Annotated in this window: 55 protein-coding genes and 1 tRNA gene (2 of these 56 only partly in view); 41 read left to right on the forward strand and 15 right to left on the reverse strand. The window is 68.7% G+C overall.

The features are described from left to right. The 3 genes in view from otsA to otsB are tightly spaced (each overlapping or abutting the next) and all read right to left on the reverse strand, a layout consistent with a single transcriptional unit that may run on beyond the window. On the reverse strand, window positions 1–642 hold the 5' portion of the coding sequence (gene otsA, locus ACVCL9_RS00480; protein WP_447097093.1) for an alpha,alpha-trehalose-phosphate synthase (UDP-forming). 768 nt of this gene lie to the left of the window's left edge; 642 of the gene's 1410 nt are visible here — the first part of the coding sequence; its start codon is at window positions 640–642; its stop codon lies beyond the left edge, outside the window. Continuing rightward, window positions 642–2447 carry a glycoside hydrolase family 15 protein gene (locus ACVCL9_RS00485; protein ID WP_395116796.1) on the reverse strand — a complete coding sequence of 602 codons (1806 nt, stop codon included), beginning with the start codon at window positions 2445–2447 and terminating at the stop codon, window positions 642–644. Before ACVCL9_RS00485 ends, otsA begins: the two co-directional genes overlap by 1 nt. After that, on the reverse strand, window positions 2407–3246 hold the full coding sequence (otsB, locus tag ACVCL9_RS00490; protein ID WP_447097092.1) for a trehalose-phosphatase: 840 nt from the start codon (window positions 3244–3246) through the stop codon (window positions 2407–2409). The genes ACVCL9_RS00485 and otsB overlap by 41 nt, the downstream gene beginning before the upstream one ends. A gap of 160 nt (window positions 3247–3406) precedes the next feature. On the opposite strand from otsB, the gene clpB reads away from it, so the two are divergent. Next, window positions 3407–5992 (forward strand): ATP-dependent chaperone ClpB, encoded by a 2586-nt coding sequence (clpB, locus tag ACVCL9_RS00495; protein ID WP_447097091.1) that lies wholly within the window; start codon window positions 3407–3409, stop codon window positions 5990–5992. Window positions 5993–6105: 113 nt separating this feature from the next. Here clpB and ACVCL9_RS00500 read toward each other — a convergent pair whose 3' ends face one another. Both ACVCL9_RS00500 and ACVCL9_RS00505 read right to left on the reverse strand, forming a co-directional pair. Further along, window positions 6106–8526, reverse strand: a complete 2421-nt coding sequence (locus tag ACVCL9_RS00500; RefSeq protein ID WP_447097090.1) for a TonB-dependent receptor plug domain-containing protein — start codon at window positions 8524–8526, stop codon at window positions 6106–6108. Between the two features lie 349 nt (window positions 8527–8875). Then, window positions 8876–9604, reverse strand: coding sequence for a CsgG/HfaB family protein (locus ACVCL9_RS00505; RefSeq protein WP_395116804.1), 729 nt, complete (start codon window positions 9602–9604; stop codon window positions 8876–8878). A 425-nt stretch (window positions 9605–10029) separates the two neighbouring features. On the opposite strand from ACVCL9_RS00505, the gene ACVCL9_RS00510 reads away from it, so the two are divergent. The 18 genes from ACVCL9_RS00510 to ACVCL9_RS00595 all read left to right on the forward strand — a co-directional run bounded on the left by ACVCL9_RS00510 (window position 10030) and on the right by ACVCL9_RS00595 (window position 25114). Then, window positions 10030–10353, forward strand: a complete 324-nt coding sequence (locus tag ACVCL9_RS00510) for an FmdB family zinc ribbon protein (protein ID WP_447097089.1) — start codon at window positions 10030–10032, stop codon at window positions 10351–10353. A gap of 128 nt (window positions 10354–10481) precedes the next feature. Beyond that, window positions 10482–12245 (forward strand): aspartate--tRNA ligase, encoded by a 1764-nt coding sequence (gene aspS / locus ACVCL9_RS00515; RefSeq protein WP_447097088.1) that lies wholly within the window; start codon window positions 10482–10484, stop codon window positions 12243–12245. A gap of 49 nt (window positions 12246–12294) precedes the next feature. Next, on the forward strand, window positions 12295–12993 hold the full coding sequence (locus ACVCL9_RS00520; protein ID WP_447097087.1) for an esterase/lipase family protein: 699 nt from the start codon (window positions 12295–12297) through the stop codon (window positions 12991–12993). A 39-nt stretch (window positions 12994–13032) separates the two neighbouring features. Further along, window positions 13033–13767: a YebC/PmpR family DNA-binding transcriptional regulator gene (locus tag ACVCL9_RS00525; protein WP_447097086.1), complete on the forward strand. Its 735-nt coding sequence runs from the start codon at window positions 13033–13035 to the stop codon at window positions 13765–13767. Window positions 13768–13800: 33 nt separating this feature from the next. Further along, on the forward strand, window positions 13801–14322 hold the full coding sequence (gene ruvC, locus ACVCL9_RS00530; protein ID WP_395121347.1) for a crossover junction endodeoxyribonuclease RuvC: 522 nt from the start codon (window positions 13801–13803) through the stop codon (window positions 14320–14322). After that, a complete protein-coding gene (gene ruvA / locus ACVCL9_RS00535) occupies window positions 14319–14915 on the forward strand; it encodes a Holliday junction branch migration protein RuvA (protein WP_447097085.1) in 597 nt (198 codons plus the stop codon). Before ruvC ends, ruvA begins: the two co-directional genes overlap by 4 nt. Before the next feature lie 15 nt (window positions 14916–14930). Further along, window positions 14931–16847 (forward strand): potassium transporter Kup, encoded by a 1917-nt coding sequence (locus tag ACVCL9_RS00540; protein ID WP_395116816.1) that lies wholly within the window; start codon window positions 14931–14933, stop codon window positions 16845–16847. Between the two features lie 110 nt (window positions 16848–16957). Further along, the gene (ruvB, locus tag ACVCL9_RS00545) at window positions 16958–18007 is read left to right on the forward strand and encodes a Holliday junction branch migration DNA helicase RuvB (protein ID WP_447097084.1); all 1050 of its coding nucleotides are present in this window, start codon (window positions 16958–16960) and stop codon (window positions 18005–18007) included. Then, window positions 18000–18419 (forward strand): tol-pal system-associated acyl-CoA thioesterase, encoded by a 420-nt coding sequence (gene ybgC, locus ACVCL9_RS00550; protein ID WP_447097083.1) that lies wholly within the window; start codon window positions 18000–18002, stop codon window positions 18417–18419. Before ruvB ends, ybgC begins: the two co-directional genes overlap by 8 nt. Before the next feature lie 40 nt (window positions 18420–18459). After that, the gene (gene tolQ / locus ACVCL9_RS00555; RefSeq protein WP_136260021.1) at window positions 18460–19143 is read left to right on the forward strand and encodes a protein TolQ; all 684 of its coding nucleotides are present in this window, start codon (window positions 18460–18462) and stop codon (window positions 19141–19143) included. A gap of 13 nt (window positions 19144–19156) precedes the next feature. Then, window positions 19157–19621 carry a protein TolR gene (tolR, locus tag ACVCL9_RS00560; RefSeq protein WP_136260022.1) on the forward strand — a complete coding sequence of 155 codons (465 nt, stop codon included), beginning with the start codon at window positions 19157–19159 and terminating at the stop codon, window positions 19619–19621. Further along, window positions 19608–20549, forward strand: a complete 942-nt coding sequence (gene tolA / locus ACVCL9_RS00565; protein WP_447097082.1) for a cell envelope integrity protein TolA — start codon at window positions 19608–19610, stop codon at window positions 20547–20549. The genes tolR and tolA overlap by 14 nt, the downstream gene beginning before the upstream one ends. Next, window positions 20546–21874 carry a Tol-Pal system beta propeller repeat protein TolB gene (gene tolB, locus ACVCL9_RS00570; protein WP_447097081.1) on the forward strand — a complete coding sequence of 443 codons (1329 nt, stop codon included), beginning with the start codon at window positions 20546–20548 and terminating at the stop codon, window positions 21872–21874. Before tolA ends, tolB begins: the two co-directional genes overlap by 4 nt. A 249-nt stretch (window positions 21875–22123) precedes the next feature. Beyond that, entirely contained in the window at window positions 22124–22633 is a 510-nt protein-coding gene (pal, locus tag ACVCL9_RS00575; RefSeq protein WP_395116826.1) for a peptidoglycan-associated lipoprotein Pal, read from the forward strand. Window positions 22634–22674: 41 nt separating this feature from the next. Continuing rightward, entirely contained in the window at window positions 22675–23472 is a 798-nt protein-coding gene (gene ybgF / locus ACVCL9_RS00580) for a tol-pal system protein YbgF (RefSeq protein ID WP_447097080.1), read from the forward strand. Between the two features lie 7 nt (window positions 23473–23479). Further along, window positions 23480–24172 carry a 7-carboxy-7-deazaguanine synthase QueE gene (gene queE / locus ACVCL9_RS00585; protein WP_447097079.1) on the forward strand — a complete coding sequence of 231 codons (693 nt, stop codon included), beginning with the start codon at window positions 23480–23482 and terminating at the stop codon, window positions 24170–24172. A gap of 103 nt (window positions 24173–24275) precedes the next feature. Further along, window positions 24276–24962 carry a 7-cyano-7-deazaguanine synthase QueC gene (gene queC / locus ACVCL9_RS00590; RefSeq protein ID WP_447097078.1) on the forward strand — a complete coding sequence of 229 codons (687 nt, stop codon included), beginning with the start codon at window positions 24276–24278 and terminating at the stop codon, window positions 24960–24962. Window positions 24963–25038: 76 nt separating this feature from the next. Further along, window positions 25039–25114: transfer RNA gene (locus ACVCL9_RS00595), tRNA-Lys, on the forward strand. Window positions 25115–25151: 37 nt separating this feature from the next. Here the strand turns inward: ACVCL9_RS00595 and ACVCL9_RS00600 are convergent. From ACVCL9_RS00600 to ACVCL9_RS00615, 4 genes are all read right to left on the reverse strand, one after another. Continuing rightward, entirely contained in the window at window positions 25152–27050 is a 1899-nt protein-coding gene (locus ACVCL9_RS00600; RefSeq protein WP_395116834.1) for an ATP-binding response regulator, read from the reverse strand. 126 nt (window positions 27051–27176) lie between these two features. Next, complete coding sequence (locus tag ACVCL9_RS00605) at window positions 27177–27887, reverse strand: TVP38/TMEM64 family protein (RefSeq protein ID WP_447097077.1); 711 nt, start codon at window positions 27885–27887, stop codon at window positions 27177–27179. Next, entirely contained in the window at window positions 27884–28444 is a 561-nt protein-coding gene (locus tag ACVCL9_RS00610; protein ID WP_395116838.1) for a nucleoside deaminase, read from the reverse strand. The genes ACVCL9_RS00605 and ACVCL9_RS00610 overlap by 4 nt, the downstream gene beginning before the upstream one ends. Window positions 28445–28454: 10 nt before the next feature. Further along, entirely contained in the window at window positions 28455–30203 is a 1749-nt protein-coding gene (locus ACVCL9_RS00615) for a glutamine--tRNA ligase/YqeY domain fusion protein (RefSeq protein WP_447097076.1), read from the reverse strand. 113 nt (window positions 30204–30316) lie between these two features. Between ACVCL9_RS00615 and ACVCL9_RS00620 the strand changes: the two genes are divergently transcribed. From ACVCL9_RS00620 to folE, 14 genes are all read left to right on the forward strand, one after another. After that, window positions 30317–30586 (forward strand): putative signal transducing protein, encoded by a 270-nt coding sequence (locus tag ACVCL9_RS00620; RefSeq protein WP_395116842.1) that lies wholly within the window; start codon window positions 30317–30319, stop codon window positions 30584–30586. Between the two features lie 100 nt (window positions 30587–30686). After that, window positions 30687–31637, forward strand: coding sequence for a muramoyltetrapeptide carboxypeptidase (gene ldcA / locus ACVCL9_RS00625; protein WP_447097075.1), 951 nt, complete (start codon window positions 30687–30689; stop codon window positions 31635–31637). Window positions 31638–31676: 39 nt separating this feature from the next. Next, window positions 31677–32141 carry a 6,7-dimethyl-8-ribityllumazine synthase gene (gene ribH, locus ACVCL9_RS00630; RefSeq protein WP_447097074.1) on the forward strand — a complete coding sequence of 155 codons (465 nt, stop codon included), beginning with the start codon at window positions 31677–31679 and terminating at the stop codon, window positions 32139–32141. After that, a complete protein-coding gene (nusB, locus tag ACVCL9_RS00635; protein ID WP_447097073.1) occupies window positions 32138–32584 on the forward strand; it encodes a transcription antitermination factor NusB in 447 nt (148 codons plus the stop codon). The genes ribH and nusB overlap by 4 nt, the downstream gene beginning before the upstream one ends. Then, window positions 32584–33129: a GNAT family N-acetyltransferase gene (locus ACVCL9_RS00640; protein ID WP_395116848.1), complete on the forward strand. Its 546-nt coding sequence runs from the start codon at window positions 32584–32586 to the stop codon at window positions 33127–33129. Before nusB ends, ACVCL9_RS00640 begins: the two co-directional genes overlap by 1 nt. 30 nt (window positions 33130–33159) lie before the next feature. After that, window positions 33160–34128, forward strand: coding sequence for a thiamine-phosphate kinase (gene thiL / locus ACVCL9_RS00645; RefSeq protein ID WP_395116850.1), 969 nt, complete (start codon window positions 33160–33162; stop codon window positions 34126–34128). Next, window positions 34125–34646, forward strand: a complete 522-nt coding sequence (locus ACVCL9_RS00650; RefSeq protein WP_447097072.1) for a phosphatidylglycerophosphatase A family protein — start codon at window positions 34125–34127, stop codon at window positions 34644–34646. Before thiL ends, ACVCL9_RS00650 begins: the two co-directional genes overlap by 4 nt. Window positions 34647–34892: 246 nt before the next feature. After that, entirely contained in the window at window positions 34893–36002 is a 1110-nt protein-coding gene (locus tag ACVCL9_RS00655; protein WP_447097071.1) for a catalase family peroxidase, read from the forward strand. Beyond that, window positions 35999–36565: a cytochrome b gene (locus ACVCL9_RS00660; protein WP_447097070.1), complete on the forward strand. Its 567-nt coding sequence runs from the start codon at window positions 35999–36001 to the stop codon at window positions 36563–36565. The genes ACVCL9_RS00655 and ACVCL9_RS00660 overlap by 4 nt, the downstream gene beginning before the upstream one ends. A 103-nt stretch (window positions 36566–36668) precedes the next feature. After that, window positions 36669–37247 carry a lipocalin family protein gene (locus ACVCL9_RS00665; protein WP_447097069.1) on the forward strand — a complete coding sequence of 193 codons (579 nt, stop codon included), beginning with the start codon at window positions 36669–36671 and terminating at the stop codon, window positions 37245–37247. After that, window positions 37244–38005 (forward strand): hypothetical protein, encoded by a 762-nt coding sequence (locus ACVCL9_RS00670; protein WP_447097068.1) that lies wholly within the window; start codon window positions 37244–37246, stop codon window positions 38003–38005. Before ACVCL9_RS00665 ends, ACVCL9_RS00670 begins: the two co-directional genes overlap by 4 nt. An 18-nt stretch (window positions 38006–38023) precedes the next feature. Then, window positions 38024–39553, forward strand: coding sequence for a cryptochrome/photolyase family protein (locus ACVCL9_RS00675; protein WP_447097067.1), 1530 nt, complete (start codon window positions 38024–38026; stop codon window positions 39551–39553). A gap of 49 nt (window positions 39554–39602) precedes the next feature. After that, window positions 39603–40637 (forward strand): ferrochelatase, encoded by a 1035-nt coding sequence (gene hemH / locus ACVCL9_RS00680; RefSeq protein WP_447097066.1) that lies wholly within the window; start codon window positions 39603–39605, stop codon window positions 40635–40637. A 123-nt stretch (window positions 40638–40760) separates the two neighbouring features. Then, a complete protein-coding gene (gene folE, locus ACVCL9_RS00685) occupies window positions 40761–41486 on the forward strand; it encodes a GTP cyclohydrolase I (RefSeq protein WP_447097065.1) in 726 nt (241 codons plus the stop codon). 74 nt (window positions 41487–41560) lie between these two features. Here the strand turns inward: folE and ACVCL9_RS00690 are convergent, their stop codons facing one another. Both ACVCL9_RS00690 and ACVCL9_RS00695 read right to left on the reverse strand, forming a co-directional pair. Next, window positions 41561–42229 carry an oxidoreductase gene (locus ACVCL9_RS00690; RefSeq protein WP_447097064.1) on the reverse strand — a complete coding sequence of 223 codons (669 nt, stop codon included), beginning with the start codon at window positions 42227–42229 and terminating at the stop codon, window positions 41561–41563. A 163-nt stretch (window positions 42230–42392) separates the two neighbouring features. After that, a complete protein-coding gene (locus ACVCL9_RS00695) occupies window positions 42393–43118 on the reverse strand; it encodes an SDR family NAD(P)-dependent oxidoreductase (RefSeq protein WP_395116868.1) in 726 nt (241 codons plus the stop codon). Between the two features lie 234 nt (window positions 43119–43352). Between ACVCL9_RS00695 and ACVCL9_RS00700 the strand changes: the two genes are divergently transcribed. Continuing rightward, window positions 43353–44120 (forward strand): MipA/OmpV family protein, encoded by a 768-nt coding sequence (locus ACVCL9_RS00700; protein ID WP_447097063.1) that lies wholly within the window; start codon window positions 43353–43355, stop codon window positions 44118–44120. 90 nt (window positions 44121–44210) lie between these two features. On the opposite strand, the gene ACVCL9_RS00705 is transcribed toward ACVCL9_RS00700, so the two are convergent. Further along, on the reverse strand, window positions 44211–45107 hold the full coding sequence (locus ACVCL9_RS00705) for a LysR family transcriptional regulator (RefSeq protein ID WP_447097062.1): 897 nt from the start codon (window positions 45105–45107) through the stop codon (window positions 44211–44213). A 104-nt stretch (window positions 45108–45211) separates the two neighbouring features. Between ACVCL9_RS00705 and ACVCL9_RS00710 the strand changes: the two genes are divergently transcribed. The 6 genes from ACVCL9_RS00710 to ACVCL9_RS00735 all read left to right on the forward strand — a co-directional run bounded on the left by ACVCL9_RS00710 (window position 45212) and on the right by ACVCL9_RS00735 (window position 53039). Beyond that, window positions 45212–46798, forward strand: a complete 1587-nt coding sequence (locus tag ACVCL9_RS00710; protein ID WP_447097061.1) for a proton-conducting transporter transmembrane domain-containing protein — start codon at window positions 45212–45214, stop codon at window positions 46796–46798. A 10-nt stretch (window positions 46799–46808) separates the two neighbouring features. Beyond that, a complete protein-coding gene (locus ACVCL9_RS00715) occupies window positions 46809–49325 on the forward strand; it encodes a YbcC family protein (RefSeq protein ID WP_447097060.1) in 2517 nt (838 codons plus the stop codon). Then, complete coding sequence (locus tag ACVCL9_RS00720; RefSeq protein WP_447097059.1) at window positions 49322–50326, forward strand: L-threonylcarbamoyladenylate synthase; 1005 nt, start codon at window positions 49322–49324, stop codon at window positions 50324–50326. The genes ACVCL9_RS00715 and ACVCL9_RS00720 overlap by 4 nt, the downstream gene beginning before the upstream one ends. Beyond that, window positions 50323–51240 (forward strand): sulfate adenylyltransferase subunit CysD, encoded by a 918-nt coding sequence (gene cysD, locus ACVCL9_RS00725; RefSeq protein ID WP_447097058.1) that lies wholly within the window; start codon window positions 50323–50325, stop codon window positions 51238–51240. Before ACVCL9_RS00720 ends, cysD begins: the two co-directional genes overlap by 4 nt. Window positions 51241–51257: 17 nt before the next feature. Continuing rightward, window positions 51258–52082, forward strand: coding sequence for a DUF6671 family protein (locus tag ACVCL9_RS00730; protein ID WP_447097057.1), 825 nt, complete (start codon window positions 51258–51260; stop codon window positions 52080–52082). Between the two features lie 330 nt (window positions 52083–52412). Next, entirely contained in the window at window positions 52413–53039 is a 627-nt protein-coding gene (locus ACVCL9_RS00735; RefSeq protein WP_447097056.1) for an OmpW/AlkL family protein, read from the forward strand. Between the two features lie 158 nt (window positions 53040–53197). Here ACVCL9_RS00735 and ACVCL9_RS00740 read toward each other — a convergent pair whose 3' ends face one another. Further along, on the reverse strand, window positions 53198–53590 hold the full coding sequence (locus ACVCL9_RS00740; protein WP_447097055.1) for an MAPEG family protein: 393 nt from the start codon (window positions 53588–53590) through the stop codon (window positions 53198–53200). 242 nt (window positions 53591–53832) lie between these two features. On the opposite strand from ACVCL9_RS00740, the gene azu reads away from it, so the two are divergent. Beyond that, window positions 53833–54450 carry an azurin gene (gene azu / locus ACVCL9_RS00745; RefSeq protein WP_447097054.1) on the forward strand — a complete coding sequence of 206 codons (618 nt, stop codon included), beginning with the start codon at window positions 53833–53835 and terminating at the stop codon, window positions 54448–54450. A gap of 24 nt (window positions 54451–54474) precedes the next feature. Here azu and aroB read toward each other — a convergent pair whose 3' ends face one another. Both aroB and ACVCL9_RS00755 read right to left on the reverse strand, forming a co-directional pair. Next, the gene (gene aroB, locus ACVCL9_RS00750; RefSeq protein WP_447097053.1) at window positions 54475–55590 is read right to left on the reverse strand and encodes a 3-dehydroquinate synthase; all 1116 of its coding nucleotides are present in this window, start codon (window positions 55588–55590) and stop codon (window positions 54475–54477) included. Beyond that, window positions 55587–55913, reverse strand: partial view of a shikimate kinase gene (locus tag ACVCL9_RS00755; protein ID WP_447097052.1) — the 3' portion only. Its footprint extends 231 nt past the window's final position; the window shows 327 of its 558 coding nt (coding positions 232–558); the start codon falls outside the window, past its right edge — the gene reads right to left on this strand; the stop codon is at window positions 55587–55589. Before ACVCL9_RS00755 ends, aroB begins: the two co-directional genes overlap by 4 nt.

Raw genomic sequence — 55913 nt, forward strand, 5'->3', positions numbered from 1 at the left:
GCCCAGGCGCATCACCGCACCGGCCTCGTGCAGGAAATAATCCTCCAGCGCGCGCAGGTCGCGATGGGTGTGCACGCCGATCAGGTCGTAACTGGCCAGTGTTTCCAGCAGCTCGTGGTGGTTGGGCAGGGCAATCAGCAGGCCGGCGGCGGGCAGCGGCGTATGCAGGAAGAAGCCGATGCGGTTCTTCACGCCGAGCTTGCGCAGCATGGCGGCCAGCGGGATCAGGTGGTAGTCGTGGACCCAGATCGTGTCGTCCGGGCCGATCAGCGGACGCAGGCGCTCGGCGAAGATCCGGTTGACCCGCAGATAGCCGTCCAGATGGCTGCGCTGGTAGTCGACCAGGTCCGGCCGGTAGTGCAGCAGCGGCCATAGCGCGCCATTGGAAAAGCCGGCGTAGAACGCGTCGTGGTCGGCGCGCGAGAAGTCCACGGTGGCGTAGTCGATGCCGTGGTCGCTGGCCTGGTGCAGTTCGGCGCCGGTCTCGGCGGCGCTCACCTTGCCGCTCCAGCCGAACCACAGCCCGCCGTTTTCGGCCAGCGCCGCGCGCAGGGCCGAGGCGAGACCGCCAGCGGCGGTCTGGTGGGGCAGTGCGACGCGGTTGGAGACCACGATGAGCCGGCCGGGAGTCTTGCGCGCCATCACATGGCGTCCTCCCAGCGGCGGGAGAGGCGCATCGCCGACTGGATCAGCCCCACCAGCGAATAGGTCTGCGGGAAGTTGCCCCACGGCTCGCCGGTCTTCGGCGCGATGTCCTCCGAGAGCAGGCCCAGCGTGGTGCGCTGGGCGAGCATGTTCTCGAAGGTGGTGCGGGCGCGCTTCTCGCGGCCGGTGGCGGCAAGCGCGTCGATGTACCAGAACGTGCAGATGTTGAAGCTGGTTTCCGGCGCGCCGAAGTCGTCCGGCGCGATGTAGCGGAACATGTAGTCGCCATGGCCGAGCTTGTCGCCGATCGCGTCGACGGTGGCGACGAAGCGGGGGTCGCTCGCCTGGACGAACCCGATGTCGGCCAGCAGCAGCAGGCTGGCGTCCAGCCGCTCTCCGTCGTAGGCGTCGACGAAATGGCCAAGCTTTTCGTTCCAGGTGCGCGCTTCGATGCGCCCGTGCAGCGCGGCCGCCTCGTCATGCCACCAGCGCGCGCGGTCCTCCAGCCCCAGCTCGGTGGCGATGTGCGCCAGACGGTCGCACGCGGCCCAGCACATCGCCGCCGAGTAGGTGTGCACGGCCATGCGCCCGCGGTACTCCCACAGGCCGGCATCGGGCTCTTCGGCCATGCGCAGTGCGGTCTTGCCCAGCTGCTCCAGCCGCTCGAACGTCACCTTGTCGCCGCGATGCTGCAGGCGCTGGTCGAAGAACAGTTGTGCCGAGGCCAGCAGCACCGAGCCGTAGACATCGTTCTGGCGCTGCTGCCATGCGTCGTTGCCCACGCGTACCGGCCCGTCGCCGCGGTAGCCGGCCAGCGTGTCGACCTGCCGCTCGGGCAATTGCTCGGCAAAGGTGATCCCGAACACCGGGCCGAGTTCGGCCTGCCCGCGGTTGGCGACCAGGTTGAAGGCGTAGCGGATGTACTCCTCCATCGAGCGCGTGGCGCCCAGCCGGTTGAGGCCGCGCACGGTGAAGGCGGCGTCGCGCAGCCAGCAGTAGCGGTAATCCCAGGTGCGCCCGCTGCCGGGCGACTCCGGGATCGAGGTGGTCAACGCCGCCACGATCGCGCCGGTGGCCTCGTACTGGCACAGCTTCAGCGTGATCGCGGCGCGGATCACCGCCTCCTGCCACTCGAACGGGATGGACAGGTAGCGGGTCCATTCGCGCCAGTAGTCCAGCGTGCGTTCCAGTGCCAGGTGGATGAAGTCCGACACGTTGCCTTCCAGCGTCTCATCCGGACCGAACAGGAAGTGCGCGGGCTGCTCCAGGCCGAATGGCAGGCCGCGTTCGACCATCAGCGGCGCCACGTCGCAGGTCAGTCGCTGGATGGTGTCGCTCAGCAGGTAGCGGATGTGGTTGCTGCCGGAGGTGGTCTGCGGCGTGCGCGCGCCGTAGTCGCACAGCGGGCGCATGCGGACGCGGATGCGCGGCGAACCGGAGATCGGCGCCACGCGCCGCGCCAGCATTTCGGGATGGTAGAGCCGGCCGGAGGCGCGGTGGCGCGGGGCGAAGTCGGTGATCTCGATCGCGCCGCCCTGGCGGTCGAACAGCCGCGTGACCAGCACCGCGGTGTTGCGCAGGTAGAACTGCTCGGCATGGTCGAAGTGCTCCAGCTCGATGGCCCAGTCCCCGCCGGGGAGGGTCGGCGAGAGCAGGCTGCAGAAGCTGGCGTCGGCATCGAACCGCGGCAGACAACACCAGACGATGCGCGCGTGGCTGTCGACCAGCGCGGCCACGCTGCCGTTGCCGATCACGCCCAGTTCAAGACTGGCGCGAGGTTTCTCGTTCGGATGGTCGGGCATGGGTGGGGGCTCCTTGCATCAGTGCGCCCAGGACGCGGGTCAGCCAGGCGATCGTGGCGACCGGATCGGGCAGGGTGAAGCGCGCGGCGCTGGGATGGCGGTCACCGACGCGGACACTGAGTCCGTGCGCGCGATTGACCGCGTCGAAGGCGTGCTCGTCGGTGAGGTCGTCGCCGAGGTAGACCGGCAGCCGGCCCTTGAACGGTTCGCCTTGCAGCAGTTCGGCGACGGCGCGGCCCTTGTCCATGCCGCCGGGCTTGAACTCCAGCACGCGGCGACCGGCCTGCAGTTCGTAGCCGGGCAGATGGGCGATCGCGCCGATGGCCGCCTCGCGCAACTGTTGCCACTCGTCCGACGACCCGCGGCAGTGCAGCGCAACCGCCTGCTGCTTGTTTTCCAGCTGCACGCCGGCAAAGCGCGCGGCCAGCGCCTGCGCCTCGTGTTGCATGCGCGCCTGTTGCAGCGGCATCACCACGTGGCGGCGCAGTTCGCCGGTAGCCGCACGCAGCTCCACTCCGTGCAGGCCGATGGCGGCCCGGTGCGGGCGCTCGAACAGGCGGTCGATGTCGTCCAGCCGGCGCCCGCTGACCAGCGCCAGCGCGCCGTCGGTCGCCCCGTGCAGCGCGTCGAGCAGGGCGAGCAGCTCGTTGTCCACACGCACCGCATGCGGGTCATCAGCGAAGTCGAGCAAGGTGCCGTCCACGTCCAGCAACAGCGCCCAGGCAGTGTCTGCGGTGGGCAGCGGCGGAGGGGGAAGCGGCGCGTGGGTCGTGGCGTTGGCGGGGTGTGGCGTGGACATCGGGCCGCACCGTAACAGGGTGAATGTGAAGAGCCGGCCATGCGCCGCGTGCGGCCACGGTGAACGGCGATCGGCGGACCGGGCCAGCTTGAATCGGTGCATTCCGGCCACACGTCTGCGCCGTGGCGATTGCCGCCCTACCGATGCGGGGATTCTCGACATGCGAATGGACAAACTCACCTCGCGGTTCCAGCAGGCGCTGGCCGACGCGCAGTCGCTGGCCGTGGGCCGCGACAACAACATGCTCGAACCGGCGCACGTGATGGCCGCGCTGCTCAACCAGCAGGGTGGCTCGACCGGCCCGCTGCTGACCCAGGCGCAGGTCAACGTGCCGATGCTCATGCAGCGCGTGAACGAGTTGCTCGATCGCCTGCCGCAGGTCCGCGGGCAGGAGGGCAACATCAACCTCGGCAACGACCTCAACCGGCTGCTCAACCTCACCGACAAGCTGGCGCAGCAGCGCGGCGACCAGTTCATCGCCAGCGAGCTGTTCGTGCTGGCGGCGCTGGAGGACAAGGGCGAGCTGGGCGCGGCGCTGAAGGCGGCCGGCGCGAACAAGGCGAATCTCGAGGCCGCCATCGAGAAGCTGCGCGGCGGCGAGAAGGTGCAGAGCGAGAACGCCGAGGAGCAGCGCCAGGCGCTGGAGAAGTACTGCATCGACCTCACCGAGCGCGCCGAGCGCAACAAGCTCGACCCGGTGATCGGCCGCGACGAGGAGATCCGCCGCACCATCCAGGTGCTGCAGCGGCGCACCAAGAACAACCCGGTGCTGATCGGCGAGCCCGGCGTGGGCAAGACCGCGATCGTCGAAGGCCTGGCCCAGCGCATCATCAAGGACGAAGTGCCCGAGGGCTTGCGCGGTCGCCGGGTGCTGGCGCTGGACATGGGTGCGCTGATCGCCGGCGCCAAATTCCGCGGCGAGTTCGAGGAACGGCTCAAGGCCGTGCTCAACGACCTGGCCAAGCAGGAAGGCCGGGTGATCCTGTTCATCGACGAATTGCACACCATGGTCGGCGCCGGCAAGGGTGAGGGCGCGATGGATGCCGGCAACATGCTCAAGCCGGCCCTGGCGCGCGGCGAGCTGCACTGCATCGGCGCCACCACGCTGGACGAATACCGCCAGTACATCGAGAAGGACGCCGCGCTGGAGCGGCGCTTCCAGAAGGTGTTCGTGGGCGAGCCATCGGTGGAGGACACCATCGCGATCCTGCGTGGCCTGAAGGAGCGCTATGCCGTGCACCACGGGGTGGAGATCACCGACCCGGCGATCGTCGCCGCCGCGACCTTGTCGAACCGCTACATTGCCGACCGCCAGCTGCCGGACAAGGCGATCGACCTGATGGACGAGGCCGCCAGCCGCATTCGCATGGAGATCGACTCCAAGCCGGAGGAACTGGACCGGCTCGAACGTCGGCTGATCCAGCTCAAGATCCAGCGCGAGATGCTGAAGAAGGAGAAGGACAGCGAATCGAAGCAGCGCCTGGCCGACCTGGAAGCCGACATCGAGAAGCTCGAACGCGAGTTCTCCGACCTCAACGAGGTGTGGAAATCCGAGAAGGCCGCGCTGCAGGGCACGACCAAGGTCAAGGAGCAGATCGAACAGGCCAACCAGGATCTGGAAGCGGCGCGGCGCGCGCAGGATTACGCGCGGATGAGCGAGATCCAGTACGGCAAGTTGCCCGAACTGGAAAAGCAGCTCGCCGCGGCGCAGGCCGCCGAGACGCAGGATTTCAAGCTGGTGCAGACGCGCGTCACCGCCGACGAAATCGCCGAAGTGGTGTCGCGCTGGACGGGCATCCCGGTCAGCAAGATGCTGGAAGGCGAGCGCGACAAGCTGTTGAAGATGGAAGACGAGCTGCACAAGCGCGTGGTCGGCCAGGACGAGGCCGTGCACGCCGTGGCCGACGCGATCCGCCGCTCGCGCGCCGGCCTGTCCGATCCGAACCGGCCGAACGGCTCGTTCCTGTTCCTGGGCCCCACCGGCGTGGGCAAGACCGAGCTGTGCAAGGCGCTGGCCGAATTCATGTTCGACACCACCGACGCGATGGTGCGCATCGACATGAGCGAGTTCATGGAGAAACACTCCGTCTCGCGCCTGGTCGGCGCGCCCCCGGGCTACGTCGGCTACGAGGAAGGCGGCTATCTGACCGAAGCCGTGCGGCGCCGGCCGTACAGCGTGATCCTGCTCGACGAGGTGGAGAAGGCGCACCCGGACGTGTTCAACATCCTGCTGCAGGTGCTGGACGACGGCCGCCTCACCGACGGCCAGGGCCGCACCGTGGACTTCCGCAACACCGTCATCGTGATGACCTCGAACCTCGGCTCGCAGATGATCCAGGACGCGGCGGAAAGCGGCGGCGACGCGGAGGAGCAGTACACCCAGATGAAGGCCTCGGTGATGGGCGTGGTGCAGGCGCACTTCCGCCCCGAGTTCATCAACCGGCTCGACGAGATCGTGGTGTTCCGGCCGCTGGACAAGAACCAGATCCGCGCCATCGCGAAGATCCAGCTCGAATACCTGGAGAAGCGCCTGGCCGAGCGGCAGCTCAAGCTGGACGTGGGCGACGACGCGCTGACCCTGCTCGGCAACGTCGGCTTCGATCCGGTCTACGGCGCACGGCCGCTGAAGCGGGCGATCCAGCAGCAACTGGAGAATCCGCTCGCGCGGCAGATCCTGGAGGGTCGTTTCCAGGGCGGCGACACCATCCACGTGTCGACCGCCGGCGGCCAGCTGGTGTTCCGGTAGCCGCGGGTCAACCCGGCGCGGCGGATGCTTCCGGCGCGCCGGGTTCGGTGTCGGTTCCCGTGTGGAGGCCGCAGCGCAGATCCCGCGCGTCGACCTCGCCCCAGCCGATCAGCTCACCAGTGATAGGCCACCGTGCCGTAGTAGTACGCGCCGCTGAAGCCGAACGGCGACGAGCCCGAGTAGGTCAGGATGCCGTGGAAGTTGTTGGCGGCGCTGCTGCGTTCGGGGTAGGCGTTGTTGAGGTCGTTGGCGCCCACGGCGAAGGTCCAGTTGTTCCAGGCGTAGTTCGCGTTGGCATCGAGCACGAAGCGTGCGCCGTAGGTCTGGTCCGTGGCCGGGTTGTTGCCCAGCGTGGTGAACTGGCCGTAGCGGGTCAGCTGGCCGTGGAAGCTCCAGTTGCCGACGTTCCAGTCGGTGGCGAGGAACGCCTTGGTGCGCGGGGCACCCTTGGTGATGCGGCCCTGTTCGGTGCGGTCGATGATCGGCAAGGTCAGCCCGACCAGGCCCAGTTGCGGCGGGTTCGGCGCGATCGCGCGGATGTCGGTCTTGTTGTAGTTCACTCCGCCGGTGAACTTCAGCGCGGAGTGTTCCAACTGCAGCGGCCAGGTGGCCACCAGGTCGACGCCGCGCGTGCGCGTGTCGACCGCGTTGGTGAAGAAGCGGCCGCCGCTGACGAACGGAATGCCCACCGAGGTGAGGTAATCCTGCACGGGCGTTCCGACCAGGTTGCCGCTGAGGATGATCCGGTGGTCGATGTCGATCTGGTAGAAATCCAGTGTGGTGTACAAGCCGCTGGAAGGGGTCAGCACCAGGCCGAGGCTGTAGTTGCGCGATTTCTCCGGCTTCAGTGCCTGCGCACCCAGCGCCTGCGCGGCGGGGTTGCTGACCGGGAAGGTACGGATCGTGTACGGGATCAGGTTGCCGCTGCCGTCGGCGACGAAGTTGATCGCGGTGCTGGAGTAGTACTCCTGCTGCAGCGACGGCGCGCGGAAACCGTTCGACACGGTGCCGCGCAGGGCCAGCGTGTCGGTCAACGCGAAACGCCCGGACAACTTGGCCGAGGTGGTGCCGCCGAAATCGCTGTAATGCTCGCGGCGCACCGCCAGCCCGGCAGAGAGCTTGTCGGTGAGGTCGCTCTCCAGGTCCACGTAAAGCGCGCGGCTTTTGCGCGAGTGCGAGCCGGCGTCGCCGGGCTGGTAGCCGGGGAACACCTGCGCGCCGGAGCCGGCGTACGAGGCCGCGTCGCCCTGCTTGAGGGTGAACTCCTCGCGGCGGTATTCCAGGCCCCAGGCCACGGACAATCCGTTCGGCAGCATGGCGGGCTGGAAGTCGCGGCTGAAGTCGGCGTTGTAGACATCCTGCCGGTTGGTCAGGGTGCCGATGTAGAAGCCGGTGGGCGAATCCGGGTCCAGCGAGTAGTTGTAGGTGTCGCTGGTGTGCAGCTTCCAGTGGTTGCCGCCGGTGTTGGCGCTGAGGTCGTAATGCCAGCCGGCCACCGTGCCGCGCAAGCCGAGCACTTCGCTGTCGTCGCGGATCGCGCTGTTCTCGATCGGCAGATAGCCGTCCGGATAGACCGCCGCCGCGCCGGGGTAGCTGCTGGCATAGGTCGACAGCGAACGGAAGAAGCCGCCGGCGCTGACGTCGCGCTTGTTGAACAGGCTGAAGGCGTAGAGCTGCGCGTTCGGGGTGAAGTCGTACTGCAGGTTGATCGCCGCCTGCCTGGCCCGCACCAGCGGGATGCCGTAGTGGAAGGTGACTTGCCCGTAGCTGGGATCACCCGGGTAGCGCACGTCGGCACCGGCACGATTGGTCGGGTCCTGGTGGCTGGCGTTCGCGCTCAGGTGCACCCAGCCCTTGTCGCCGAGTTTGAAGCCGCCATCGGCGCCGCCCTGCCAGGTGGTGCCGTCACCCTTGCTGTACTGGCCGCCGGTGAGGCTGAGCGAGCCGTGTTGCGCGCCACCCTTGAGGATGATGTTGATCACGCCGGCGATCGCGTCCGAACCGTATTGCGCCGCGGCGCCGTCGCGCAGTACCTCGACGCGCTCGATCGCGTTGACCGGGATCGCGTTGATGTCCACCGGCGAGGAGCCGCGGCCCAGTGAGCCGTTGACGTTGACGATCGCGGTGGTGTGCTGGCGCTTGCCGTTGATCAGCACCAGCGTCTGGTCCGGCGAGAGCCCGCGCAGTTGCGCGGGCTGGATCGCGTCGGTGGCGTCAGTCACCGAGGGCTGCGGAAAGTTGAACGAGGGCAGCAGCACGCGCAGCGCGGTGGCCAGGTCGGTGGCACCGGTGCCGACCAGGTCCTTCGGCGTCAGCACGTCGATCGGCGCCAGCGAGGTGGCTTCGGTGCGGTCGAACACGCGGGTGCCGGTGACCACCACCGCCTGCAGTGCGGTGACATCCTTGGCGGCAGGCTTGTCCGGCGCGGCGCCGGGGTCCTGGGCGCGCGCGGGCAGGGAGAGGGAAAACGAGGACAGGACGAGGGCGATGGCGGCGGCGAGGCCGCCCCGGATCGGGAATGATTTGGCTTGCATGCGCGAACCCCGGGCAATGGCGAGCATGTAGTCGGCGGGTCCATGACTGCGACCTGGCACGCGCATTCGCTCGGGGATGTGGTGTCGTGCGTCCCTGACGGGCTCGAACTTAGGTTGCTGCAGAATGACCTGTCAAGCGCGGCGCCGTCGGCGCGGCGAAGGAACTTGCGAGGGGCTTGCGCCATCCTCCGCACGAGCGCCTCGCGAACGCATCATGGCGCCATCGGCGCCACGCAAACGGCGACATGATGCAGGCGTGGCTGCGCTCGCGCGGATCGGGCACCGGTGTGCCCGATCCGCATCCGGTGGTGCGCGGCCGGGCTTCGACATCGAGAACCCGGCGACATCTTCAGTCGAGATCCAGCGAATCGCGGTCGCCCTGGCGACGCTTCTGTTCCTTCTGCTCGTAGCGGGCCTCGCAGCCGTCGCGCTTGACCATGGCGCAGTCGAGATAATCGGTGGCCTCGATCAGCGCGGCGCGCACCGCCTTGCTGGCCGGCGTCTTCTCCTTGTGGCCGAAGTCGCCGCCGACGCCGCGGGTGTAGCCGCTCAGGCGAATCGCCTTGTCGGTGCTGCGCCCTTCCACCGTGCGCGAGAACACGACCTCCGAGGTTTCCGCGTCGATCACGCGCAGGTCGATCGCCACATAGGCCTTGGCCTGGCCGCCGCCGACGTGGAAGCCGGCGAAGCTGAGGCCGCCGCCGGTGTTGGAGGTGTCTTCCGTGTACGAGGCGACGCTGCCGGTGATCAGGTACTGCGCACCGGTGATGTTGCCGGTGTGCGGACTGCTGCCCGGGCGCATGCGGTAGGAGCTGGCCAGATCCTGCTCGGCCAGCACGGCGTTGATCTTCTGCCGCTCGATCACCTTGAAGTCGCCGGTGGCGCTGAGTTCGTTGCTGAGCACGTCAGCCAGTTGCGAGCCGACGCCGCCGTGCCACCAGGCGACGGAGTCACTGTTGTTGGTGAAGTCGACCACCGCGACGGTCAAGGTCGGTGCTTCGCGGGCCATGGCGGCGCCACTCGCCAGCACGGCAAGCGCCAGCATGGTGCCGGTGGCAAATCGTCGTGTTCGTTTCATCGTTGTCCCCTCCGCTTGATGGAGCGCTGATAACCCCCTGATTGCCGGCCCTCGCGCCGGCAAGCCGCGGCGCCGACGGCGTGGCCGACGCCGTGGCGGCGCCCACCCGGCTGCACCGCGTGCGGCGCAGGCCATAGTGGCCGTTTTTCGGCTCCCTGTTCAAGCGTGGCGCGCCGTGGACGTGTAGGCGCCGGCCGTGAAACCCTGTCCGCGGGATTCCGCCGGCCAGGTCGTCGCCCCTCCCGCGGCCGCCGGGAACCGCCGCCGCCCGCGGATCTGGCGACCACCCGGTGGCGCCGCTACGATGACGCCCTGTGCGTGCCGGCCCCGCGGCCCGGTCGCGCCGCCCGCGTTGAAATCGGCGCCGGCCCACCCGATATTGCGACCAGTCCCGCTCCATCCTGGTCCGGAGTCCAGAAACCACCATGCCCATCTACGAATTTGAATGCAGCGGCTGCGGCCATCGTTTTGATCGCCTGCAGAAGCTGTCCGATGCCGATCCCACCGTCTGCCCCGCCTGCGCGGCAGCCAAACTGCACCGCCGGGTCAGTGCGCCGGCATTCCGCCTGGCCGGCAGCGGCTGGTACGAGACCGATTTCAAGAAGGACGGCGAGAAGAAGCACAATCTCGCCGGCACCACGGCGGGCGAGGGCAGCAAGCCGGCCCCGGAAGGCAAGCCGGCGGCGGCGCCGGAGGCGTCCACCGCCAAGCCCGCTGCACCCGCCAAGGCGGCCGCGGCGGCGGATTGAGTCCGCCCGCGCGTCCTCCCGTTCGGCTCCAGCCGCGGCGGCCCGGCGTTTGCCGGAAGGCCGGCGATGCTAAGATTCCGGGTCTTTTCCCCCGTTCATGCCGCCAGTCGGCCCGGAGTTTCCAGCGCATGCGCACGCATTACTGCGGCCTCGTCAACGAGGCCCTGATCGACCAGACCGTCACCCTCTGCGGCTGGGTCAACACGATCCGCCTGCAGGCGCACGTGGCCTTCGTCGACCTGCGTGACCACGAGGGCGTGGCGCAGGTGGTGATCGAGCGCGACAACGCCGCGGCGTTCGCCATCGCCGGCGAGATCGGCAATGAGTACTGCCTGCGTGTCACCGGCACGCTGCGTCGCCGGCTGGCGGCGAACGACAAGCTCAAGACCGGCACGGTCGAACTGCTCGCCGACCGCGTGGAGATCCTCAACGCGGCGAAGGACCTGCCGTTCGCGCTGCACGAGAATCCCAACGAGGACATGCGGATGACCTACCGCTACCTCGACCTGCGCCGCCCCGAGATGCAGGCGATGCTGCGCAAGCGCACACGTCTGGTGCAGACGCTGCGGCGCTACCTCGACGCGCGCGGTTTCCAGGACATCGAGACGCCGATCCTGACCAAGGCCACGCCCGAGGGCGCGCGCGACTACCTGGTGCCCAGCCGCGTGCATCCGGGCCAGTTCTACGCGCTGCCGCAGTCGCCGCAGCTGTTCAAGCAGATCCTGATGATGGCCGGCTTCGACCGCTACTACCAGATCGCGCGCTGCTTCCGCGACGAGGACCTGCGCGCCGATCGCCAGCCGGAATTCACCCAGCTCGACATGGAGTTCGCCTTCGTCGAGGAGAAGGACGTGCAGGACATGGTGGAGGACCTGATCCGCCACGTGTTCCGCGAGGTGCAGGGCGTGGAGCTCGATGCGAGCTTCCCGCGCATGACCTGGGCCGAAGCCATGCGCCGCTTCGGTTCGGACAAGCCGGACCTGCGCATCGCTCTGGAACTGGTCGACGTGGCCGATGCGCTGAAGGGCGTGGAGTTCAAGGTGTTCGCCGAACCGGCCAACGATCCGGCCGGCCGCGTGGCCGCGCTGCGCGTGCCCGGCGCTGCGTTGCTGTCGCGCAAGGACATCGACGGGCTCACCGAGTACGTCGCCCGCTACGGCGCCAGGGGGCTGGCCTGGATCAAGGTCGAGGATCGCGCGAAGGGCCGCGAGGGCATCAGCTCGCCGGTGGCCAAGTTCCTCGATGACATGGCGCTCGATGCCGTGCTCGATGCGACCGGCGCGCAATCCGGCGACATCGTGTTCGTCGGCGCGGGCAAGTGGAAGACCGTCACCGACTTCATGGGCGCGCTGCGGCTCAAGGTCGGCAAGGATCGTTCCCTGGTCGAGGAGGGCTGGAAGCCGCTGTGGGTTACCGACTTCCCGATGTTCGAGTACGACGAGGGCGAGCAGCGCTACGTGGCCCTGCATCATCCGTTCACCGCGCCGAAGATCGACGACATCGCCGACCTGAAGAGCCATGCAGCCACTGCCGTCAGCCGCGGCTACGACATGGTGCTCAACGGCAACGAGATCGGCGGCGGCTCGATCCGCATCCATCGCCCGGAGATGCAGAGCGCGGTGTTCGGCCTGCTGGGCATCGGCGCCGACGAAGCGGAGGCCAAGTTCGGCTTCCTGCTCAAGGCACTGAAGTTCGGCGCGCCGCCGCACGGCGGCATCGCCTTCGGCATCGACCGCATCGCCGCGTTGATGGCCGGCACCGAGTCGATCCGCGACGTGATCGCCTTCCCCAAGACCACCAGCGCGCAGGACTTGATGACCGACGCACCGTCGCCGGTATCCGCCGCCCAGCTGAAGGAGTTGTCGGTGGCGACCGTCGAGGGCAAGCCCTGAGGCGCGAGGCGCGTACCCTCGCCGACAGCCGGTGGTGGCGAGACGCGTGATGACCGAATCCCGAAATCCCGATCCCGAGTCCCGGCTGCAGGCCCACGTGATCCTGCTGCACGGCCTGTGGATGCGCGGGTTCGCGCTGTCCATGCTGCATCACCGGTTGATGGAGGCCGGCTTTCGCGTGCACCGCTTCGATTACCTGAGCGTGGCCGCCAGCCAGCAGCACATCCTGGATCGCCTGCACCAGCGCATCGCCACGCTGGCCGGCGAGGCCGACGCGGTGCACCTGGTCGGCCACAGCCTGGGCGGGCTGCTCGCGCTGCGGGCCTGCAGCGACGGCAAGGCGCTGCCGCCGGGACGCATCGTCTGCCTCGGCTCGCCACTGCGCGGCAGTGCCGCCGCGCGCGGTTTTGCCCGCTGGGGTCGCGGCGGCGAGCTGTTGCTGGGACACAACCGCCAACTGCTGGAAGAAGGTTTCGAGCGCTGGGATGGCGAGCGCGAGGTGGGCGTGATCGCCGGCCGCGTCGCGCTGGGGCTGGGCGCCGTGCTGGGTCAGCTGGAGGGCGAGCACGACGGCACCGTGGCGGTGGCCGAGACGCGCCTGCCGGGGTTGGCCGACCATTGCGTGGTCGAATCGAGCCACACCAGTCTGCTGTTCTCGCCGGAGGTGGCGCGGCGGGTGGCCTGTTTCCTGCGCGAGGGGCGATTTGCCGCGGAGCCGGGCGCCGGCACACCTGCCGATTTCAGGTAAAATTGCCCGCTTGTCCAATCGCTTCATGCAGGAATCGCCATGGGTAGAGGCCCGTCCATCGAAGGTCGCAAGAACGCCGAGGACGCCAAGCGCGCCAAGGTGTTCACCAAGCTGATCCGCGAGATCACCGTGGCTACCCGCGCGGGCGTCGCGGATCCTGGCGGCAACCCGCGCCTGCGCGCGGCGGTGGACAAGGCGCTGTCGGCCAACATGACCAAGGACACCATCGAGCGCGCGATCAAGCGCGGCTCCGGTGCCGACGGCGGCGCCGACATGCAGGAGCTGCGCTACGAGGGCTACGGCCCGGCCGGCATCGCGCTGATCATCGACTGCTTCACCGACAACCCCACCCGCACCGTCGCCGACGTGCGTTACGCGCTGACCAAGCACGGCGGCAACCTGGGCACGTCCGGTTCGGTCGCGTTCCAGTTCACCCGCTGCGGCGAACTGGTATTCGCCACCGGCAACGACGCCAGCGCCGAGGAGTTCGTGCTCGATTCTGCACTGGAGGCCGGCGCCGACGACGTGATCAACGAGCACGGCGAGAGCATCGTGCTGTGCGCGCCGGAGCACTTCGAGGCGGTGCAGCAGGCCCTGATCGACGCCGGCCTCAACGCCGTGCACGCCGGCGTGGTGATGCGCCCGAACAATCGCGTCGAGGTGCCGGCGGAAGCGCTGGAGCCGCTGCTCGACCTGCTCGAGAAGCTCGATGCGCTGGACGACGTGAGCGAGGTCTCGCACAACGCCCTGCTGCCCGCCGGGACGGCCGAATAAGTCGGAGGCCTCGCGCCTTCGCATCGCATCGTGATGATCCGCATCATCGGCATCGATCCCGGCAGCCAGCGCACCGGCGTGGGCATCATCGACGTGGACGAGGCGGGCCGGCTCGCCCATGTCTTCCATGGCGCGCTGGCGGTGGCCGGCGAGGCCAGCTTCCCGCTGCGCCTGAAACGCATCTTTGACGAACTGTGTGACATCATCGCCGCCCATCACCCGGTCGAGTGCGGCATCGAGCGCGTGTTCATGGCGCGCAATGCGGATTCCGCGCTGAAACTGGGGCAGGCACGCGGCGCCGCGATCTGCGCGGTGGTCAGTCGGGGGATCGTGGTGCACGAATACGCGGCAACCGAGGTCAAGCAGTCCGTGGTCGGCAGTGGCCGCGCCGACAAGGCGCAGGTGCAGCACATGATCGGCGTGCTGCTCGGCCTCAAGGGCCCGCTGCAGGCCGACGCCGCCGATGCATTGGCCATCGCGGTGGCGCACGCGCACACCCGCGCCAGCCTGGCCCGCGTCGGCATCCCGCGCACGGCGTGGAGGCGGCGCCGGTGATCGGCCGACTGCGTGGCACCCTGGTTTCCCGCCAGCCGCCCTCGCTGCTGGTGGAGGTGGCCGGCGTCGGCTACGAGGTCGAGGCGCCGATGTCCACGATCTACGACCTGCCCGCCACCGGCACCGAAGTGACCTTGCTGATCCATCACGCGGTGAAGGAGGACAGCGTCGCGCTGTACGGTTTCCTGCGCGAGAACGAGCGCACGCTGTTCCGCAGCCTGCTCAAGGTCAGCGGCATCGGCGCGAAGATCGCGCTGGCGGTGCTGTCGGGGGTTTCCACCGATCACTTCGCCCGGCTGGTGCATGCCGGCGACGTAGTGGCGCTGACCAAGATCCCCGGCATCGGCAAGAAGACCGCCGAGCGCATCGTGGTGGAGCTGCGCGACCGCGTCGACGGCTTGTCCACTCCCGGCGGCGTATCCCTGCCCGGTGCCGCCGCGGCGCTGGACGCGGCGGGCGAGGCCACGGTGGCGCTGCAGCAGCTCGGCTACAAGCCGGCCGAGGTGAGCCGGCTGGTGCAGAAGGTCGCCGCCGACGGCGACAGCGCCGAGGCCATCATCCGCAAGGCCTTGCGCGCTGCGTTGGGCAACTAGGCCGTCAGGATTTCCATGAGCGAACAAGTGCACGACCAGGCGCCCGCTTCCAGCGGCACCGACAACGGCCACGGCGCCAAGTCGGCCTTGATCCTCGGGGCGCTGGGCGTGGTGTTCGGCGACATCGGCACCAGCCCGCTGTACACGATGCACGAGACCTTCCTGCCCGACCACGGCCTGCACCCGCACCCGAGCACGGTGCTGGGCATCCTGTCGCTGGTCACCTGGTCGTTGATCATGGTGGTGGCGGTGAAGTACGTCAGCCTGGTGATGCGCGCCGACAACAAGGGCGAGGGCGGCATCATGGCGTTGATGACCCTGGCCCAGCGCGCGGCCGGCAAGTCGGTGCGTGCACGGCGGGCGATCATGCTGATGGCCTTGCTCGGCGCCGCGCTGTTCTTCGGCGATGGCGTGATCACGCCGTCGATCTCGGTGCTCTCGGCGGTCGAGGGCCTGCAGGTGGCCGCGCCGGCGCTGTCGCACTACGTGGTGCCGATCACGGTGGCGATCCTGCTCGGCCTGTTCTGGCTGCAGCGCCACGGCACCGCGCGCATCGGGGTGCTGTTCGGGCCGATCATGGTGTTGTGGTTCCTGGCGCTGGCGGTGATCGGCGTGCACAACATCATCAAGGCGCCGGGCGTGCTGTGGGCACTCAATCCGTACCATGCGGTGCAGTTCTTCATGAGCCATGGGGCGGCGTCGTTCCTGGCGCTGGGTTCGGTGGTGCTGTGCGTGACCGGCGCCGAGGCGCTGTATACCGACATGGGCCACTTCGGCCGCTACCCGATCCGCGCGGCGTGGTTCGGTTTCGTGATGCCGGCGCTGCTGCTGAACTACTACGGGCAGGGTGGCTTGCTGCTCAACCACCCCGAGGCGATCGCCAACCCGTTCTACCATTCGGTGCCGGGCTGGGCGTTGTACCCGATGATCGGGCTGGCCACGCTGGCTACCGTGATCGCCTCGCAGGCGGTGATCTCCGGCGCGTTCACCGTGTGCCGGCAGGCGATCCAGCTCGGCTTCCTGCCACGCATGCAGGTGGTGCACACCTCGCGCGAGGCGATCGGGCAGATCTTCCTGCCGTGGGTCAACCGCGGCCTGATGGTGGCGGTGATCGCCACCGTGATTGGTTTCGGCTCCTCCAACGCCCTGGCTGGCGCCTACGGCATCGCGGTGACCGGCACCATGGCGATCGACACCGTGCTGACCATGATCGTGGCGCGCCGCATGTGGCACTGGAGCCGCACCGTGGTGATCCTCACCGGCCTGCTGCTGCTGGTGATCGACCTGAGCTACTTCGGCGCCAACACGCTGAAGATTCCCGACGGCGGCTGGTTCCCGCTGGTGCTCGGCGTGCTGTTGTTCACCGTGATGACCACCTGGCGCCGCGGCCGCGAGCTGGTGGTGCGCGAGATCAAGCAGGGCGGCCTGGCGCTGGCGCCGTTCATCGAGAACATGACCGAGCATCCGCCGATGCGGGTGCCGGGCACGGCGGTGTTCCTGACCGCCAACCAGGAGGCCGTGCCGCATGCGCTGCTGCACAACCTGAAGCACAACAAGGTGCTGCATGAGCGCAACGTGCTGCTCACCGTGGCAATCCTGGAGACGCCGGTGGCCGATGCCGAGGAGCGCATCCACATCAGCCGGCTGAGCGACGATTTCTACAGCCTGGAGCTGCGCTTCGGTTTCGCCGAGGACCCCAACATCCCGCTGGCACTGTCGCGCTGCACCCGCGAAGGGCTCGGTTTCGACATGATGGATACCACCTTCTTCCTGTCGCGCGAGAGCATCGTTTCCAGCGAGCGGCGCCCGGGCATGGCGCCGTGGCGCGACAAGCTGTTCGCCTTCATGGCGCGCAATGCGCTGCCCGCCACCGCCTTCTTCCAGATCCCCGGCAACCGGCTGATCGAGCTGGGCGCTCAGGTGGAAATCTGAAGCTGCAGGACAGCGCCCTGTGTGCGCGAAGCTTTTGCGCGCCGTGAAGAGGGGCACCGGGCACAAGGTGCGCTCCTACATACCCGGTGTGAGCCTGCCATAATCCCCGCATGACCGAAGCGCGCATCATCACCGCCGCCGCCCAGCTCGACGACGAAGCGCTGGAGGCGACCATCCGCCCCAGGCGGCTGGCCGAATACCTGGGCCAGCAGGCGGTGCGCGAGCAGCTCTCGATCTACATCGAGGCGGCGAAGAAGCGCGGCGGCGCGCTGGACCACGTGCTGGTGTTCGGTCCGCCGGGCCTGGGCAAGACCACGCTGAGCCACGTGATCGCCAACGAGCTGGGCGTGAACCTGCGCTCCACCTCCGGCCCGGTGCTGGAACGCGCCGGCGACCTCGCCGCGCTGCTGACCAACCTGGAGGCGAACGACGTGCTGTTCGTCGACGAGATCCACCGCCTGTCGCCGGTGGTCGAGGAGGTACTCTATCCGGCGATGGAGGATTTCCAGATCGACATCATGATCGGCGAAGGCCCCGCCGCGCGCTCGATCAAGCTCGACCTGCCGCCGTTCACCCTGATCGGCGCCACCACCCGCGCCGGCATGCTCACCGCCCCGCTGCGCGATCGCTTCGGTATCGTGCAGCGGCTGGAGTTCTACACCACCGACGAGCTCACCGCGATCGTGCGGCGGGCGGCGAGAATTCTCGGCATCGTGTGCGCGGCGGACGGCGCGCAGGAGATCGCCCGCCGGTCGCGCGGCACGCCGCGCATCGCCAACCGCCTGCTGCGTCGGGTGCGCGACTACGCCGAGGTGCGCGCCGGTGGCGAGATCACCCTGGCAGCGGCGCAGGCGGCGCTGGACATGCTGAAGATCGATCCGCAGGGTTTCGACGAACTGGACCGACGCCTGCTTGCCCTGATCATCGAGAACTTCGACGGCGGCCCGGTCGGGGTGGAATCGCTGGCCGCCGCCCTGAGCGAGGACCGCGGCACGCTGGAAGACGTGGTCGAGCCGTACCTGATCCAGCAAGGCTACCTGGTACGCACCGCCCGCGGCCGCATGGTCAGCGCCCGGGGCTGGCGCCATCTGGGGCTGGCCCCGCCGCCGCGGCAGGCGCAGGCGGCCGACCTGTTCGACGGCGGGACCGACGATGCCTGAGCTTGCCGCGGAGCCCCCCTTCAGCTGGAAGGTGCGCGTCTATTGGGAAGACACCGACGCCGGCGGCGTGGTCTACCACGCCGGCTACCTGCGTTTCATGGAACGCGCCCGCAGCGAGTGGATGCGCGCGCTGGGCGTGGACCAGATGGCCTACAAGCAGGCTACCGGGCTGGCCTTCATGGTGCGCGACATGCACATCGACTTCCTCCGTCCCGCCCTGCTGGATGATGAACTGTCGGTAACGGTGGAAGTCAAAGAACGCCGCGCTGCCAGTATCCTGTTCGCCCAGACGATCATGAAGGCGGACGGCAAGTGCCTGGTTCGCGCCAGCGTGCGCGTGGCGTGCGTGGAGCTGGAACGCATGCGGCCGGCGGCGATACCGCCGGATCTGATCCCGCAACCCGAAGCCTGACACCCGTCCCTCGTCGAAATCCGCGGAGTACCTGCAAGCCATGAATGGTGGACTGAACATTTTCACGCTGGTGGCCGATTCGAGCCTGCCGGTGCAACTGGTGCTGCTTATCCTGCTGGTGTTCTCGTTCCTGTCGTGGGTGATCATCATCCGCAAGTACACCCAGACCAAGGCAGCGCTGGAAGACGCCGAGGCGTTCGAGGAGCGCTTCTGGTCCGGCGGCGACCTGGCCCAGCTGTTCCGCGAGGTCAGCAACCGCGGCGACAGCGGCGGCATCGAGAACATCTTCGAATCGGGTTTCCGCGAGTTCGCCCGCCAGCGCCAGCGCAAGACGCACGACGCGCGCGCGGCGATCGAGGGCTCCGAGCGCGCGATGCAGGTGGCCGGCACCCGCGAGATCGGCCTGCTCGAGCGCAACCTGGAGTTTCTCGCCAACGTCGGCTCGATCAGCCCGTACGTGGGCCTGTTCGGCACGGTGTGGGGCATCATGGGCGCGTTCCAGGGCCTGGGCGACATGAAGGACGTGACCATCGCCGTGGTGGCGCCGCACATCTCCGAGGCGCTGATCGCCACCGCCATGGGCCTGTTCGCCGCGATTCCGGCGCAGTGGGCGTACAACCGCTACGCCACCAAGGTCGAGCGCATTGCCTCGCGCTACGACGTATTCCAGGAGGAGTTCTCCTCCGTGCTGCAGCGGCAGATCCAGACCGACGACGCAGCCTGAGCGGAGAGCGATCATGCGAACCTCCGGGCGCCACAAGCGCTACAAGCTGAAGTCCGAGATCAACGTCGTGCCCTACATCGACGTGATGCTGGTGCTGCTCATCATCTTCATGGTCACCACGCCGATGCTCAACAACAGCGTCGACGTCCAGCTGCCGCAGTCCGATGCCAAGTCGCTGCAGCAGAAGAAGGACCCGGTGCTGGTGTCGGTGCTGCAGGACGGCCAGCTCTACCTGACCCTGAGCGGGGCGAAGAAGGAGCTGGTGGACGAGGACACGCTCAAGCTCAAGGTCGGCGCCTTCGTGCGTGAAAATCCGCAGGTGAACGTGCTGGTCGGCGGCGACGAGCGCGGGAGCTATGGCGGCGTGTTCAAGGTGCTGGCCGACCTGCAGGCCGCCGGCGTGGCCAAGGTCGGCCTGATGGGCCAGCCGGGCCCCGCGAACGAGCCAGGCAAGGGCGCGTCCGATGGACGAAAGTAGGGCGACGCCGAAGGCGGTCGTGCTGTCCGCCGTATTGCATATCGGCATCGTGGGGTTCCTGTTCCTCGCCGTGCTGCCGTGCGCGTCGTACGAGAGCTTCTTCAACGCGTTGCACCTGCCGTCGTGGATGAACCCGATCACCTGCACGGTGCCGTTGAAGCTGCAGGGCCCGATCATCGAGGCCACCCTGATCGGCCCCACCGGCAGCCCGCCGCCGAAGGCGGTCAAGGTCAAGCCGGTGCCCAACACGGTCCCGCCGCCGCCCACCGTGACCCCGCCCAAGCCGACGCCGGAGAAGCCGGCGGTCAGCCAGTTGCCGCCGCCGCCGAAGCACCCGGACACGGTCGACCAGGAGCGCGTGGTCGAGGACGCCGCACTGAAGGCCGAAGAGGCAAAGAAAGTGCAGGAGGAGAAGGAGCGCCAGCGCCAGGCCGAACTGGACGCCCAGGCGGCCAAAAAGAAGGAGGAGGAGCGCAAGAAGCTCGACGCGATCTTCGCCAAGATGGCGGCCGCCTCGGCGCAGACCCGGCAGCTGGACAACAAGGCCAAACAGGCCCAGCAGCAGCTGGCCGACCTGAAAAACGCCCAGGACAACGCCCGTCCCGACCTGCCGGCCACCGACCAGCTGCAGAGCGGCAACAACAGTCCGGACAGCGATCTGAGCAGCGAGTACGCAGCGGCCATTCAGAATGCGGTCACACCGAACTGGCTGCGTCCGGATAACATGCCCGAGGCTCCCTGCGATGTTCACATCGTGCAATCACCCGGTGGTGACGTCCTGAGCGCCACAGTCGACTCCAGCTGCCCGTACGACGAGGCCGGAAGGCGCTCGGTGGAAAACGCCGTGCTCCGCACCAAGACCTTGCCGTACAAGGGTTTCGAAAAAGTGTTCCGGCGCAATCTCACCTTCACCTTCAGGCCGCAATGACCAAGCCCACGCGAAAGTTCAGCCTAGGCATCGCCCTACTCATGGTGGCCGCGGCCGCGCTGTTTGCCGGCCCGGTGGTGGCCCAGTCGCCGCTGACGGTGGACATCATCGGCGGCGTCAAGACCGCCACGCCGATCGTGGTGGTGCCGTTCGCCCAGCAGGGCGGTGTGCCGCTGTCGACCGACGTGGCCGACGTGATGCGCAGCGATTTCAACCGCTCCGGCAAGTTCCGCTCGCTGGCCAGGAGCGACATCGTGGAGACGCCGGCGCAGGGTTCGGAGATCAAGTTCGCCACCTGGCGGCTGCTCAAGCAGGACTACATCGTGGTGGGGCGTATCGCGGATGCCGGCAACGGCACGCTCACCGTCACCTACGAGCTGTGGGACGTCAACAAGCAGCAGGAGTTGCTCGGCGGCACCTTCACCACGCCGGCCGGCGACCTGCGCGGCGTGGCGCACCGGATGGCCGACAAGGTCTACGAGAAGATCACCGGCGTGCGCGGCGCGTTCTGGACGCGCATCGCCTACGTCACCTCGGTGGGGCTGGGCAACAGCACGACCTATTCGCTGATCGTCGCCGATTCGGATGGCTACAACCCGCAGGTGGCGGTGCGCTCGCGCGAGTCGCTGCTGTCGCCGGCGTGGTCGCCGGACGGCTCCAGCATCGCCTATGTCTCGTTCGAGGACGGCAACTCCTCGATCCGCATCCAGAACATCCTCACCGGCGCGCGCCAGCTGGTATCGGCCCGCAAGGGCATCAACGGCGCGCCGTCGTGGTCGCCGGACGGCAAGAAGCTGGCGGTCTCGCTGTCCTATGTCGGCAACCCGGAAATCTTCGTGATCGACCTGGCCAGCCACCAAGCCACCCGGTTGACCAACAGCCTGTCGATCGACACCGAGCCGGTCTGGGCGCCGGACGGCCAGAGCATCTATTTCACCTCCGACCGGTCCGGTCGGCCGCAGATCTACCAGGTCCCGGTCGCCGGGGGCACGCCGCAGCGGATCACCTTCCAGGGGCAGTACAACGCCAAGGCCTCGGTGAGCTACGACGGCAAGCAGATCGCGATGGTGCAGGGCGGCGGGAACGTGTATCGTATTGTCATTCAGGATCAGAGTCTGGGCGGGCAGCAGCGGTTCATTTCGCCGGGCCCGCTGGACGACTCGGTCAGCTTCGCACCCAATGCCAGCATGCTGCTGTATTCAGCCACCGAAGGTAGTCGTGGAGTCCTGTATTCCGTGTCCAGCGACGGCATGGTGCGTGATCGCCTGCGCCTCGCCGAGGGCAACGTGCAGGAACCCGCCTGGGGGCCTTATCGGGAACCTTGAATTTTCATGTCGCCGTGCGGTCAGCCGCACGGCGGCATGATGCCCATGGAACGGGCCCGGACGGCGCCATCGGCGCGTTTCGGTTTCGGGTGGGACGCAGTTGCGGACCCGCCGGGCAGAGCGGCATGCAGCGTCACGCATCGTCGATCTTTCGCATGTGAAAATAACAGCCGGTCAACCGGCGGCCAGCGTTTGTAACCTCCTCGTCATCTGTTTGTCGGAACTCAACTCGTTATAAGGAACGTCACCATGAACAAAACCGTTCGCATTGCCCTGGTTGCCTTGCTCTGCGTGGGTGCAGCAGCGTGCAGCAAGAAGCAGGAAGTCAAGCCGCAGCCGCCGGTCGAGCAGACCGCACCGGCGCCGACCGCGCCCGCGTCCGATGGCAAGTACACCCCCGCCGACCTCGATACCGATGCCTGCCTGCGTCAGCGCGTCGTGTACTTCGACTTCGACAAGTCCGAGATCAAGCCGGAGTTCCAGCAGATCATGGCGTGCCACGCCAAGTACCTGCAGGATCGCCCGAGCGCCCAGCTGCGTCTGGAAGGCAACACCGACGAGCGCGGCACCCGCGAGTACAACCTGGGCCTCGGCGAGCGTCGTGCCAATGCCGTCGACAGCGCGCTGCAGGCCAACGGTGCCTCGGCCAGCCAGATGACGGTCATCAGCTACGGCAAGGAAAAGCCGGTCTGCCGCGAGCACAATGAAGACTGCTGGAGCAAGAACCGCCGCGTCGAGATCGTCTACACGGCGCAGTAATGATGAAGCGACTGGCTAAGGGTTTTTCGGCCAGGATCAGCATGGCGGGCGCCTTGGCGTCCGCCATGCTGTTCGCGTTCCCGGTACTGGCCCAGGACGCCCGGCTCAGCCTGGCGGATCGTGTCAGCCGGCTGGAGCAGCAGACGCAGAATCGCGACCAGAGCGGCACCGGCCTGGTCAACCAGATCCAGCAACTGAGCTCGCAGGTACGCCAGATGCAAGGTCAGATCGAGGAGCTGCAGCATCAGTTGCAGGTGCTCGAGGACAAGAACAAGGCCCAGTACGGCGACCTCGACGCGCGCCTGGCGCGCCTCGAAGGCGGCGGTGCGGGCAATCCGCCGGCGCCATCCGGCACCCCGGCAGCGGCAGCGGCGACGACAGCGGCGACTTCCGCCAGCGCGTCGAGCGCGCCAGCGCCGGCATCGAGCAGCGCTGCCACGGCCGATCCGGCCGCGGCACAGGCAGCTTACGACACGGCATTCCAGTCGATCCGCGGTGGCAATTACGCGGCGGCCTCGCGGCAGTTCCGTGCCTTCATCCAGCAGTATCCGAACCATGCGCTGGTGCCCAATGCCTGGTACTGGCTGGGGCAATCGTATTTCGTCACCACCAACTACGGCGTGGCGCTGGATGCGTTCAAGCAACTGGTCGGGCAGTTCCCGCAGAGCGACAAGACCCCCGACGCGCTGCTCAAGATCGGCTATTGCCAGATCGAGTTGAAGCAGGTCGACGCGGCCAAGACCACGCTGAAGCAGGTCATTGCCAAGTATCCCGGATCGGACTCGGCGAGCCTGGCGCAGGAGCGCCTGCAGCGCCTGCAAGTCCAAGCCGGCGGTTGAGGCGGCGGTGAGTGGTGACGATACGCGCGTGGCCTCCGCCACGCCTGCGACGGCAGTTGCCGAGCGCCTGCGCATCACCGAGATCTTCCACTCGATCCAGGGCGAAGCCGACGCCATCGGCTGGCGCACCGTGTTCGTGCGCCTCACCGGTTGCCCGCTGCGCTGCGTGTGGTGCGACACCGAGTATTCGTTCCACGGCGGCGACTGGCACGCGATCGACGACATCATGGCCGAGGTCGCGCGGCACGGCGCGAAGCATGTCTGCGTCACCGGCGGCGAGCCGCTGGCGCAGAAGCGCTGCCTGATCCTGCTGCGCAAGCTGTGCGACGCCGGCTATGAGGTGTCGCTGGAGACTTCCGGCGCGCTGGACGTGTCCGCCGTGGACGCGCGCGTGCACAAGGTGATGGACCTGAAGGCGCCCGATTCCGGCGAGAGCGGCCGCAACCTGTGGTCCAACCTGGATCATCTGCTGCCGCACGACCAGATCAAGATCGTGCTCGCCAGCCGCGGTGACTACGAGTGGGCGCGCGCCATGCTGACCGAGCACGCCCTGACCGGTCGCTGCATGGTGCTGTTCTCCCCGGTGCACGGCGCGGTCGAACCGCGCGAACTGGCCGAGTGGATCCTCGCCGACAAGCTCGACGTGCGGTTCCAGCTGCAGCTGCACAAGCTGCTGTGGAACGACGCGAAAGGCAAGTAGAGGAAGCGAGAAGTGAGAGAACAGCGGCGAGCAACGCCTTTTCCTACTTCTCACTCCTCTTCACTCGCTTCTCGCCGTTTTTCTTTTTCCATGGATGCAAACCATGCCTGACCCACAATCCCGCAAGGCCGTCGTACTCGTTTCCGGCGGCATGGATTCGGCCGTCACCATCGCGATCGCCCGCGAGCAGGGCTACCAGGTGCACGCGTTGAGCGTGGCCTATGGCCAGCGCCACCGTTCCGAGCTGGCGGCATCCGATCGGGTGGCGAGCATGCTCGGTGCGGTCGAGCACAAGACCGTGGCGGTCGACCTGCGCAGCATCGGCGGGTCGGCCCTCACCGCCGACATCGAGGTGCCGCTGGATGCGGGCGACAGCAGCGAGATCCCGGTGACCTACGTGCCGGCACGCAACACGATCATGCTGTCGATCGCGCTGGGCTGGGCCGAGGTGCTCGGCTCCAGCGACATCTGGTGTGGCGTCAACGCGGTCGACTACTCGGGCTATCCGGATTGCCGGCCTGCCTTCGTCGCGGCGTTCGAAGCGCTGGCCAACGTGGCCACGAAGGCCGGGGTCGAGGGGGCGGGTATCCGCGTGCACGCGCCGCTGATGCACATGAGCAAGGCCGACATCGCGCGCGAAGGTCGTCGCCTCGGCGTCGACTTTTCGGCCACGGTCAGCTGCTACCGCGCCGATGACGAGGGTCGCGCCTGCGGCCACTGCGACGCCTGCCGGCTGCGCGCGCAGGGCTTCCGCGAAGCGGACATGGCCGATCCCACGCGCTACGCCTGAGCGCGCGTTTGCTTGTGCCATCATGGAGCACACCGTAAAATCGAAGGCTTGCCCGGCCACGGCCGGGCGCTTGCACGGGTCGTTAGCTCAGTTGGTAGAGCAGTAGACTTTTAATCTATTGGTCCCGGGTTCGAATCCCGGACGACCCACCAACTCCCCACGCGCCGCCGTTCGCGAATCCAGGCGGCGTCACGCCCCGTCACGGGCGGCCAGCGCGGCCAGCATCGCACTGCGCAAGCGCTGCGGCGAGACCGGTTTGTACAGCACCGTCAGCTTGTCGGCGAGCACCTCCTGCAGGCGCTCGGCGCGCGTCTCGCCGGTCACCAGCAGACGCGCGAAGCGCGCTTCGCCGTCGCGTTGGTAGAGGCGGTCGAGTTCCGCGAACAGGTCGATGCCGCGCTCGCCCGAGCGCAGGTGCAGGTCGCAGATCACGATGTCGACCGGCGCCGGCCAGTTCTCGATCGCCTCCTGCGCCTGCTGATGGTCTTCGGCCACCGCCACGTCGCAGCCCCAGCTGCGCAGCAGGAAGCGGATGCCGGAGAGGATCGCCGGATCGTCGTCGAGCACCAGCACCCGGCGGCCCGCCAGGTCGCCGGCGGGCTCTTCCTCCGCCTCCGTCGGCGGCGGCAACATCTGCGCGCTGGCCAGCGGCAGCTCGAAGTGGAACATGCTTCCGCGGCCGGGGCGCGAGTCCACCCCGACCACGGTGTCGAGCAGTTGCGCCAGGCGCTGTACCGTGGCCAGGCCCAGGCCGAGGCCCGACTGGGAGCCGTCGGCGAGCCCGGGGTCGCTGTGGTCGTCGATGCGGTAGAACTCGTCGAACACGTGCGCCAGGTGTTCGGCGGCGATGCCGCTGCCGGTATCCCACACCTCGATGCGCAGGCGATCGCCGCCGCAGCGGCGCGCACCGATCAGGGCGCCGCCGCGGTGGGTGAAGCGCAAGGCGTTGCTGACCAGATTGTTGAGCATGCGCGTGAGCATCGTGCGGTCGCTGCGTACCCAGTCGCGCACGGGGTGGAGGCGCAGCACCAGCCCGCGTTGCTCGGCCACCATGCTGAAGGTGCGGCTGACCGCGGCGAACACCTGGTTGAGCGGAAATTCGCTGATCTCGACCTGCACCGCGCCGGCTTCCAGCCGCGACAGGTCCAGCAGCTCGCCGAACAGATGGTCGAGCGAGTGCACGCATTCCTGGATGTGTGCGATGCGGTCCAGCCGCTGCGGGTCGTGTTCGTCGAGCGCCAGCGCGGCCGAGAACAGGGTCAGCGCGTACAGCGGCTGGCGCAGGTCGTGCGCGGCGGCGGCGAGGAAACGCGAACGGGCCTCGCTGGCCGCTTCCAGCGCGGCATTCTTGTGTTCCAGTTCGAGCGTGGCCTCCTCGATGCGCTCGCGCAGGCCGCGGCGACTCTCGAACAGCGCGGCGGCAGCGTGGTTGAAGCCCCGCTGCAGCTCGCCGATCTCGGTGTGATCGGTCACCGGCACGCTGGCGGGCTGGTCGTCCCGACCCAGTTGCCCCACCGCGCCGGCCAGGCGCCGCAGCGGTGCGCTGATCCAGCGCGCCGCCTGCCAGCCGATCACGCCGGCCACCAGCAGGCTCAGCAGCAGCGCGATCAAGGCGTGGCGCAGCGTGGCCCGTTGCGCGGCGACGGCGTCGCGCAGGCTCACGTTGACCAGTACCGAGCCCAGCACCTGGGGCGTCGCCTGCGCGGTGTCGACGACCTCGCGCACCACGCTGGTGACGTCGTGGCCGTCGTCGGCGGCGCGATGATCGGCCAGGATCTGGCCGTCCGCGGTGCGGATCTGCACGCGTGTCACATGGGGCAGTTCACCGATCGAATCGGCGATGCGCAGCAGTTCGCGCAGCCGCATCGTCCGCAGAGGCTGCACGCACACCGACGCGGTCTGGGTGGCGATGGCGTTGGCGTTGCCGCGCGCCATCTGATGCAGGGTGTCCAGTTGCCGCTGGGTGAGCAGGGTCACCAGCAATGCAGCCGTGATCAGGGTGGGCACCAGCGCCACGAAGGCCATGCGCTGGACCAGCGACGTGTGGTGCCACAACCTTGCCAGCCACGAGTTGCCCGCCAGATCCATCGTCTGCCCGCCCCGTCGGAACACCCCGCCGATACCCCGGTACCGCCGCGGGATGCGTCGTGCACGCCGGGCGCCGTTGCCGGGAATGTAGCGCAACCCCGCGCAAAGGGAAGCGCCGGCGCGCGCTTACTCCCCCGTGCGGCGACGCCGGCGGCGGGCCAGCCGCTCGAACAGCAGCGGCAGCAGGGCGAGCAGGGCGATCGCGCCCAGCGGCAGCAGGACTTCGCGGTGCATGAACAGGCCCAGGCCGATGCGGTCGCTCTCGCTCATCGCGTCGGCCAGGCCGGCGCCAACCGACGTCTCGAACACCAGCGACACCGTGCCGCCCAGCCAGCTGGCGCCGAGGAACAGCCACAGCGGACAGCGCAGCCAGGCCAGTGCCACGGTGACCGCGCCGAACGGCAGTACCGGCACGAAGCGCAGGAACAGGGTGTAGCTGACCGGATGGCGTTCGAAGCCGTGGTGCAGCCGCGCGACCAGCGGCGGCTGCTGCGCGCTGCCCGGGCCGAACGCCTGGCGGCTGGCGAGATACAGGATCAGCGCGCCAAGGGTGAGCCCAAGCGACGAGGTCAGTGTCGCGTCGACCACGCCGAAGGCGAAGCCGCCGGCCAGGATGATCACGATGGTGCCGGGGATGCCGGTAGCCACGCCGAGGGTCAGCAGGCCGACGTAGGCCAGCCGGGCCAGCCACGGGTGATGCTCGATCAGGGCGTGCAGCTCGGCCTGGTGGGCCAGCAACTGGCGCGGGGTCAGCGCGTGCAGCGAGCCCGAGGCGAACAGCAGCACGCCTGCCAGCAACAGCAGGGCCAGCGGCAGCGCGGCGCGCCAGCGGCTCAATACGGCGTGCCGGTGGCGCCGTAGCTGGCGAGCACGTCACGGGCCTGGTCGCGCAGGATGTCGCGGCGCACGGCGATGTGGCGGCGGGCCAGTTCGCCGATCCAGTCCGCCGGCAGCGGGCCTTCGTCGAACTGGGTGAGCTCCTCCACGTCTTCCGCGCGTGCGCCGATCAGCAACTCGTCGATGCCTGCCCACACGCTGGCGCCGTAGCACTGGCAGCACGGCTGCGAGCTGGTGGCCAGCGCGTATTGGCTTCCGTCCTCGTTGAGGCGGTGCCGGCTGAGCCGCTGCTGGGCGATCATGATCGCCATCATCTCGGCGTGGGCGACCGAGCAGCCTTGCGGCACCACGCGGTTGACGCCGACGGCGACCAGCCGCCCGCTGTGGTTGTTGAACACGGCCGCGCCGAACGGCCCGCCGCCGCCGCGCTCCACGTTCTGCCGGGACAGCTCGATCGCCAGCCCCACGCGCTCCTCGTCGCTGTGGTAGCGCTTGTTGGTATCGGCCACGTCGCCGATCCAGGGCGGCAGGGTCAGGTGGATCTGCAGCGGCAGCATCGCGGTCTTCCTACTGGCCGGCCGCGCGCGCCCAGACGTCGCGCAGGGTCACGGTGCGGTTGAACACCGGCGCGTCGGCGCGGTGGTCGTGGCGATCGGCGACGAAGTAGCCCAGCCGCTCGAACTGGAAACGTTGCTCGGGGTCGACGTTCGCGGCGGCCGGCTCCAGCCAGCCGCTGACCACGCGCTTGGCCTCGGGGTTGATGTGCTCCAGCCAGCTCTTGCCATCGTCCTCGCCATCGGGCGCGGGCACGCTGAACAGGCGGTCGTACAGGCGCACCTCGGCGGCCACCGCGTGCTTTGCACTGACCCAGTGGATCGTGCCCTTCACCTTGCGGTCCGCGCCGGGCAGGCCGTGGCGCGTGTCCGGATCGAGCGTGCCGTGCAGTTCGATCACGTTGCCCGCGGCATCCTTGACGACTTCGGTGCACTTGACGATGCCGACGCCGCGCAGGCGCACCTCGCCGTCCGGCTTCAGCCGGTGGAAGCCCTTCGGCGGCACCTCGGCGAAATCGTCGCGCTCGATCCACACTTCGCGCGCGAACGGCACCAGACGGGTGCCGAAGCTTTCGTCCTTGGGATGGTTGGGGAAGGTCAGGGTTTCCTCATGGCCCGCGGGCAGGTTGGTCAGCACCAGCTTGAGCGGGTCGAGCACCGCCATGCGCCGCGCGGCCGTGGCGTCCAGGTCCTCGCGGATGCAACCTTCCAGCACGGCGTAGTCGATCACGCTGTTCTGCTTGGAGACGCCCACGCGCTCGACCAGCAGGCGCAGCCCGGCCGGGGTGAAGCCGCGCCGGCGCAGGCCGCGCAAGGTGTTCATGCGCGGGTCGTCCCAGCCGTCGACGAAGTTCTCGCTGACCAGCTGCGCCAGCTTGCGCTTGCTGGTGATGCAGTAGCTGAGGTTGAGCCGGGAAAACTCGATCTGCCGCGGCTTGGCCGGCTTCGCCTCCAGCCCGGCCTCGACCACCGACTGCCACAGCGACGGGTTCGCGGGCAGGTCGACGTTGTCCACGCACCAGTCGTACAGCGGCCGGTGATCCTCGAACTCCAGCGTGCACAGCGAGTGGGTGATGCCTTCCATCGCGTCGGACAGCGCGTGCGCGTAGTCGTACATCGGGTAGATCGGCCACGCGTCGCCGGTGTTCTGGTGGGCGATCTTGCGGATGCGGTAAAGCGCGGGATCGCGCAGGTTGATGTTGCCGGCGGCCATGTCGATCTTCGCGCGCAGGGTCTTGCTGCCGTCGGCGAATTCGCCGGCGCGCATGCGCTTGAACAGGTCGAGATTCTCTTCGATCGAGCGCGTGCGATACGGCGAGTCGCGGCCCGGCTCGGTCAGCGTGCCGCGATAGGCACGCACCTGCTCGGCGTCGAGGTCGTCGACGTAGGCCTTGCCGTCCTCGATCAGCTTGAGCGCGCCGCGATAGAACACGTCGAAGTAGTCCGACGCGTGGCGCAGCTCGTGCCACCGGAAGCCGAGCCAGCGCACGTCCTCCTTGATGCCTTCGACGAACTCGGGGTCTTCCCTGCCGGGGTTAGTGTCGTCCAGGCGCAGGTTGCACCAGCCGTCGAACTCGCGGGCGATACCGAAGGAGAGGCAGATCGCCTTCGCGTGGCCGATGTGCAGGTAGCCGTTGGGCTCCGGTGGAAAGCGGGTATGGATCTCCACGTGCTTGCCCGAGGCCAGGTCGTCGCGCACGATCTGCCGGATGAAGTCCTGCGGCGCGGAGGCGGGGATGGGGGCGGGGTGGTCGGTCGGCATCGAGTGACGCTCGCGCGCGGTGGTGGAAACCGCAAAGTTTACCCCGTCGCCCGGACCGGGCGAAGAACGCCGTGGCCTTGCCCCGCGCCGCGCCGCGGGGTAGCTTGCCGCTCATGCACACCGTCTACCGCGCGCAGAACCTGTTCGACGCCCATCTGGTCAAGGATGCGCTGGAGGCGGCCGAGATTCCGGCGTTCATCGCCGGCGAGTACCTCACCGGCGGCGTCGGCCAGTTGCCGGCGATGGATTTCATCGCGGTGATGGTGCCGGAAGCGGGGCTGGCACGGGCGCAGGACGTGGTGCGAGAGGTCGAGGCGGTGCTGGGCGAAGCCCGCCACGCGATCGACGAGATGCCCGACGATCCGCTGGCCGTACCCTGCTGAGCGGCGTGCGCCCGAACCGCCGAACCGCCCTGCGGTTGCCCCTGCGTCGCCCGGTCGTGCGCGGGATACTTGCCGGCATTCCGGTCGCCGAGAGCTTGCGATGCATCCCGCCCACATCCGCCTGATCGCCCCCTCGGGCCATGCGCATGATCCTGTCGCCATGGCGCGCGGCGTGGCGCGCCTGCGCGAGGCGGGCTGCACGGTCGACGGCGAGGAGGTGCTGGCGCGTTTCGCGCAGCGTTTCGCCGGCAGCGACGCCGATCGGGCGGCCGACATCAACGCGCTGGCGACGGCGGCGGTGCTGCCGGACATCGCGCTGACCACGCGCGGTGGCTACGGCGCGGCGCGCTTGTTGCCGCAGCTCGACTACCCTGCGCTGCGCGAGCGCCTGCACGGCGCACCGATCGCGCTGGTCGGCCACAGCGATTTCACCGCGCTGCAACTGGCCCTGCATGCGAAGAGCGGCCTGTGCACGTTCAGTGGCCCGCTGCTGGCCGACCTCGGCGCCGAGGTGCCGGATGACTTCAGCTGGCGCCAGTTCTGGGCCACGCTGACCGCGCCGACGGCGCAGGTGTCCTGGGCGACTTTCGCCCGCGCCGGGCTCGACCTGCACGGCCCGCTGTGGGGCGGCAACCTGGCGATGCTGTGCAGCCTGCTCGGCACGCCGTACTTCCCCGTCATCGACGACGGCATCCTGTTCGTCGAGGACGTCGGCGAGGCGCCGTACCGGGTGGAGCGCATGTTGTACCAACTGCATCTGTCCGGCGTGCTGGGGCGGCAGCAGGCGTTGCTGCTGGGTGGCTTCAGCCAGTGCGCGCCCGGCCATCGCGACAACGGCTACGAATTGCGCGACGCGTTCGCCCAGATCCGCGCCGTGGCCGGCGTGCCGCTGGTCGACGGCCTGCCGCACGGCCATGGCGCCGAACAGCTCACGTTGCCGTTCGGCGCGCCTGCGCGCCTGCGCGTCGAGGACGGCCGCGCGCGGCTGGAAATCGGCGGCTATCCCCACCTCGATTGCGCCAACCCGGCCGGCCCGCCCGAAAAGCCGTAAAATGGCCGGCCCGCACGGGCTTGCTCCCAGGAACAGACCATGAAGACCATCGAAGGCGATTTCGCCACGCCCCACGGCCGCTTTGCCATCGTCGCCGGACGCTTCAACGGTTTCGTGGTCGAGCCGCTGGTTGCCGGCGCCCGCGACGCGCTGCTGCGCCATGGCGTGGCGGATGACGCGATCGAGCTGGTGCGCGTGCCCGGCGCCTGGGAAATCGCGCTGGTCGCGCACAAGCTGGCGCATTCGGGTGAGTACGCGGCGGTGATCGCGCTCGGCGCGGTGATCCGCGGCGCCACCCCCCATTTCGATTTCGTCGCCGGCGAATGCGCCAAGGGCCTGGCCTCGGCCGCGCTCGGCTCCGGCGTGCCGGTGGCGTTCGGCGTGCTCACCACCGACTCCATCGAACAGGCGATCGAGCGCGCCGGCACCAAGGCCGGCAACAAGGGCGCCGACGCCGCCTTGGCGGCGCTGGAGATGGCCAACCTCTACCGGAAACTCGGATGAGCGCGCGCGTCCACGGCCTCGACCTGCAGGCGCGCTCGCGGGCACGCCGCCGTGCTTTGCAGGCGCTGTACGCATGGCAGCTCAGCGGCAGCCACATGAATGCGGTGATCGAGCAGTTCCGCCACGAACAGGACATGGAAGTGGCCGACCTGGAGTATTTCGAGGACCTGCTGCACGGCGTCGAGCAGCACGTCGACGAGCTCGATGCCTGCCTGCGTCCGCACCTGGATCGCGAGGTGGCGCAGGTCGATCCGATCGAACGCGCCGCGCTGCGGCTGGCCGCCTACGAACTGAAGCATCGGCCCGACGTGCCTTACCGCGTGGTGCTGAACGAGGCGATCGAAGTGACCAAGCGCTTCGGCGCCGATCACGGTCACAGCTACGTCAACGGCGTGCTGGACAAGCTGGCCGCCGAGTTGCGCGCGCTCGAGAAGGGCGCTTGATGCAGCCCGCCGTCGTGCCTGCGGGCATCGATCCGGTGCCTCCGCTCGAAACCGCGCGCCTGCGCCTGCGCGGCCATCGCGCCGACGACCACGACGCCCTGCTGGCGATCTGGTCCGATCCGGTCGTGGTGCGTTACATCGGCGGTCGCCCGTCCACGCGGCAGGAAGCCTGGTTGCGGCTGCTGCGCTATCCGGGCCTGTGGTGCGTGCTCGGCTACGGCTACTGGGCGATCGAGGAGAAATCCAGCGGTCGCTGCATCGGCGACATCGGCTACGCCGATTTCCGGCGCGAGATCGAACCCTCGCTCGAAGGCATGCCCGAACTCGGCTGGGTGCTGGCCGCGGACAGTCACGGCAAGGGTTACGCCAGCGAAGCGCTGGCGGCGGTGCTGGCCTGGGGCCAGGCGCATCTGGGCGACCACACCGCGGTATGCATCATCGATCCGGACAACGCCGCCTCGATCCGCCTTGCCGAAAAGGCCGGCTTTGCGCTGCGCCAGCAGACCACCTACATGGGCGACCCGGTGCTGCTGTTCACGCGCTGACGGGCCCGGCAACAGAGGCGAGCGACGCTGATGGAATTCGACCTGATCGAGCTGATCCGGCAGCGCACCGTGCAGGCGCGCGACGACGTGCGGCTGGGCATCGGCGACGACGCGGCCGTGCTCGCCGTGCCCGCCGGGCAGGAGCTGGCGGTGGCGATCGACACGCTGGTCGAAGGCGTGCATTTTCCGCGCGGTACCGATCCGGCCGACATCGGCTGGAAGGCGCTGGCGGTGAACCTCTCCGACCTGGCGGCGATGGGTGCCACGCCGGCCTGGGCGCTGCTGGGGCTGACCCTGCCGCAGGCGGATCGCGCCTTCGTAGAAGGCTTCGTCGACGGATTTTCGCGGCTGGCCGCTGTGCACCGGCTGGCGCTGGTCGGTGGCGATACCACGCGCGGCCCGCTGACCGTGAGCGTCGCGGTGCACGGCTTCGTGCCGCCGGGCAAGGCGCTGACCCGGGCCGGTGCGCGCGTGGGCGACGCGGTGCTGGTCACCGGCACGCTGGGCGATGCCGCCGCCGGCCTGAACGTGCTGCAGCAATGGCGCCGCGAGGAGGATGATCGCGGCCAGTTGCGCGACTACCTCGTCGAACGGCTGAACCGGCCGACGCCGCGGCTGGCCGCCGGTGTCGCGCTGCGTGGGCAGGCGCATGCCTGCGTCGACGTTTCCGACGGCCTGCTCGCCGACCTGGGCCACATCTGCGCCGCCAGCGGCGTGGGAGCCGAGATCGACGCCGCGCTGCTGCCGCGCTCGTCGGCGCTCTTGGGCCTCTACGACGACGCCACCGCGCTGCACTTTGCGCTGGGCGGCGGCGACGATTACGAGTTGTGCTTCTGCGTGCCGCCCGATCGGTTGAGCCAGGTGCAGGCCGACCTGTCGCGGCTCGGCTGCGGTGCCACTCGCATCGGCCGGATCGTGGCCGGCACCGGGGTGCGCGTACGTGGTCACGACGGTGGCTGGATGGAGCCCGGCACGCCGGGCTGGGAGCATTTCGCGTGAATGACAGAAAGCGCCTGAGCGCCACGCAAAGGCGTGCCCTGCTGGCCACGCCGTGGGGCTGGCTCGCCTGCGGGTTTGGTTCCGGCCTGGCGCCGCTGGCGCAGGGCACGTTCGGTTCGCTGGCCGCGCTGCTGCCGTGGCTGGTCCTGCGCGGCCTGCCCGCGTGGGGCTACGTGCTGGTGCTGCTGACGGGCTTCGCGGTCGGCGTGCGTGCCTGCGACATCGCCGGCCGCGCGCTGGGCGTGGACGATCATCGCAGCCTGGTCTGGGACGAGTTCATCGGCCAGTGGCTGGCGCTGCTGCCGCTGCTGGGCGTGCTGCTTCCCGCCGATGGCCTCGCGTGGTGGATGCCGGTGGCCGGTTTCGCGCTGTTCCGCCTGTTCGACGTCTGGAAGCCATGGCCGATCCGCTGGCTGGACCGGCGCGTGAAGGGCGGTTTCGGCGTCATGATCGACGACGTGATCGCCGGCGTGTTCGCCGCGATCGCGCTGGCCGCGCTGCTGCGCATCCTGGCCTGAGTCCCGCCGGCCTCGGGCATTCGGCCCGGGCCGGGATGCACAACCGCGTGCGCATGGGACGAAGCAATGCTCCGGCACGGCGGTTAGCCGGCGTCGATGGTCGATCAGGGGCAGTCGCGGCAGCAGGCGCCGGACGCGTACGCGGCGTCTCCGGCCGGCGCCGGCGGCGCATCGGGGTAACCGCGGCCGTCGTACCAGCGAAAGGAACCAGGCACCCTCGTTTCATCTCCATTGACCGGAGGCTCCATGCTTGATTCCGATCCCGCCGCCATTCCCGCCAGCCGTCGGCGTGCGACCTTGGCATGGCTTGCCATCGCGCTGATCGTCGCCGCCGTCGCCCTTGCGTTCGCATGGGTCGGCGGCTGGCTGGGTTCCAGCCGTCTCACGTCGCAACGTTTCACCAACGCGATCGAAACCGCCAACGGCCAGGTCTGGCGCGGGTTTCGCCGGGCTCACGCCAAGGGCGTCTGCGTGGCCGGCTACTTCGAGGGCAACGGGCAGGGAACGGCGCTGTCGAGCGCGCGATTGTTCGCGCCGGTGCGCACGCCGTTCGTCGGCAGGTTGTCGATCGGCGGCGGCTCGCCCTACGGCCTGGACGCCAAGGCGCGCGTGCGCAGCATGGCGCTGAAGCTCGACGGCGGCGACGGCCAGCAATGGCGCATGGCGATGAACAGCTTTCCGTTCTTCGGCGTGTCCTCGGTCGAGGCCTTCTATGAGCAGACCCGCGCCAACACGCCCGATCCGGCCACCGGCAAGCCCGATCCGGCGCGCCAGGCGGCGTTTGCCAAGGCGCATCCGGAATTCGCCCGCTTCGCCGATTGGGCCGCCCACGCGCCGTGGTCCACCAGTTGGGCGAACACCACGTTCAACGGCGTCGACACCTTCCGCTTCGTCAACCGCGCCGGCAACGTGCGCAACGTGCGCTGGTCGATGCAGCCGCAAACCCCGTTTGCCGGGATGACGCCGGAACAACGCGAGCAGGCCGATGCCGATTACCTGGCCGAGGATCTTGCGGCGCGTCTGGCGAAGGGCGAACTGCGCTGGGACATGGTGGTGACGCTGGCGCAAGCCGACGATCCGGTGAACCCCTCGCAGAGCTGGCCGGAGGATCGCCCGCGGGTCACGGTCGGCACCGTGGTGGTGGAGAGCAGCAGCGCGCAGGCCACCGGCGCCTGCCGCGACATCAACTACGATCCGCTGGTGCTGCCCACCGGCGTGGAGGCTTCCGACGATCCGATCCTGGCGGCGCGTTCGGCCGTCTATTCGGTGTCGTTCAACCGCCGCGAGCACGACATCGCCAGCGGCGAGGCCGGCGCCGCCACCGGCCACGCCGCGACACCGGAGTCGGACCGATGAACCGCGCCGGCAGCTCCGCCCATTTCAACCTGCTCGCCCGCGTGCTGCACTGGACGATGGCGCTGGCGATCCTGGCGATGCTCTTCGTCGGCGTCGGCATGGTCGCCTCGCTGAGCCTGCGTCCCGCCCTGGTGAGCCTGCATCGCCCGCTGGGCATCGCGATCCTCCTGCTGGCGGTGGTGCGCCTGGCCAATCGCCTGCGCCATCCGCCACCGGCGTTGCCGGCCGACCTGCCGGCCATCCAGAAGGCTGCAGCCGGGGCCTCGCACATCCTGCTGTACGCCTTGATGTTCGCCATGCCGCTGGTGGGCTGGGCCATGGTCTCGGCTGGCGGCTATCCGGTGACCATGCCCGGCGGGGTCAGCCTGCCGGCGATCGCACCGCACGACCCGACGGTGTACGCCGTGCTGCGCACGGCCCATACCTGGCTGGCGCTGCTGCTGTTCGCCGTCGTGCTCATGCATCTGGCGGCGGCGCTGTACCACGCCTGGATACGCCGCGATGGCGTGTTCGCCAGCATGGCAAGGGGAGCGGGGCGGCACCGGAGCGATATCGGCTCCTAGGCCGCCGACGCCGCGCCTGGTGGCGACAGGGCATCCAAATGCGAACGTGCGCCGTATGAGCTGCATGTAGCGGTCCTGATCGCAGCAGACGAGGTTGCCCCGGGTGAAACGCTTGCTCATCCTGACGCTCCTCGCCGTGTGGGTGCTGCCCACGCCGGCGGCGCGTGCGCGTCAGTTCGACCCGATCCGGCCGGTGCACACCGCGGATGTGGGTCGCTACCTGGGGCGCTGGCATGTCCTCGCTGCCATCACGCCCCGTTTCGAGCGCGACAGCTACAACGCGGTGGAAACCTTCCGGCGCAACGACGACGGCTCACTCTGCATCTGGCTGCGCCAGCGCCACGGGGGTTTCGACGCGCCGGCAAGGCTGTTCAAGTCGACTGCGAGCGTGGTCGAGGGCAGCGGCCATGGCGAATGGCGCGTACGCTTCTTCGCCTTCCTGAGCGCCCGGTATCTGGTCGGCTGGCTGAAGGCCGACGGCACCCAGGCGATGGTGGTGCGCGATGCGCGCGACTATCTCTGGTTCCTTTCCCGTACGCCCACCGTGTCGGAGGCCGACTACGCCGCCATGCTCGATCGGGCGTCCGCCATGGGGTATGACCCGACCGCGATCCGCCGGGTGCCCCAGCGCTGGCCCGAGCTTGGCGCAGACCGCGATCGCTTTGCTGGAGAATGCCCGTGAAATACCTCGTCGCCTTTCTCGCCTGGGCGATGCCCGTCGTCGCCTGGCTGTCCAACACCGGCGCGTTCGGGCCGACCAATGGCGAAATCTCGGATCGCTATCCCACCCTGATCGTGGCCGCCGGCTACGCGTTCGCCATCTGGGGGCCGATCTTCGTGCTGGACGCGATCTTCGGCACGCGACAGCTGTTCGAGCGGCACGCCACGGCGGCGCTGCGCCGCATCCGGGGGTTGACGGCGGCCGGCTTCGCGCTGACCTCGGCATGGATGATCGTGTTCTCGCAGCAGTGGTTCTGGCTCGCGCTGTTCGTCATCTGGGCCAGCCTGGCGTGCCTGCTCGCAGCCGCCTGGCAGGCGTCGCACACCGCCGGCCACGCGCGCGGGCCGTGGTGGCAGTGGATCCCGCTGTCGCTGCACGCCGGCTGGGTGTCGCTGGCGGTGTTCCTCAACCTGGCCCAGGTGATCGTGGCGTTCCGCCTGTTGCCGGTGGCGGACATGCTGGCGTGGACGCTGGTGCTGTTCGCGCTGGCGGCGGCGCTGGTACTGACCATGATCGTGCGCATGCGCGGCAATCCCTGGTATGCGCTGGCGGCGCTGTGGGGCCTGCTGGGGGTATGCGTGAAACAGCGCAGCGCCGGCCTGGCCGGCGCGGATGCGGCCGCCAGCGTGGCCCTGCTGCTGGCCGTGGCGGTGCTCCTGGTGTCGCTGGTCTCGACGCTGCGCCAGCGCCGGGCGGCGACTTCGCCCACGGCGCGCTGAACCGGACGGCCACGCCCCATGACCATGCTGCGTCTGCTGCTGGGAGACCAGCTCGACCCCGGACATTCCTGGTTCGCGGCCAGCGATCCCGACGTGCTTTACGTGCTGATGGAAGTCCGCCAGGAAACGGATTACGCCCTCCACCACGCGCAGAAGATCCTGGCGATCTTCGCCGCCATGCGCGACTTCGCCCGCGGGCTGGAGGCGAGCGGCCATCGCGTGCGCTACTTCGCGATCGACGACGTCGCCAACCGTCAGTCGATCACCGCCAACCTCGACCAGCTGATCCGGGAGTACCGCGTGCGCACGTTCGAGTACCAGGCACCGGACGAGTGGCGCCTGGACCGGCAGCTGGCGGAGTACGCGCAGCACTTGCGCATCCCCGCACGGAAGGTGGACAGCGAGCACTTCCTGACCCGCCGCGACGACGTCGCGACATTCTTTGCCGGTCGACGGCGCTGGAAGATGGAGCTGTTCTACCGGCACATGCGCGCGAAGCACCGCGTGTTGCTGGACATGCAGGGGCGGCCGGTGGGCGGCCGATGGAACTTCGATGCCGACAATCGCAGGCGCTGGCCAGGCGCGCCGTCCGAACCGGCCGATGCGCGACCGTCGCACGACCACCGCGCGCTGTGGCGGCGCATCGCGGCCGCCGGCGTGCAAAGCTTCGGGGCGCCCGAAGCCGGAGCGTTTCGCTGGCCGCTCAACCGGGACGAGGCGCTGCGCCAGCTCGATGCCTTCCTGCGCGACGGGCTCGCCGATTTCGGCGACTACCAGGACGCGATGAGCACGCAGGCGCCGCGCCTGTTCCATTCGCTGATCTCGTTCGCGCTCAACGTCAAGATGCTTTCGCCAGGCGAGGTGATCGAACGCGCCGAAGCGTGCTGGCGCGAGGGTCGCGCGCCGCTGGCGGCGGTCGAGGGTTTCATCCGCCAGATCCTCGGCTGGCGCGAGTACGTGCGCGGCGTGTACTGGGCGCGCATGCCCGCATATGCCGAGGCCAACTTCTTCGGCCACCGGCGCGATCTGCCGGCCTGGTTCTGGACCGGCGCCACCGGCATGAACTGCCTGCACCAGGCCATCACGCAGTCGCTGGAGCATGCCCACGCGCACCACATCCAGCGGTTGATGGTGATCGGCAACTTCGCGCTGCTGGCCGGCCTGGACCCCGGACAGGTGCACCGCTGGTATCTCGGCATCTACGTCGATGCCTTCGAGTGGGTGGAGTTGCCCAACACGCTGGGCATGAGCCAGTTCGCCGATGGTGGCCTGCTGGCCACCAAGCCCTACGTTTCGTCGGCGAACTACATCCACAGGATGAGCGATTACTGCGCCGGCTGCCGCTACCGGCACGATCAGCGCACCGGCGAACGCGCCTGTCCGTTCAACGCGTTGTACTGGGATTTCCTGGCACGCCATCACCGCGCACTGGCATCCCATCCGCGCCTCGGCATGGCCCTGCGCCAGCTCGAGCGCATGCCGTCCACGCAACGCGCCGAAGTGCAGCGGCGGGCCGAGGCCGTGCTCGGCGATCTCGACGCCTTGTGACCGGCAACGCACCTCGCACCCGCTTCCTGCCTCCACCGGAAAACCATCGATGCCCGACCAAGCCCTGATCCTGGTGAACCTCGGCTCCACGCCCTCCACCGACGTCGCCGACGTGCGGCGTTATCTCGACCAGTTCCTGATGGATCGCCACGTCATCGACGTGCCGTGGCCGCTGCGCCGGCTGATCGTCTCGCTGGTGTTGCGCACGCGTCCGGCGGCATCGGCCGCGGCCTATCGCTCGATCTGGTGGGACGAAGGCTCGCCGCTGCTGGTGATCGGTCGACGCCTGCAGGCGCGGGTGGCCGAACGCTGGCACGGCGCGCCGGTGGAACTGGCGATGCGCTACGGCGAACCCTCCATCGAGAAGGTGCTGTGCGACCTCGCCCGCCGCGGCATCCAACGCGCGACCCTGCTGCCGCTGTATCCGCAGTTTGCCGACAGCACCGTCACCACGGTCCTGGAAGAGGCGCGGCAGACCCTGCAGCGCCATCGCCTGCGGCTGCAGCTGGATCTGGTTGCGCCGTTCCATGACCGGCCGGAGTACCTGTCCGCGCTCGGCGCCAGCATGCGGCCCTATCTGGCGCAGCCGCACGACCATCTGCTGCTGAGCTATCACGGCCTGCCCGAGCGTCACATCCGCAAGGCGGACCCGACCGGCCGGCACTGCCTGTGCGGTCCGTCGTGCTGCCTAGAGCCTCCGGCAAACGTGCTGGAGCGCTGCTATCGCGCCCAATGCGTGCGCACCAGCGAGCGCCTGACCGCCGCACTCGGCGTCCCGCACGAGCGCTGGTCGCTGGCGTTCCAGTCGCGGCTGGGCCGCGCGAAGTGGATCGAACCGCATACCGACGTCGTGCTCAAGGAGCTGGCTGCGCAGGGCGTACGCCGATTGCTCGTGGCCTGCCCGGCGTTCGTGGCCGATTGCATCGAGACCCTGGAGGAGATCGGGATCCGCGGACGCGAAACCTTCCTCGCCGCCGGCGGCGAGGAGCTCACCCTGATCCCGTGCCTCAATGACCAGCCACAGTGGGTCGATGCCGTCGCGGCGCTCTCCCGACAGCCTTCGGGCAAACCCCTGGCCGCCTGAATCCGTCGATGGACGGCAAGCATGCATCCGGATGGCCCGGTGCTGCGTATGAGCTGATGGTGCATGCCGGGCATTCGGGTTCGACAGCGCACGACGCCATCCGCCGCTGCCAAAGGCCTGATCATGCAAACAGCACCCTCCGATGTGGCATCCATTCGCCATGCCGATGCCACCGCCATCTCGGACCGCATCCGCCACCGCCTGCGCGAGGCCGGCGCACGGTTCCACGCCAACGACAACGTGGCGGAGTTCATCCGGCCCGGCGAGCTGGACGAACTGCAACGGGAGGTGGCCGACAAGGCGGACGCGCTGCTGCGCGCCCTGGTGATCGACGTCGAGCACGACCACAACACCCGCGAGACCGCAAAGCGGCTGGCCAAGATGTTCGTGCGCGAGGTCTTCGCGGGCCGCTATCGGGCCGCGCCCGAGGTCACCGAGTTTCCCAACGTGCAGCATCTGAACGAGCTGATGATCGTCGGGCCGATGCGCGTGCGCAGCGCCTGCTCGCACCACCTGTGCCCGATCATGGGGCGCGTGTGGGTGGGCGTGATGCCCCATGCCGCATCCAACCTGATCGGCTTGTCCAAGTACGCGCGACTGATCGACTGGGTGATGAGCCGGCCGCAGATCCAGGAGGAAGCGGTGGTGCAGATCGCCGACCTGCTCGAAACACGCCTGCGGCCCGACGGCCTCGCCGTGGTGCTGGAGGCGGACCACTACTGCATGCACTGGCGCGGCGTGAAAGACGATGGTGCCAGGATGGTGAACAGCGTGATGCGCGGATCCTTCCTCGAGGACACCTCGTTGCGGAAGGAATTCCTGAGCCTGTTGGCCGAGCGCAGGGCTTGAGCCTCGCCGTCGTGCATGGCCGCCCGGCTGCACGAAACTTGCCGGGCGCTCCGCGCAAACCACCCCGGACCCGATCAGGGCGCGGCGAATGTGTTGATCTGCCTGTTCTCGACCACGACCATCCCGGTCCCTGAGGTCTCGGCCCTCGCCATGGCCAGCATGCACCTTCCCACGGCCGCGCTCGTGGTGAAGCTGCCGGGCATCAGGCGCACCGCCACGGACAGCACGGGACCGGCCAGCGCATAGAGTGCCCGCCGCGCGCGATGCGGAGACCGCTCGCCCTGCACGGGGCAGATGGCACCGGGCCGCAGTACCGTGGTGGCCAGCGCGAAGCGGCCGGGCACCTGCTCGGCCTCGCCCTTGATCCGCAACGGCATCAAGCGGCTGCGGATGTCGGCGCCGGCGCCGGAGACATAGATCATCCGTCCTCGCGGATTGGCGCGCGCAAAGGCCCGCGACACACACTCGAGGGTGGCCACCGTCGCCTCGCGATAGGCCGCTTCCGAGAGAAGCAGGGGCAATGGCCCGGCGCAGTACAGGCAGGCATCGATGCCGCCAAGGTCGAGTCCTTCCAGTGCCTTGTCGCGGAGTTCCGGTACTTGCAGCACGCGCACTCCCTGCGGCACGTCTGGCGACCGGCGGCGGACCAGCAACGTCACCCCGGGCCGCTCGGCGTCCTGCAGCAGCACCTTGAGGACGCCTTGTCCGACCAGTCCGCTCGCTCCGACCAGCAGTATCTTCATGGGTGACCTCCCGGGCAGGCCCGCCATCGACAGCGCCTGGACCAGTATTCCACCCCGGCCGGCCCGCGTGCCCATCTTCCGCACCCGTGGACACCGCGGCGAGGGTGCACGCCAGGCTTGCCAGGCAACTCGCGATTGCTGCGCATTGCGCTGCCTGCTCCGGTCACTTTCCGGCGATGGCCGCGCGCCCGCCATCCACGCCGATCACTTGCCCGGTCATCCAGCCGGAGCGTGGCCAGAGCAGGTGGGCAGCAAGTTGGGCGATGTCTTCGGGTTCTCCCAGGCGGCCCAGGGGATGGGCGGCGGCGAACGCCTCGCGAAGCTTCGGGTTGGCCACCATGCGTGCGGCCAGCGGCGTCCGGATGAGCGATGGCGCAATCGCGTTGACCCGCACCGCGGGTGCCAGTTCGGCGGCAAGCGACCGGGTCAGACCCTCTACCGCCGCCTTGGCCATGGCGATGGACGCATGCGACGGAAAGCCGCGCGATGCTGCTACGGAGGAAAACAGCACCACGGACGCACCGGTGGTGCTTTTGCGCAGCGACGGCAGGGCCGCCCGGACGGCCAGCGCGGCGCCGATCGCGTTCAGCCGGTAATCGTGGGCCAGGTCAGCTTCGGAGACGCGCGAGATCGGCTTCACCGCGATGTTGCCGACCGCATAGACCAGGCCGTCGAGGCTCGCGGGCGCAGCCTCGGTCACCGCCGCAAAGGATGCTTCATCCAGTACGTCGGCCACCGTCCATGTCGCCCCCAGGGATTGCGCCAATGGTCGCAACGTCTCCTCATGGCGCGCCACCAGGTGCAACTGCGATCCCGTATCGGCGAGTAGCCGGGCCAGGCATGCGCCGACGCCGCCGGTGGCGCCGTAGATGAGTATGGATGAGGACATGGCCAGAGCCTGTGGGTGCCTGATTACAGGTACGGAGATCCGGTGCGAATGGATGCAAGGCTTTCGGCAGCGCCGGCGGAGAAGCACGGGGAACGATCAGCGTCGCGGACGTCCTTCATCGCCGGTGAATGCGCATCCGCCGGTGGACGCGCTCCGTATGGATGGATATGCCCTTCTGCGTGGCAACGTCTGCAGGCGAGCGTTGCCTTCCCCATCCGACCGGAGTGCCGACCCATGCTTCCCCCCTTCCTCTGGATCGTTGTTGCCGGGTTGCTCTGCGCGTGCTGCTCGGAGGCCTTCGCCGCCGGGGAGACGGCCTCGCGCCGGGTACAGCGAGGCTGGCAAGCCGGTGCCATCGCGCTGGTCAGCAACGGTGGCTATGCCGGTTCCTCCCGTCGCCAGCTGGTGGTTCCCGCGGCGGCTTACGAAGGCGAGCACGCCTTCCTGCGCGGCCTGCAACTCGGCTGGCATGCCTGGCAACGCGACGACTGGCGGCTGGACCTGGTGGCGCAGGCACGGCTCGACGGATTCGATGCCGACGACATTCCCCTGGACGGTCTTCGGGACCGGCGCCGGAGCATGGATGTCGGCGCCGTGTTGACCCGCTCCGGCAGGCTGGGAAACCTGCAGCTGACCGTGCTGACCGATGCCTTGTCGCGAAGCCGCGGGCAAGAGCTCGCCATGCAGTACGGCTACCCGCTGCGGTTCGGCAAATGGCGCGTCACGCCCGGCCTGGGTGTGCGCTGGTGGTCGCCCCGGCTCGCCGACTACTACTACGGCATCCGCCCCTCCGAGGCAGCCAACGGCGCACCGGGGCCCTATGCCGTTCCCGGCGTGCTGGTGCCGGAAGCCAGCCTCGGCGCGGTGGCTCCGATGGGTCGCCGCTGGACGTTCTGGAGTGCCCTGAAGTACCAGCGGCTGCCTCGCGCGATCACCGACAGTCCGCTGGTGGAGCGCTCCTCGGCAAGCACCGTGCTGGCGGGTTTCGTCTACGCCTTCTGAGGCCGAACAGATTCCGTTGCCGGCGGATGGCGGCACATGCACGACGGCGTGGCGGTCGATGTCCCTCGGGTCGCCCGGCGGACGCCCGCGCTAATCGGCGAGCTCAAGCGCCGTACGTGGACGGATCAGCTCGCGCAACAGCGGATTGGGAAAACGCCGCTTCATGGTGACGGCAAAAAAGGTCTCGCTGAGCTGCGGCAACTGGTGAACCTCCACCAGGCGGCCGCTGCTCAATTCATCCTTGACCACGATCGGCGGAACCACCGCCAGGCCGACGTCCTCCCGGGCGATCAGTCGCAGCATCGCCATGTCGTCGATCTCCGCCGCCACCCGCACTTTCCAGCCCATGCGTTCGACCAGCGCGTCGAATCCGATGCGTACGCTGCTCTCCATCGTCGGCAGCACGAGGGGTTGCCTGGTCAGCAGTGTCTTCAGCGTGCCGCCCTTGCCGATGCGTTTCGGCGTTCCGATCAGGCTGACGGGTTGTTCGGCAATGGCGTGGGAAACCCAGGGAGTGGCCGCATCGCGGGCGGGCGCGACATTGACCAGCGCCACGTCCAGCCGATGGGCTTCCAGGCTTTGCAAGAGGAACGCGGTGGTCCCCGAGCGAACGATGACCTCGACATTCCGGCGTCCCAGCAATGGGCGCAGGAAGCCGATCTGGAAATTGCGCGACAGCGTGGCCAAGGCCCCGACCCTGAGTATCGAACGCCGGCCGCCGGAGCGCTGCTTGAGCGTGGCGAGCAGGTCGCCGCCGGTGGCGAAGATCGATTCCGCGTGGTCGAAGGCGATGCGCCCGGCCTCGGTCAGCACGAGTTGCCGCCCGCTGCGTTCGAACAGGTCCTGTCCCAGCTGACCCTCGAGCTTCCTGATCTGGATCGACAGCGCCGACTGCGAGATCAGCAGCTTCTCCGCGGCGCGGGTGAGGTTTCCCTCGCGGGCGACTGCCCAGAAGTAGCGCAGGTGGTTGTAGTTCAGTGCGGCCATGCAATCATTCTATTTTGTATATCGACAGGTTTCGTTAAATGAATTTTTTAGAATGATGCGCGAAGCGTAGGCTTGCCGCGGCTCACCTGACCGCGGAGTGATTGATGTTGCCTGCCCTTGCGACGCTGTTTCTGCTTGCCCCCGCCAGCCTGTTGTTGGCGACCCTGTTTCCTTCACGGCCGGGACCTCGTCGGCCGCACGCCATGCTTCTCGCAAGCCGCCTGGCGACGTGGTTTTGCCTGGTGCTCGCGGTGCTGGCCTGCCTGCTGACCGCGTGGGAAGGCCCGGCCACCAGCGGGTTGCTGGGAGACAATGGCATCGGCTTGTCGGTCAGGCTGGATGCCATCAGTTGCACCATGTTCCTGCTGGTCGCCTTCGTCGGCGTCGTCGTGGTCCAGTACAGCCGCAACTACATGGACGGCGAGCCGCGCCAGGGCGCCTTCATGGCCGGCCTGTGCCGGACGCTGGCAGCCGTGACGCTGCTGGTCTTCGCGGGCAACCTCGTGCAGCTGGTGGTTGCGTGGGTGGCGATGAGCCTCTCCCTGCACCGCTTGCTGGTGTTCTACCCGGAGCGCCGACCCGCAAGGATCGCCGCCCGCAAGAAGTTCCTCGCCGCCCGCCTCGGTGATGCGTGCATGCTCGGTGCCGCCGCCCTGCTGGTGACCACGTTCGGCACGACCGACCTGGCCACCGTGCTGGCCCGGGCGCAGGCCATCGCCGCCGACGCCGCGCCGCCCGCACTCTCGCTGGCGGCCTTGCTGCTGGGTGTCGCGGCGCTCATGAAGTCGGCGCAGTTCCCCACCCACGGCTGGCTGCCGGAGGTGATGGACACGCCGACGCCGGTGTCGGCCCTGTTGCATGCGGGCATCATCAATGCGGGTGGATTCCTGTTGATCCGCTTTGCCGACGTGATGGTGCTCTCGATGCCGACGCTGCACGGCGTTGCCATCGTGGGCGGCTTCACCGCCTTGTTCGGCGGCGTGGTGATGCTGACCCAGACCAGCGTGAAAGGATCGCTGGCTTTCTCGACCGTGGCGCAGATGGGTTTCATGACACTGCAATGCGGGCTCGGCGCGTTCGCGATCGCGCTGCTTCACCTGGTCGCCCATTCGCTGTACAAGGCCCACGCCTTCCTCTCGGCCGGGGGCGTGGTGGAAACCGAGACGCTGCCGCGTTTCGCCAGGCCGCGCCTGCGCCCCGTCCTGCTGAGCCTGTTGCTGGCGACCGCGATCTACGTGCTGTTTGCCTGGGTATTCGGAACCTTCGTGCGGGCGGAGCCTGCCGTGCTGACCCTGGGCGCGATCCTGGTGATGGGCGTCAGCATGCTGCTGGCATCGTCACTGCAAGGGGCCACTACTACCCGCCTGGTTGTGCAGACCCTGCTCGGGGCCGCCGGAACCACGCTGGCCTATTTCATCCTGGAAACCGCCTTCACGCGGCTGACCGCCGGCAGCCTGCCGGCGATTCCCCGGCCCGACGGCACGGGCCTGCTGATCATGGGGCTGGCCATCGCATCGTTCACCGCGGTCACCGTGCTGCAAAGCCTGGTCGTGCTGTGGAACCAGCGGCCGCTCTGGCGGGCGGCACGCGTCCACCTGGCCAACGGCCTCTACGTCAACGCCATCTTCAATCGCCTGGTGGGTGCCTTGCGTCGGGAAGACGCGCGCCATCACGCCCGGACCATCGCCTGAGGAGCCGCCCATGAACGCCATCGCATTGAAGATCAGGGAACAAGCCGATCCCATCCCACCTTCCTCCGACATCGGGGCAGGGCGTGCATGTGAAGCCGCGCAGCGCGCGTGTGGACGCATCGCGCCACTGTGGCCGCTGAAGAATTTCGTGGCCGTCAATCCCTTCCTCGGCATGGCCGACCGCCGCTTCGGCGAGGTCGCGCGCGTCATGGCCGAGGTGGCAGGCGCCCGCATGACCATGCCGCGCGCGTTCTACCGCGACGCCATCGCCCAGGGTCGCATCACCGACCGGGATCTTGGCCAGGCCCTGCTGCGCAAGGGAAGTGCCGCCCCTCGCACCCTCGACGTCGCGGCGCTGCGCCGCCAACTGCAAACCGAGGATGTGGCAACGCATGCGCCGCTGCCGACCGTTGCCGACGTCGCCGGCAAGCTGACCGGACGGGACTGGGCCAGCTTTGCCGGCGAGCGGGTCTCGCTGTGGGCGGCCGGCTACTTCGACGCGGGGCAGGCGCTGTGGCCAGCGTCGACACGGCACCTGGGCCCTTATGCGGCCTGGCGTGAGGAGGCCGCCATCGATCGCACGCCCCAGGTCATGGGGCTCGCCGGATTCCACCGCACGATCGGCGCGCTTCCTGCCACTGCCGAAGCGATGATCGCCCATGGAGCGGCCCGCCTGAAGATGGACGAACCGGGCCTTGCCGATTATTTCCACCGGCTGCTGATGAGCGTGGGCGGCTGGGCCGGCTACGCCCGCTACCAGGTCTGGCAAAGCGAGCTGGCGGGGCGGCGCGACGACACCTTGCTCGAACTGCTGGCGATACGGCTGGCTTTCGAGGTGGCGCTGCTGGAAACGTGCCAGCCGGTCGCCGCACTGGCGGCCGGATGGGAGCAGGCCCGCGCCTGTTTCGCTGCATCGGCCCGCGAAAACGAGCCGGCCGCGCCGACGCTGGAAGAAATCCTGCAGGACGCCTACGAAATCGCCTGGCAGCGATGCTTCCTCGCCAAGCTCGCCGCACCGCGGCCATCCGTGATCGCCATGCGCCCGGCGGTGCAGGCCGTGTTCTGCATCGACGTGCGCTCCGAAACCTTCCGGCGTGCGCTGGAGAAGGTGGCGCCCGGCGTGGAGACGCTGGGCATGGCCGGATTCTTCGGCATGCCGATGGAATATGTGCCGCTCGCCCGGGGCCAGGGTGGTCCCCGCTGCCCGGTGCTGCTGGCACCCGGCCTGACGGTGCACGAGACAGTCGGGGGTGCGACGGCGCAGCAGCAGGCCGACATCGCCACGCGGCGGCGGCGGCGGCTTCGCGCCATCGGCCAATGGCGCTGGTTCAAGCTGGCCGCGGTGTCGTCGTTCACCTTCGTCGAAGCGATGGGATGGAAATTCGCCGGCAAGCTCATCGCCGACAGCCTGGGCTTCACCCGGCCCGAAGCGCACCCGGCGGAGCGCGGTATCGACGCCGCTGCACTCACGCGACTGGCGCCGGACATCACGCCCTCGACCGCGAACGACCGCGCCACCGGCATGCCGCTGGAAACCAGGGTCGCGCTGGCAGAGGGCGCCCTGCGCGCCATGTCGCTGCGGCAGCAGTTCGCGCGCGTGGTGCTGTTCGTCGGGCACGGCGCCAGCTCGGTCAACAACCCGCATGCCAGCGGCCTGGATTGCGGGGCTTGCGGTGGGCACGCGGGCGACGCCAATGCGCGGGTGGCGGCTGCGGTGCTGAACGACCGCCAGGTGCGCCAGGCCCTGGCAGAACGCGGCACGGTGATTCCCGACGAGACACATTTCCTCGGCGCGCTGCACGACACCACCACCGACCAGGTGACGATCTTCGACACCGACGGCTTGCCGGCGACGCATGCCGACGACCTGGCCCGACTGCAGGCAGCGCTGGCCGAGGCCGGCCGGGTGACCCGGCAGGAACGTGCCGCCATCCTCACCTTGCACGACCGGCGCTCGATCGAGAACCAGGTCCTGGCGCGCAGCAGGGATTGGAGCGAGGTACGGCCGGAGTGGGGCCTGGCGGGTTGCGCCTCATACATCATCGCCCCGCGCAGCCGCACCGCGGGCCTCGACCTGGCGGGGCGTGCCTTCCTCAATTCCTACGACTGGCAGCGCGATGACGGCTTCAAGACCCTGGAATCCATCATGACCGCGCCGATGATCGTGGGCGCGTGGATCAGCCTGCAGTATTACGGCTCGGCGGTGGACAACCGGGTCTTCGGAAGCGGCAACAAGACGCTCCACAACGTGGTCGGCAAGCTGGGCGTGCTGGAGGGCAATGGCGGCGACCTGCGCACCGGCTTGCCATGGCAGTCGCTGCATGACGGCAAGCGCTATGTCCATGAGCCGCTGCGGCTGTCCGTCGTCATCGCCGCTCCGCTGGACGCCATCAACGCCATCGTCGCCAGGCATGAAGCCGTGCGGCACCTGTTCGACCACGGCTGGGCCCACCTGTTCGCCTTCGGCGACAAGCCAGGGTCCATGCATCGCTACACCGGCCATCTGACCTGGGAGGACGCGGCATGAACATCAAGGATCGGGAAGACATCAGGCTCTCCGGGAGTGCTGGCGTGCGCGACGCGGTGGATGCGCTGCGCCGCGGCGCCTTGATCGGCCTGCCGACCGAGACGGTCTACGGACTGGGCGCGGATGCCGGCAACCCCGCCGCGGTCGCGAAGATCTTCGCGGCCAAGCAGCGCCCGGCAGACCATCCGCTCATCGTGCACCTGCATCGGGCCGCCCAGTTGGCGCAGTGGGCGCGGGACATTCCCGCGCTCGCATGGAGCCTTGCCGAAGCCTTCTGGCCTGGCCCGCTCACGCTGGTGTTGCCCCGCGCCGCCACGGTGAGCGACGGCGTGACGGGCGGCCTGGATACGGTGGCGCTGCGCGTGCCCGCACACCCGCTGGCGCTGGACGTGCTGGAAGCGTTCGGCGGGGGGATCGCTGCGCCCTCTGCCAACCGGCACAAGAAGATCAGTCCGACCACCGCCCGGCACGTCCGGGAAGAGCTTGGCGATGCGGTCGAGGTGCTGCTGGATGGCGGCCCCTGCCGCGTGGGCATCGAGTCGACCATCGTCGATCTTTCCACCGGCCTGCCGCGGCTGCTCCGGCCCGGTGCGATCACCGGGGAGGACCTGGAGCGGGTGACCGGCAAGCCGGTCGAGTCGCCCATCGACACGTCGATACGCAGCCCCGGCCGCATGAAGCTTCACTACGCCCCCAACGCCCGCGTGGTGCTGGCATCGATGGAACAGGTGCCCGAACGCATCGCCGAATACACCGCGCTCAGCGCTCGCGTGGGCGTGCTCTCCGAGCGGCGTGCCGGCAGCTGGCCGGCCCACGTGCCGTGGTTGTCCATGGGGCACTCCCCGGACCAGCAGGCGCAGCAGTTGTACCGGCGCCTGCGCGAAGCCGATGACCTGGATCTCGCCGTACTGATCGTGGTGCCGCCGGATGGCCGCGGACTGAACCATGCCCTGCGCGACCGCTTGTGGCGGGCGGCGGGTCTTGGCCATGCGCTCGCATGACCAGCGCGCCTGCCCTGGCAACCGGTCATCTGGCGGACCTGGAGAACGAGGCTGTCTTCATCCTGCGCGAGGCCGTGGCCCAGGCGCGAAAGCCCGTACTGCTGTTTTCCGGCGGCAAGGATTCCACCGCGCTCGCCTGTCTCGCGGCGCGCGCCTTCCACCCCGCAGCGCCCCCGCTGCCGCTGCTCCACGTGGACTCCACCTGGGAGTTCCGCGACGTGCTCATGTTTCGCGATCGCTTCGCCCGCAAGCATCGTTTCCGGTTGCTTGTCCACGCCAACGAGCAGGGCAGGGCGGCCGGCGTGAATCCCTTCGATCATGGCGATGCCTACACCACGGCCATGCGCACGGATGCGCTGAAGCAGGCCCTGGACACAGGCGGTTACGACGTGGTGTTCGGTGGCGCGCGTCGCGATGAGGAGAAGTCGCGTGCGAAGGAGCGCGTGTTCTCGCTGCGCGAGCGAGGACACGCATGGAACCCTCGCCGGCAGCGACCGGAACTGTGGAAGCTGTTCAACACCGACATGGCCAACGGGCAGTCGTTGCGCGTCTACCCGTTGTCCAACTGGACGGAGTTCGACATCTGGCAGTACGCGATGCTGAGGAAGATCGAGCTGGCGCCCCTGTACTTTGCGGCGTGGCGGCCGGTGGTTCGGCGCGATGGTGCGCTCATCGTGGTGGACGAGCCCGAGCGCATGCGCTTTCGGCCCGGCGAGAGGGCAGGTCTTCGCCGCGTGCGTTTCCGCACCCTGGGTTGCTGGCCGGTGACCGGGGCCATGGAGTCCGATGCGGCGGACCTCGAGGCCGTGTTGACAGAGACCATCGCGTCACGCTTGTCCGAACGCCAGGGTCGGCTGGTCGACCGGGATTCAAGCGGAAGTCTGGAGAGGCACAAGCGCGAGGGCTATTTCTGATGCCACTGGATCGTGTCGTGATCGCCACCATGCACGGCAAGGAGGCCGTGATCGGCCCTCTGCTTAGGGGCGCCCTGGGCCTGCAACCGCAACTGCTGGCCGGCTTCGACACCGATCGGTTCGGTACCTTCAGTCGTGACATTCCTCGCCGGGATACTCCGCTCGCAACGGCCCGAGCCAAGATCGCCGCTGCCCTGGAATGCATGCCTGAGATGCATGCAGGTGTTGCCAGCGAGGGCAGCTTCGGTCCCCATCCGCACGTGCCGTTCGTGCCTCTGGACACCGAGCTGGTGATGCTGCTGGACCGTCGCGACGGTGTCGAGATCGTCGGAACGCACACCACGCCGCGCACCAATTACGCCCAGCGCGTCGTGGTGGATGCGCGCTCCGCCGTGGAGTTTGCCGAAGGCATCGGCTTTCCCGCGCACGGAGTGATCGTGACGGCGGCAGTCGATGGCAAGCCCGATCCAGCGGTGTTGCTGCGCAAGGACAACATGAGCCCGGAGGAACTGCTGGCCAACGTTGCCGATGCGATTGCCATCAGTGGCGCAGCCTGCGTGGAGACGGACATGCGCGCATGCCGCAACCCGACCCGGATGCGCGCCATCAGGCGTGCGGCCATCGATCTCGTGCGGCGCTGCAGATCCTGTTGCCCGCGCTGCGGACGACGCGGCTTCGTGGCCACGGAACGCATCGCCGGCCTGCCTTGCGCGTCCTGTCATGCGGCCACGGCCGCAACCCGCGCCATGATCGAGGTGTGCGCAGGGTGTGGATTTCGCCGCGAGCAGTTCGCGCGGGAGGCCTGGGCGGACCCGGGTTTCTGCGATTGCTGCAATCCGTGACCGGGACGACGCCTGCGCCGGATCATTCGACCAGGCCGGCAACGTCTTCGCCGCCATCAGGAAAACCCGGGCCGGTCTGCGATCGATGTGCAGGTTGCGATTGCCGCGCCAACCCGGCCAGCAGCTGGCGATGGATGCGTGCCGCTGGCCCCGTGCGTGGCGACGGCGGTTCATGGCCTGCCGCATGGCCGGGCTTCGGTTCAGCACGAATTCAGTCCAAAACTTGCGGGTGACCGTACAGGCATTCGCGTAGGGGCATTTCCCAGCGCGAAGCAGGACTCCTTCCTCGAGAGTCTCGAACCAGTCTGTCACCTCATTGGAGATGCCAACATGAAAGTTTTGCCCTTGATTGTCGCCGGTTGCGCTCTGGCTGTTGCCGGTGCCGGTACTGCCCGGGCCCAGGATTACAGCGCGCCAGGCTTCTACGGCGCGGTGGGTTACAACGGTGTCGCGCCCAAAAGCAGCAACGGCGTCCTGGCGGGCGCGTTCCGCTCCAGCATCGGCGATGACTGGGAGCCGACCCTCACGCTGGGCTATCGCTTCGCGCCGAACTGGGGCGCCGAGCTGTGGCTGCCGCTCGTGAAGTTCGAGCACGACGTGAAGCTCGATGGCGCGAAGTCCGCCACCATCAAGCACATGCCGCTGCTGCTCACCGCCCAGTACCACTTCCTCGCCGACCAGGCGTGGCAGCCTTTCGTCGGCCTGGGCTATGGCTGGGTGAACGTGAGCGACGAACGCACCACGGGACCCATCGCGGGCACGAACCTGGACGTGAAGGACGGCAGCGGCTTCGTCGGACAGCTGGGCCTGGATTTCCACGCCACGCCGAACGTGTTCGTGCGCGCCGACGCAAAGTACTTCGACTGGAGCAGCGACGTCAGGCTCAACGGAGCAGGCATCGGCAAAGCCAATGTCGATCCCTGGATCTACGGCATCAGCGTCGGCTACAGCTTCTGACGTCTGCTGCCGCGGCATCGCCTGAAGCCGCTCGTCGTCCCGGCGCAAGCCGGGACTCCAGGTCTGTCGGACGCTGGATGCCTCATCTCGCCGGGACGACAAGCAGCTGGCCGCACGCTCGGAGCGTCTCCATGCAGTGGTCCGGGGTTTTGCCGGGTTCAGCGCAGCAAGGGTTCCACCATCTGCAGGATGCCCCACAGGCTGGCGGCCCACACGGCCGTACGCAGGTAGGGGATACCCACCACATAGATCGGCAAGTACGCGAGTCGCGCCCAGAAGTAGACCTGCGCCCCGATCGCGGTATGCGCATCGGTCTGCTGCGTCGCCACGACCGCCAAGGTCGCCGCGGCGAAGAAGGCGAAAGTCTCGAGGAAATTGTGGCTGGCGCGGGCGGCGCGTGCGGCGGGCCCGCGAAGCGGCTCGGGGTCGCCGTCGCGGTTGCCGACATTCCAGCGCAGGCCACGCTGCCATGTGCCCAGCGCGGCAGCGAACAGCACGTAAACGATCCCGAGCAGCACCGACCAGCCCAGCATCTGCAATTCAGTCGTCATCTCCAACTCTCCCGGCAGGTCCACAACGTCAAGACGCGGCCACGCACGCCACCGGCGGGCCATGGGTGTTGTACGTTGCCAGCCAGCCTATGGATGCACACGGGGCGTTCGCGGAGAAATGGTCCGGCAGCACGCAGGTGCCGGCGCCGCCCGCCCCTGCGGCATGCTTGGGCGGGGCGTCTTCACGGGATGCAGAGCATCGCTGTTCGATGATGCGGCTTTGCCACCCAGGAGGACGATCGATGAACATCAAACCGAGTCTGCTTGCTGCCGCCTGTGCGCTGGCGCTGGCCGCCTGCAGCGACAACTCGTCGTCGCCGGCGACATCCGAGTCGGCGCCGGCCCCGTCCGCCACCACGACCCCGGCCCAGGCTCCGGTGGCGATGACGCCCGCTCCGGCGACGACCGCCGCCGGCATGGCCAACGCGCCTGCCGGGTCGGCCATGGACACCAGCAAGGGCACCGCGGTGGTCACCGATTGCGCCACCGAGATCGAGGGTTCGGACGCGATGCAGTACAACGTGTCCTCCATCGTGGTGCCTTCCTCGTGCAAGGACTTCAAGATCACGCTCAAGCACACCGGCACCATGCCGGTCACCGCGATGGGCCATGACGTGGTGATCACCAAACAGTCCGACATGCAGGCCGTGGATGCCGACGGCGTTGCCGCGGGCGCGGCCGCCGGCTACGTCAAGGCGGACGACTCGCGCGTGATCGCCCACACCAAGCTGATCGGCGGTGGCGAGACCACCTCGGTGAGTTTCCCGGTCAGCAAGATCCAGGGTGACGGTCCGTACGTGTTCTTCTGCAGCTTCCCGGGCCACTCGGCCCTGATGAAGGGCAGCATCAGCGTCCAGTAACCGGCGCGCCGGGTTCCGGCCCGGTCAGGCGGCCGGAACCCCTGGCCCGCGCGCGGCGGCATCGAGTGTCGCCGCGACGGCGGATTCCGGCACCGCGGCGACGATCTCCGCGCGACCGATGCCGCGCCACAGGATCAGGCGCAACTGGCCGGCGGCGTTCTTCTTGTCCAGCCGCATCCATTGCAGCAGCCGCGCCGTGTCCATCCCCGCCGGGATCGCCAGCGGCAGGCCGAGCGTGCGCAGCAACCGTTCCAGCCGCGCGGTATCGCCGGGTTCGCTCATGCCGGAGCGTTCGGACAATTGCGCGGCCAGCAGCATGCCGATCGCCACCGCCTCGCCGTGCAGCAGGCTGGCGTAGTGGCCCGCGGTTTCCAGTGCGTGGCCGAAGGTGTGGCCGAAGTTGAGCAGGGCGCGTTCACCCTGCTCGGTCTCGTCGCGCGCCACCACGCCGGCCTTGTACTGCACCTTGCGCGCGATGGCTTCCAGCACGGTGTCGACGTCGCGCGCGGCCAGCGCGTCGGCGTGCTGCTCCAGCCACACGAAGAACGTCTCGTCGCCGATCGCTGCGCCCTTGACCACCTCGGCGAGCCCGGCGCGGTATTCGCGCGCGGGCAGGGTGGCGAGTGTGTCGATGTCGGCGATCACCGCGCGCGGCTGGTGGAAGGCTCCGGCCAGGTTCTTGCCCACCGGCAGGTTCACCCCGGTCTTGCCGCCGACCGAGGAGTCGACCATCGCCAGCAAGGTGGTCGGCATCTGGATGAAGTCGATGCCGCGCATCCAGCACGCGGCGCTGAAGCCGGCGAGGTCGCCGACCACGCCGCCGCCCAGGGCGATCACGCAGGCGTCGCGGGTGGCGCCGAGCTGGCCCAGCGCGTCCAGCACGCGGCCGACATTGGCGAAACTCTTGTGCACCTCGCCGTCGTCCAGCAGGAACGACGACCAGTGCAAGCCCTCCAGCCCCGCCTCGACCCGCTCCAGGTACAGCGGCGCCACCGTGGTGTTGCTGACCACCAACGCATGGCGCCCGCGCAGCAGCGGGCGCCAGCGCGCCGGATCGTCGAGCAGGCCGCTGCCGATCCATACCGGGTAGCTGCGCAGGCCGAGCGCGACGTTGATGCTGTGCAAGGGGGGCTTGTTCATGCGTGCTGCGCGGGACGGGAAGAAGGGTCGCGTTGCCAGTGCGCGTCGATCAGTTCGATGCATCGTTCGCTGGCGGCGCCGACGCTGCCATGGTGGCCGGGCACGACGAGGTCGGCAAGGTCGCGGTAGATCGGCTCGCGCACCGCGGCCATCGCCTGCAGGCGTGCGAGGCGATCGGGCACGGCCAGCAGCGGGCGGCGATGGTCGCGTTCGAGTCGTTCAAGCTGTTGCTCGACGCTGGCCTGCAGCCACACCACGAAACCGCGCTGGCTCAGCCAGCGGCGATTGTCGCTCGCCAGCACGGCGCCCGCGCCGGTCGCCAG

It is taken from the genome of Rhodanobacter sp. UC4438_H5 (genome assembly GCF_052978405.1).

Coding starts and splice junctions, on each gene's coding strand:
- ybgF (WP_447097080.1), top strand. CDS start 22,675: ATGGCGGGCGCCTTGGCGTCCGCCATGCTGTTCGCGTTCCCGGTACTG.
- ACVCL9_RS00710 (WP_447097061.1), top strand. CDS start 45,212: ATGTTGCCTGCCCTTGCGACGCTGTTTCTGCTTGCCCCCGCCAGCCTG.
- ACVCL9_RS00740 (WP_447097055.1), bottom strand. CDS start 53,590: ATGACGACTGAATTGCAGATGCTGGGCTGGTCGGTGCTGCTCGGGATC.
- ACVCL9_RS00520 (WP_447097087.1), top strand. CDS start 12,295: ATGACCGAATCCCGAAATCCCGATCCCGAGTCCCGGCTGCAGGCCCAC.
- hemH (WP_447097066.1), top strand. CDS start 39,603: ATGCCCGACCAAGCCCTGATCCTGGTGAACCTCGGCTCCACGCCCTCC.
- ACVCL9_RS00505 (WP_395116804.1), bottom strand. CDS start 9,604: ATGAAACGAACACGACGATTTGCCACCGGCACCATGCTGGCGCTTGCC.
- thiL (WP_395116850.1), top strand. CDS start 33,160: ATGGAATTCGACCTGATCGAGCTGATCCGGCAGCGCACCGTGCAGGCG.
- ACVCL9_RS00540 (WP_395116816.1), top strand. CDS start 14,931: ATGAGCGAACAAGTGCACGACCAGGCGCCCGCTTCCAGCGGCACCGAC.
- folE (WP_447097065.1), top strand. CDS start 40,761: ATGCAAACAGCACCCTCCGATGTGGCATCCATTCGCCATGCCGATGCC.
- aspS (WP_447097088.1), top strand. CDS start 10,482: ATGCGCACGCATTACTGCGGCCTCGTCAACGAGGCCCTGATCGACCAG.
- ribH (WP_447097074.1), top strand. CDS start 31,677: ATGAAGACCATCGAAGGCGATTTCGCCACGCCCCACGGCCGCTTTGCC.
- nusB (WP_447097073.1), top strand. CDS start 32,138: ATGAGCGCGCGCGTCCACGGCCTCGACCTGCAGGCGCGCTCGCGGGCA.
- ACVCL9_RS00485 (WP_395116796.1), bottom strand. CDS start 2,447: ATGCCCGACCATCCGAACGAGAAACCTCGCGCCAGTCTTGAACTGGGC.
- ACVCL9_RS00640 (WP_395116848.1), top strand. CDS start 32,584: ATGCAGCCCGCCGTCGTGCCTGCGGGCATCGATCCGGTGCCTCCGCTC.
- aroB (WP_447097053.1), bottom strand. CDS start 55,590: ATGAACAAGCCCCCCTTGCACAGCATCAACGTCGCGCTCGGCCTGCGC.
- queC (WP_447097078.1), top strand. CDS start 24,276: ATGCCTGACCCACAATCCCGCAAGGCCGTCGTACTCGTTTCCGGCGGC.
- ACVCL9_RS00510 (WP_447097089.1), top strand. CDS start 10,030: ATGCCCATCTACGAATTTGAATGCAGCGGCTGCGGCCATCGTTTTGAT.
- ACVCL9_RS00655 (WP_447097071.1), top strand. CDS start 34,893: ATGCTTGATTCCGATCCCGCCGCCATTCCCGCCAGCCGTCGGCGTGCG.
- ACVCL9_RS00525 (WP_447097086.1), top strand. CDS start 13,033: ATGGGTAGAGGCCCGTCCATCGAAGGTCGCAAGAACGCCGAGGACGCC.
- tolR (WP_136260022.1), top strand. CDS start 19,157: ATGCGAACCTCCGGGCGCCACAAGCGCTACAAGCTGAAGTCCGAGATC.
- ACVCL9_RS00660 (WP_447097070.1), top strand. CDS start 35,999: ATGAACCGCGCCGGCAGCTCCGCCCATTTCAACCTGCTCGCCCGCGTG.
- azu (WP_447097054.1), top strand. CDS start 53,833: ATGAACATCAAACCGAGTCTGCTTGCTGCCGCCTGTGCGCTGGCGCTG.
- pal (WP_395116826.1), top strand. CDS start 22,124: ATGAACAAAACCGTTCGCATTGCCCTGGTTGCCTTGCTCTGCGTGGGT.
- ACVCL9_RS00620 (WP_395116842.1), top strand. CDS start 30,317: ATGCACACCGTCTACCGCGCGCAGAACCTGTTCGACGCCCATCTGGTC.
- tolQ (WP_136260021.1), top strand. CDS start 18,460: ATGAATGGTGGACTGAACATTTTCACGCTGGTGGCCGATTCGAGCCTG.
- ACVCL9_RS00705 (WP_447097062.1), bottom strand. CDS start 45,107: ATGGCCGCACTGAACTACAACCACCTGCGCTACTTCTGGGCAGTCGCC.
- cysD (WP_447097058.1), top strand. CDS start 50,323: ATGACCAGCGCGCCTGCCCTGGCAACCGGTCATCTGGCGGACCTGGAG.
- ACVCL9_RS00500 (WP_447097090.1), bottom strand. CDS start 8,526: ATGCAAGCCAAATCATTCCCGATCCGGGGCGGCCTCGCCGCCGCCATC.
- tolB (WP_447097081.1), top strand. CDS start 20,546: ATGACCAAGCCCACGCGAAAGTTCAGCCTAGGCATCGCCCTACTCATG.
- otsB (WP_447097092.1), bottom strand. CDS start 3,246: ATGTCCACGCCACACCCCGCCAACGCCACGACCCACGCGCCGCTTCCC.
- ACVCL9_RS00720 (WP_447097059.1), top strand. CDS start 49,322: ATGAACATCAAGGATCGGGAAGACATCAGGCTCTCCGGGAGTGCTGGC.
- ACVCL9_RS00675 (WP_447097067.1), top strand. CDS start 38,024: ATGACCATGCTGCGTCTGCTGCTGGGAGACCAGCTCGACCCCGGACAT.
- ACVCL9_RS00610 (WP_395116838.1), bottom strand. CDS start 28,444: ATGCTGCCGCTGCAGATCCACCTGACCCTGCCGCCCTGGATCGGCGAC.
- ruvC (WP_395121347.1), top strand. CDS start 13,801: ATGATCCGCATCATCGGCATCGATCCCGGCAGCCAGCGCACCGGCGTG.
- ybgC (WP_447097083.1), top strand. CDS start 18,000: ATGCCTGAGCTTGCCGCGGAGCCCCCCTTCAGCTGGAAGGTGCGCGTC.
- ACVCL9_RS00615 (WP_447097076.1), bottom strand. CDS start 30,203: ATGCCGACCGACCACCCCGCCCCCATCCCCGCCTCCGCGCCGCAGGAC.
- tolA (WP_447097082.1), top strand. CDS start 19,608: ATGGACGAAAGTAGGGCGACGCCGAAGGCGGTCGTGCTGTCCGCCGTA.
- ruvB (WP_447097084.1), top strand. CDS start 16,958: ATGACCGAAGCGCGCATCATCACCGCCGCCGCCCAGCTCGACGACGAA.
- clpB (WP_447097091.1), top strand. CDS start 3,407: ATGCGAATGGACAAACTCACCTCGCGGTTCCAGCAGGCGCTGGCCGAC.
- ACVCL9_RS00690 (WP_447097064.1), bottom strand. CDS start 42,229: ATGAAGATACTGCTGGTCGGAGCGAGCGGACTGGTCGGACAAGGCGTC.
- ACVCL9_RS00600 (WP_395116834.1), bottom strand. CDS start 27,050: ATGGATCTGGCGGGCAACTCGTGGCTGGCAAGGTTGTGGCACCACACG.
- ACVCL9_RS00700 (WP_447097063.1), top strand. CDS start 43,353: ATGCTTCCCCCCTTCCTCTGGATCGTTGTTGCCGGGTTGCTCTGCGCG.
- ldcA (WP_447097075.1), top strand. CDS start 30,687: ATGCATCCCGCCCACATCCGCCTGATCGCCCCCTCGGGCCATGCGCAT.
- ACVCL9_RS00735 (WP_447097056.1), top strand. CDS start 52,413: ATGAAAGTTTTGCCCTTGATTGTCGCCGGTTGCGCTCTGGCTGTTGCC.
- ACVCL9_RS00695 (WP_395116868.1), bottom strand. CDS start 43,118: ATGTCCTCATCCATACTCATCTACGGCGCCACCGGCGGCGTCGGCGCA.
- ACVCL9_RS00715 (WP_447097060.1), top strand. CDS start 46,809: ATGAACGCCATCGCATTGAAGATCAGGGAACAAGCCGATCCCATCCCA.